Source organism: Agrobacterium sp. rho-8.1 (assembly GCF_033957725.1).
GTDB lineage: Bacteria > Pseudomonadota > Alphaproteobacteria > Rhizobiales > Rhizobiaceae > Agrobacterium.
In genome coordinates this window covers 1-55808 of sequence record NZ_CP192788.1, presented here as the reverse complement: position 1 = coordinate 55808, position 55808 = coordinate 1, and the positions used below count along the sequence as shown (strand labels likewise).

The following is a 55808-nucleotide window of genomic DNA, read 5'->3' as shown; positions in this document are numbered from 1 at the left end:
AGGCGCGCTTGCAGCCTCGCGCAAACAGCTGGATTTCATCGGCTTTCTGTTCTTCGCGTCGGTTACCGGCATCGGCGGCGGCACGCTGCGCGATCTCGTGCTGGGCCGCGCGCCTGTCTTTTGGGTCGTCAATCCCACCTATATCCTCGTCTGCGTCGTCATCGCAGCACTTGTCTATCTGACCGCCCATCTGCTGGAATCCCGTTACCGGCTGTTGATCTGGCTGGATGCCGTCGGTCTCTCGGCCTATTGCGTCATGGGAGCCGCGAAAGGCCTTGCCGTCAGCGGCTCTCCGACTGTCGCCATCGTCACCGGCACCATGACGGCGACCTTCGGCGGCGTGCTGCGCGATATTCTGGCGGGCGAACCCTCCGTTTTGCTGCGGCCCGAGGTCTATATCAGCTGCGCCCTGGCGGGCGCTTGCGTCTTCACCGCTGCCCACGCGATCGGCCTGCCGCTTCTCATCGCGTCCGCAGCCGGGGTCCTCACCGCATTCGCCATCCGAAGCGGCGCGCTGATCTTCGGCTGGACTTTTCCGCGCTATCGTCCGCGTCCCGGCAGACCGCCGGAAGACGTCATGTAGGCCACATGCAAAAGGCGCCCGTGAGGCGCCTTCAAACTGTCCGATGGATGAATTGTTCAGTGCACGCTGATGGTGCGCAGCTCGTCTTCAGCCGCCTTGAAGAAGGTGCTGGACCGATTATCGGTCAGAAGGATCGGCGTGCCATCGGCACCGAACAACGCCCAAAGATCAAGGCTAGCATCGATTTTCGGGGCTTCTGGGAAACAACGGTTCACTTCCTCGGCACGCATCTTTCTGATATATCCGACTTCGCCTGCACCGATGTGAGCGAGCTGTGACTTGGTCAAACGCGCATGCGCTTCTTTCAAGAGCATATTTCGGCCTCCATATTCCTCAGACGTCGCGCCGCGGTGCGTCGCTTGGCGTGCAGAATCCTATTGTGAAACGGAAATGTTAATTTTTTTCACCACGCTGGAGATTTCGGGCCGTGTGAGATCAATGGACAGCAAACCGTTGCGCAGGCGCGCATCATTGACCTGCATGCCGTCTGCCAGCACGAAAACCCGCTGGAACTGCCGTGCAGCGATGCCGCGATAGAGATAGTCGCGCGCATCCTGCTCCTGCTGGCGACCGCGAATGACGAGCTGGTTGTCGGCTGTCGTCACGTCGAGGTCGTCTTCGGAAAATCCGGCAACGGCAATCGTGATGCGCAATCGCTCCGGGCTTTCGCCATCGGCAACCAGCCGCTCTATATTGTAGGGGGGATACCCGTCATTCGCCTTTGCCATCCGCTCCAGCGTTTTTTCCATGGCATCGAAACCCAGCATCAGCGGGTGCGTGAAAGGTGTCATTCGGCTCATATCTTTCAGTCCTTGTACCCAAGCGACGATCGTCTGCCCCGTTTGCGGCGGCAAGTGTTCATATGGGAATATGGTGTTTGCAACGCAAGAACGTTATGCCGGGAAAAGTCTGAACTGCCGCGTGCTTGACAAGGCCTGGAAACAGGCTTGAAAAGGCATGTCGTAGAAATAACAGGACAATCATGACCGAGCGCAGAAAAATCATCATCGACACCGATCCGGGGCAGGACGACGCAGCCGCCATCATGCTGGCTTTGGCAAGCCCGGACGAAATCGAAATCCTCGGTCTGTGTGCCGTCGCCGGCAACGTGCCGCTGAAACTCACCAGCCGCAACATCCGCATCATGCTGGAACTGTGCAACCGCACCGAAATCCCCGTCTATGAAGGCTGCGAGCGCCCGCTGGTGCGCGCGCCGATCACTGCCGAGCACGTTCACGGCAGCACGGGCCTTGATGGCCCGAGCTTGCCGGAGCCGGTTCTCGAAGCGCAATCGCAAGATGCCATCGACTTCATCATCGAGACGATCCGCCGCGAGCCGGAAGGCACTGTAACCCTCTGCACGCTGGGTGCGCTGACCAACATCGCTACCGCCTTGCAGAAGGCGCCCGATATTGCGCCGCGCGTAAAGGAACTGGTGTTGATGGGTGGCGGTTTCTTCGAGGGCGGCAACATCACGCCCGCCGCCGAATTCAACATCTATGTCGATCCGCAGGCAGCCGACATCGTCTTCCGTTCGGGTATCCCGCTGGTCATGATGCCGCTTGACGTGACGCATAAGCTTTTGACCACCAAGGCCCGCGTTGCCGCCATCCGTGATATCGGCACCCGCCCGGCGATTGCCATGGCCGAGATGCTGGAGTTTTTCGAGCGCTTCGATGTGGAGAAATACGGCTCAGACGGCGGCCCGCTGCATGACCCGACCGTCATCGCCTATCTGATCAAGCCGGAACTCTTCGACGGTCGCGATTGCAATGTCGAAATCGAGGTCAATTCCGAGCTGACCATCGGCATGACGGTTGTCGACTGGTGGAAGGTAACCGGCCGCGAACCGAACGCCCGCGTCATGCGCGATGTGGACGCCGACGGGTTCTTCGCGCTGCTGACCGAGCGCTTTGCGCGGATTTGATCCGTTTCTTTCGTCACCCCGCACGTGATGCGGGGTGACGAAGGCAGGTTAGCACCCTGCTCAAAGCTCGTAGAAATCCGCGACGATCTTCCACGCATCATCAGCCGTTTCGGCAAAGTGCAGCAGCTCCATATCATCAGGCGCAATCGTGCCGAAATCGGCCAGCGCTTCGAAATTGATGATGGAGCGCCAGAAAGCTTCGCCGAACAGGATGAGCGGGATGGGTGCCATGCGCTTGGTCTGGATCAACGTCAGCGTTTCAAACAACTCGTCCATGGTGCCGAAGCCGCCGGGAAAGACCACGACGGCCTTCGCACGCATCAGAAAATGCATCTTGCGGATGGCGAAGTAATGGAAGTTGAAGCTGAGCTCCGGCGTCACATGCGGGTTGGGTGCCTGCTCATGCGGCAGAAGAATGTTGAGGCCGATCGAGGGGGCACCGGCTTCCGATGCACCGCGATTGCCCGCCTCCATCACACCCGGCCCACCGCCCGTCATCACCACATATTCGCGATGATCGTGCTTTTCGGATTCGCCCGCACATAGCTTGGCGAACTTGCGGGCTTCGTCGTAATAAACCGATGCGGCTTCCAGGTTCTTTCTCTGCGTTTCATTGCGCGCGGCCCAGGCCTCACCGCCCGGTTCAGGAATGCGCGCACCACCAAATAGCACCACCGTCGACTTGATGCCGCGTTCCGACAGGATCATTTCCGGCTTCATCAGTTCCAGCTGCAACCGAATGGGGCGCAATTCCTCGCGGCACAGAAAATCGGTATCGGCATAGGCCAGCCGGTAGGATGGCGATGCCGATTGCGGGGTCTTGGGCAAGCCTTCTGCTTGTTGCTTGTCATCGGAGCTGGATTTCAACGGATCCCAAACGCCGTCCTTGCGATGCAACTTGCCATTTTTCAGTTTTGCCATTGTCCATGCCTTTCGTCTGCCCGCGCCAAATCACATTGACGCCCTTGAAACACTCGCTTAGAGCAATTGACCATGTCCGGCCAGCGGTGCGGATATTTCCCTGTATGTGACGATAGTCAGCGAAGTTTAAGGAATTCTCATGAGCATCTCCGATCTCGGCTCCCTTGAAACAATCATCGAAGCCGCATTCGATAATCGCGATAGCGTCAACATATCGACCAAAGGCGAGGTTCGCGATGCCGTCGAGACCGCGCTGAACCTGCTCGATGGCGGAAAGGTACGCGTTGCCGAAAAGCAGGCCGATGGCAACTGGACCGTGAACCAGTGGCTGAAGAAGGCTGTGCTTTTGTCCTTCCGTCTCAACGACATGGAAATCGTCACCGGCGGCCCTGGCGAATCCACCTGGTGGGACAAGGTACCGTCCAAGTTCGAGAACTGGGGTGAAAACCAGTTCCGCGCCGCAGGTTTCCGCGCCGTGCCGAATGCCGTTGTGCGCCGCTCGGCTTACGTTGCCAAGAACGTCATCTTGATGCCGTCCTTCGTCAATCTCGGCGCCTATGTCGATGAAGGCACCATGGTCGATACCTGGGCAACCGTCGGCTCCTGCGCGCAGATCGGCAAGAACGTGCATCTGTCCGGCGGCGTCGGCATCGGCGGTGTTCTGGAACCCCTTCAGGCGGGTCCGACCATCATCGAAGACAATTGCTTCATTGGCGCACGCTCGGAAGTCGTTGAAGGCTGCATCATCCGCGAAGGTGCGGTTCTCGGCATGGGCGTCTTCATCGGCAAATCCACCAAGATCGTGAACCGCGCCACCGGCTCGATCACCTATGGCGAAGTCCCGCCTTACTCGGTCGTCGTGGCCGGCACTATGCCGGGCAAACCGTTCCCGAATGGCGAAATGGGCCCAAGCCTCTATTGCGCCGTCATCGTCAAGACCGTCGATGAAAAAACCCGTTCCAAGACCGGCATCAACGAGTTGCTGCGCGACTGATAGACATAGGCTTACCCCATGACCGCCACAGATCCCGTCGCCAATCTTGCCGCTCTCATTCGTTGCCCGTCGGTAACCCCAGCAGAAGGAGGCGCGCTGACGCTTCTCGATACGCTGCTGACGCCGCTGGGTTTTGCGGTCGAGCGTGTGATGGCAACGGAAGACGGAACGCCCGACGTCGAAAACCTCTACGCCCGGCTTGGCACTGACGGTCAGCATCTGATGTTTGCGGGCCATACCGATGTCGTGCCTGTGGGCGACGAAGCGTCATGGAGCCATCCGCCATTTTCCGCCGAGATTTCAGGCGGCGAGATGTTCGGACGTGGTGCCGTCGATATGAAGGGCGGTATCGCCTGTTTCGTCGCGGCCATCGCCCGCCATATCGAAAAGCATGGAAAGCCTGAGGGTTCGGTCTCCTTCCTCATCACCGGCGATGAAGAAGGTCCGTCCATCAACGGCACCTCAAAACTTCTCGAATGGGCCGCCGCCAAGGGCGAGACATGGGATGCCTGCGTGGTGGGCGAACCCACCAACCCCGACACGCTTGGCGATATGATCAAGATCGGTCGTCGCGGTTCGCTGTCGGGTCGTATCACGGTCCATGGCGTTCAGGGCCATGCCGCCTATCCGCATCTGGCCGATAATCCCCTTCGCGGCATGCTGCAACTGACCCATGCGCTCATGGATCAGCCCTTCGACACCGGTACCGACACCTTCCAGCCGTCCAATCTCGAAGTGACGACCATCGATACCGGCAATGCTGCGACCAATGTCATCCCGGCCAAGGCGACGGCTGCCTTCAACATCCGTTTCAACGACACATGGACGGATGTGACGCTGCGCGCAGAAATCATTCGTCGTCTGGACGAGGCCGCAGCCGACAGCGCGCTGCGCCCGGATCGCTCGCTGGTCAGATATGACATCGTCTGGGCCGACCGCCCCGCCCATGTTTTCCTGACCCGCAACAATGCGCTGATTTCATCGCTGTCGGGCGCTGTCGCAGAGGTCACCGGCCAAGAGCCGAAACTATCGACCACCGGCGGCACATCGGATGCCCGTTTCATCAAGGATTACTGCCCGGTGGTGGAATTCGGCCTTGTCGGCCAGACCATGCACATGGTGGACGAGCGCGTTTCCGTCGCAGACCTGGAAACCCTGACACGCATCTACGAGGTCTTCATCGAACGCTGGTTCAGCCATGCCGTCGTATAACGAGATAACCTTATACGTCAGAGGCCTGTGGTTGCTGTTTCTGGGTGATCCTGCCGGTGGGCGGTTGCTGGACCTGACGGATCGCGGCATGGCGCGGTCGTTTTATGCGGCGCTGTGGTGCCTGCCGTCCATGGCGCTGTCCTGGTACTGGTGGCACGAGGCCTATGTTTCCGTCCTGCCGAAGGGTACCGGCACCGGTGCCATCTTCTTCATCCGTCTGGCGATGGTCGAAGCCATCTGCTGGATGGTGCCGCTCGTTCTTATCGGTTTTCTCTTGATGGCATTCGGCGCAAGACAGAAATTTCCAGCGCTCGTCGTCGTCGCCAACTGGTTGTCGCTGCCGTTTTCCTATGCCTATGCGACGCTGATCCTGATCGCGCTGCTGGCGCCGTCTTTACAGGGGCTGATCGCCATCCTGTGGTTTTCGCTGCTGCTGACATTGGTGTTCTGCTTTTCCCGGATCGTGAAATTCTTCGTGCGGGAACAGCCTTTGCTCGTGGCGGCGCTGGTGATGACGCTCCTCATTCCCGGCATGATCCTGTCGGAACTGCTGCAACGCTTTCTGGGCGTCTATCCGAGCTGACGCCTACCGCGGCTTGACGATCTCGCCGTCCTCCTTGGTGAAGGTGCCGATGCTGCCATCAGCCAAAATATCGAGCACCAATTCCGACGGGCGGCAAAGACGTACGCCCTTGTCCGTGACCACGATGGGTCGATTGAGCAGGATGGGATGCGCTTCGATGGCGTCCAGCAGCGCTTCGTCGCTCAAGCTTTCGTCGGAAAGACCAAGCGCAGCATAGGGCGTCCCTTTTTCGCGTAGAAGGCCGCGCAGTGGCAGGCCGATCTTTTCCGCGAGAGAGACGATCTCGGTACGCGAAGGCGGCACCTTCAGATATTCGATGATGACGGGCTCTTCACCCGCTTGGCGGATCATGGCCAGCGTGTTGCGCGAGGTGCCGCACGCAGGATTATGATAGATCGTCACCGTCATCATTTTTCTCCGTTCTGGGCCTGCGTGGCGGTATCACGTCGGGATAATCGACCTGCATGAAATAAAGACCTTCCGGCGGTGCCACCGGGCCGCAGGCTTTTCGGTCGCGCGCCTCAAGGGCATGTTTCACGTCATCCGGCGTGGTTGCCCCCTCCCCCGCCAGCTTCAACGTACCGGCAAAGGAGCGGATCTGGTTGTGCAGGAAGCTCTGTGCCGTGGCCCTTATCTCGATCACGTCACCATCGCGCGTTACATCCAGCCGGTCGAGCGTTCGGACCGGGCTCTTGGCCTGGCAGTGAACCGAGCGGAACGTCGTGAAATCATGTCGCCCCACCAGCATCTGGGCCGCCGCATGCATGGTCTCGTGATCGATGTCCTTCGAGACCCACCATGCGCGCTTGTGCTCCAGCGTCAGCCGCGATTTGCGGCAGATGATGCGGTAGAGATAATGGCGGCGCAGGGCGGAAAAACGCGCGTCGAAATCCTCGGTCACGGCTTCGACATCCAGAACCGAAACCGCCTCGCCTGCCATGGCCAGATGCGCGTTCAACGCGTTGCGCAGCTTGTAGGGCTGCCAGTCCCGCGCCAGATCGACATGCGCGACCTGTCCCCTGGCGTGCACGCCGGAATCGGTGCGGCCCGCACCACGAAAACTCACGGTTTCCTTGGTCAGCGACAGAACAGCCGCTTCCAGTGCCAATTGCACGGACGGTCCGTTGTTTTGCCGTTGCCAGCCATAATAGGGAGACCCATCATATTCGATGGTCATGCGGAAGCGTGGCATCAGCCGAGCCTCGTTCCGACGGAGACCTGTGTGCCGCGCAGAAAATCCTGCGCCAGCATCGGCTTGCCGCCGGCCTTTTGCAGCCGCACCAGCCGCACGGCGCCGCTGCCGCAGGCTATGGTCAGATCATTGCCCAGAACGGACCCCGCTTCGCCCATGCCACTGGCCAGTTCCGTTTGCAGAACCTTGATGCGCTCGGCTTTTCCGCCGATTTCCATTTCGAACCACGCACCCGGAAAGGGCGACAGGCCGCGAATGTGGTTGTGTACATCCTGGCTTGCCCAGGAAAAATTGATGCGGGTCTCGGCCTTGTCGATCTTGGCGGCATAGACGACGCCGTCTTGCGCCTGCGGTGTCAGCGGCAGATCACCATCTTCCAGCTTCACCATCGCCTCGCGCATCAGCCGCGCGCCCGCCAACATCAGGCTGTCATGCAATTCGCCAGCCGTCATGTTCGGTGTAATCGTGACCTTTGCCGTCAGTGCTACGGGGCCGGTATCGAGCCCCTTTTCCATCTGCATCACCATCATGCCGGTTTCAGCGTCTCCAGCCATAATGGCACGCTGAATGGGCGCGGCACCGCGCCAGCGCGGCAACAGAGAGGCATGGCCGTTATAGCAGCCAAGACGGGTGCCGTTGAGAATCGCTTCCGGCAACAGCAAACCATAGGCGACGACGACAGCCACATCCGCGTCGAACGCCTTGAATGCCGCCTTATCCTCTTCCGCCTTGAAGTTGAGCGGCGTCAGAACGGGGATACCGAGCAGTTCGGCGGCCTGATGCACGGGTGACTTCTGAAGATCGAGCCCGCGACGCCCGCCGGGACGGGGCGGTTGCGTATAGACGGCCGATATCTCGTGGCCCGCATCGACCAGCGCGCGAAGCGTGGGAACGGAAAACTCCGGTGTTCCCATGAAGATGATGCGCAGTGTCATGTTCGCCCCCTGCCCTACCGGCCGATCTGCCAATCTCGTAGAAACAGACGGATCAGATTTTCGCGCGGGCCGCCTTGGTGAATTTCTTGATGACCATATCCCGTTTCAGACGGGAAATGTGGTCGATGAACAGAACACCGTTCAAATGGTCAATTTCGTGTTGCAGACAGGTGGCGAGCAGGCCATCGGCCTCCACCGTCTGTTTTTTGCCGTCGCGATCGATATAGCCAACCGTCAGCGATGCCGGACGCTCTACCTCGGCATAATAGTCGGGAATGGACAGACAGCCCTCCTCATAGGCCGACACATCGTCCGACACCTTGAGGATTTCCGGGTTGATGAACACAACCGGATTGCGGTCTTCGTCTTCGCGCGAGATGTCGATGACCAGCATACGGCGCGGCACGCCGATCTGGATCGCGGCAAGGCCGATGCCCGGCGCATCATACATCGTGTCCAGCATGTCGTCTGCCAGACGCGTGATCTCAGCATCCACCTGTTCGATGGGCTTGGATTGCTGGCGCAGCAGAGGATCGGGCAAAATAATAAGAGGTTTGATCGTCATGGCTTCCCCATAACGCATCTCATCTTTGGAGGAAACAAAAAATAAAGGTCAATATTAGCAACCGCATCGGCAGTAAACTGGACTCATTTGCGCCTTGGAAATGTTCTTGTTTTGATCTGACGAATCACACGAAATCTGTTAGATTTGGATATGAACATCGATCTCAATGCGCTTGGTACGACAGCCTTCATGCTCGGCAGCCTTCCGATCTCGGCCGGCGCTGTGCTCGGTTTTGTGATTGCAGGGTGCTTCATCACTGCCACCTTCGTCTGGCGAAAACCGCCGGTTGTCGATCAGTCGCGCGAGGAAATCACCGAGCTTCTGAGAACCCAGTCGGAACTGCACGGCCGCATCGCCGCCATGACGGAAAGCCTCAGCGCCCGCCAGAACGAGATGAGCCAAACGCTGAACGACCGGCTGGACGGCATGTCGCAGCGCATCGGCACCACGTTGACGGAGCAAACCCGCTCGACGCACGAAAACCTTAGCAAATTGCAGGAACGCCTTGCCGTGATCGATGCTGCCCAGGGCAATATTCAGGATCTGGCCAAGGACGTGATCGGCCTTCAGGCCATTCTCAACAACAAACAGACGCGTGGTGCCTTTGGACAGGCAAGAATGGAAGCACTGATCGCAGACGCCCTGCCCTCCGGTGCCTATAGTTTGCAGCCGACACTTTCGAACGGCTTTCGGCCCGATTGCACCATCCGAATGCCGAACAATGCGCCGCCTTTGGTCATCGATGCGAAGTTTCCGCTGGAGGCCTGGAATGCGCTCAAGGCGGATGATGCGCCGGAAGCGAAACGGGCCGCCACCCAGCAATTCCGACGTGACATGGAAGTGCATATTCGCGATGTGGCGGACAAATATCTCATCTCCGGCGAAACGCAGGACACCGCCTTCATCTTCGTTCCCTCGGAATCCATCTTTGCCGATATCCACCAGCATTTCGAAAATCTGGTTCAGCGCGCGCAACGCTCCCGCGTCGTCATCGTCTCGCCATCGCTGCTGATGCTGTCGGTTCAGGTCATACAGTCTGTCCTCAAGGATCAGCGGATGCGCGAACAGGCGCATCTCATTCAAGGCGAGGTCGCCATGCTGATGGACGATGTGCGGCGTCTGGACGAACGGACCCGTAAACTGCAGGCACATTTCGGGCTGGTGCAAAAGGACGTCGACATGATGCTGACCTCGTCCGACAAGGTGCTGGCGCGCGGTATCAAGATCGAAAGCCTCGATTTTGCACCGTCACAAAAGGAAATCGCTCATCTGGAAGCCGAGCAGTTGCGCCGAATCTCGGACGTACGCGCCGGTGCGGCCAAGCTGAGGGTGGTTGACGACGAGTAATCCACTCGGCAAAGTCGCCGCCTGTTTCGCTTTTGTTTTCGCCCCTTATGGAATGACCCGCATGATCACAGTTTTCGGCTCCATCAACATGGACCTCGTTGCCATTTCCGACCGCCTGCCGAAGCCGGGTGAAACCGTGACCGGCAAGACCTTTTCGACCGCCGCCGGTGGTAAGGGCGCCAATCAGGCACTGGCAGCGCGCCGCGCGGGCGCAACTGTGAAGATGGCGGGTGCCGTCGGCGATGATGCCTTCTCAGCCCCGGCCCTCACCCTGCTTCGTGATGCGCGGGCGGATCTGTCGCTGGTCAAGACTGTCGCCGTACCGACCGGAACCGCCGTCATCCTGATCGGTGAGGGCGGTGAAAACATGATTTCGGTCATCCCCGCCGCCAATGGTGAGGTGTCGGAAGTAGACGCCACTCGCGCCGTCTCAGAAATGGCGGAAGGCGATATTCTCATGTTGCAGTTCGAGGTGCCAGCAGAGGCGATCGAAGCAGCGCTCAAAGCGGCAAAGGCACAGCGCGTGACGACGCTCATCAACACCGCACCTCTAACATCAGAGGCGCAGCGCCTGTCACGACTCGCTGACGTCGTCATTGCCAACGAAACCGAATTCGAATTGCTGATCGGCAAAAACAGCCTCTCCGCAGATCAGCGGGAAAAGGAGCTTGCCGCCCTTCATGACGAGACCGGCCAGACAGTGATCGTCACGCTGGGTGCAGACGGCGTTATCGCCATTCGCAACGGTAAGCTGGTGAAGGCCAAGGGCCTGAAGATCGAGCCCGTCGATACGGTCGGTGCAGGCGATACGTTCTGTGGTTATCTGGCCGCAAGTCTGGACGCCGGTCTCGATTTCGAGACGGCGCTGCGTCGTGCAGCCGTTGCCGGTTCGCTGGCCTGTACGCGGCCCGGCGCGCAACCATCCATTCCCGTCGCATCCGAGGTGGATGCGAAAATCTGAATAATCAGGTTCGGATGAAGGTGAGATAGGCGGAGCTGCGACCCTCTCGCTTCGCCTTGTTCTCGTAACGCGTGCCCGGCCAGGTATCGAACGGCGTGTTCCAGTCGGCTGATGTCTGCGCCGTCCATTTGAAACCGCCATGCTGAGCGCAATGCTGAAGCGTCCAGTTGATGTAGGTATCGATATCCGAGGCAAAGCAGAATTTGGCACCCGGTTTCAGCACCCGGTGAAACCGCGCCAGATTGACATCGGAAACGAAGCGACGCTTCCAGTGCTTCTTTTTCGGCCACGGATCGGGATAGAGAAGATCGATATGATCGATCGACGCATCCGGCAGCCAGTCCAGCAATTGCGTGGCGTCATCGTCATAAAGACGGATGTTCATCAGTTCGCGTTCGCGCACACTGCCCAGAAGCTTCGCCATGGAATTCACGAAGGGCTCGACGCCGATGAAACCGGTGGCTGGGTTTTCGGATGCGCGGTGGATGAGATGCTCGCCACCACCAAAGCCGATTTCGAGGCGAATGGACGTCACGTCGGCGGGAAAGAGCGCCGCGAGGTTTTTCGGCGGCTGAGTGTCGAGGTCCACCTTCAGCAAAGGCAAAAGGTTTTCGATCGTATCGACCTGCTGGTTGCGCAGTGGCTTGCCTTTGCGCCGACCAAAAAATGCTTCCGTTGCGCGCGAACGCCGCTCTTCCGTCATTTCAACACTCTCAGACAAATGGATAACCCGCACCGCGCCTGTTTATGGCGCTGTGCGGGTTTCAAACTTTTCAGACCGTATCTCTCAATCAGCGATGATTGACAAGCCTTATGCGGCTTTCAATGCATCCTTCAGCGGCTTGACCAGATCCAGCTTCTCCCAGGAGAACGAGCCGTCACGACCAGCCTTGCGACCGAAATGGCCGTAGGACGACGTCTTGGCATAGATCGGCTTGTTCAGGTCCAGATGACGGCGAATGCCCGATGGCGAGAGGTCGATGACCTTGCGGATCGCGGCTTCTACCTCGTCTTCGCTCATCGTGCCGGTCTGGTGGAAATCGACATAGACCGACAATGGCTGCGCGACGCCGATGGCGTAGGACAGCTGGATCGTGCAGCGCTCTGCCAACCCTGCGGCGACGACGTTCTTGGCGATATAGCGTGCCGCGTAAGCAGCGGAGCGGTCGACCTTTGTCGTGTCCTTACCGGAAAACGCACCGCCACCGTGGGGGGCTGCACCGCCGTAGGTGTCCACGATAATCTTGCGACCCGTCAAACCAGCGTCACCATCGGGACCACCGATCACGAACTTTCCGGTCGGGTTGATGTACCACTGGCAATCGTCAGCGATCTTCAGCTCACCAAGCGCTTCGCGGATATAGGGCTCCACGACAGAACGAACCTTCTTGGAGTCCCAGCTTGCATCCAAATGCTGGGTGGACAAGACGATCGAGACGGCTTCGGACGCTTTGCCATCGACATAACGCACTGTCACCTGGCTCTTGGCATCGGGACCGAGCTTGGCCGCTTCGCCTTCGCCGCTCTTGCGGGCTGTGGCCAGAAGCTGGAGAATGCGGTGGGAATAATAGATCGGTGCCGGCATCAGGTCCGGCGTTTCCTTGCAGGCGTAACCGAACATGATGCCCTGGTCGCCAGCACCTTCGTCGCCCTGCTTGTCGGACGCGTTATCGACGCCCTGTGCAATGTCGGCGGACTGTGGGTGCAGCAGCACGTCGATCTTGGCCGTCTTCCAATGGAAACCGTCCTGCTCGTAACCGATATCACGGATGGCCTTGCGGGCAGCAGCCTTGAACTTGGCGGGGTTGATGACGGGATGGCCGCTCGCATCCTTGAAGACCGAGCCGTCCTTGGCCTTCTTCAAAAGCGTGTCGGGAACACGTACTTCACCGGCGATGATCACGCGATTCGTCGTTGCAAGCGTCTCGCAGGCGATGCGCACCGTCCAGGGATCGACACCGGTCTTGGTGGCTTCACGGTAGATCAAATCAACGATTTCGTCGGAAATGCGGTCACAAACCTTGTCAGGGTGACCTTCAGCCACGGACTCGCTTGTGAATAGGTAATTGGCACGCATGCGGGATTCCCCTCAAAGAAACGGTCATCGTTGTTAGTCACATTGCCTGAAAAAAACAAGGACACAACGACATAAATATATCTTTATATCGGAATTCCTAAATCATCCTTACGCAACAAAAAACGGCCCCGAAGGACCGTTTGTCGTTTACCGAAATTGTTTCGATCGTTTATTCCGCGTCGCCTTCGGCGGCCAGCGCCTTGACCAGATCGACGATGCGACGGCGAACCTTCGGGTCGTTGATCTTCACGAATGCGCGGTTGAGCTGAAGCCCTTCGGAAGAGGACAGGAAGTCAACGACATAGTTGGAACTGTTGGCTTCTGCCATGCCGGTAGCGCTGACACCCTGGTCGCCTGGCGCATCCTCGAAGAAGAAGGAGACGGGCACGTTCAGGATGCTGGAGATGTTCTGCAAGCGGCTGGCGCCGACGCGGTTCGTCCCTTTTTCGTACTTCTGGATCTGCTGGAAGGTGATGCCGAGGCTTTCGCCCAGCTTTTCCTGGCTCATACCCAGCATAGTACGACGGAGGCGAATTCGGCTCCCGACATGAATGTCAATCGGGTTCGGCTTTTTCTTGTTTTCTGTCATGTTGTTGTCCTGACATTCAAAAAAATCTGCGGGGTTAACGATCACACAGCCTTGCGGTCCTGAACCACAGGATTGTCACTATAAGAAACATATCATGTGCGTTGTGCAACCTAACACAAGCACTATGCAATTTTAGGGGTTTTTGGTCAATTCTTACGATCAAACAAACCGAGCCGCGCAATTATCGCGGTAACGAGTAACGTGAAAAAGAACAACCAAAAGTGCATTTGTCTCATATCTGCGGTGATCGCGCCAGTAGCGGCACGACCTAAAGTAGAATCGATTATTCCCTTTTGACCGTAGTCCAGACCTGCGACAATTTGTCCCATGGGGTCGATCAGGGCCGAAATGCCGGTATTGGCCGCGCGAATCACTGGAATTCCAGTCTCGACGGCACGGATTCTGGCCTGCTGAAGATGCTGATAGGGACCGGGCGTATTGCCGAACCAGCCGTCGTTGGTCACGTTGACGATCGCCGCGGATGTCGCGATATCATCAGGGACGTCGCCCGGGAAGATGATTTCGTAGCAGATGAAGGAATGAAGCTTCTTGCCCGAGGGCAGCGTGATCGGGTTTCTGGTCACGGCAGGCGAAAAACCGCCCGGCAGGCTGATGAGATTGTTGATACCGATCTTGCGCAGCACGTCCTCGAACGGCACGTATTCCCCAAACGGTACGAGATGGACCTTGTCGGTCGCACCGATGATCTGGCCTTCGCTGTCGATGGCATAGACGGAGTTGTAATAGCGTGGTGCAAGCCCCGTCCCCGCATCTTCCATCCGCACGGCACCCGTCAACAGGATCTGGCCGTCTTCCAGCGTCTTCGCGATCTCGGCCAAAGCGTCGGGGTTCTGCGTCAGGATAAAGGGAACGGATGTTTCCGGCCAGACGATGATATCAGGCCGCTTATGGCCCGGCGATGGCGGCAAGGAAGACAGGCGCAAATGCGCGTTGAAGATTTCGGTCCGATCGGTGTTGAGCATCTTCACCGACTGGTCGATCCCCGGCTGAACGATCCTGACCGTCAGGTCATCGGTGACAGGCGGCGGTGGCTGGTTCAGGCGGTAAGCACCATAGCCCAGGTGTAACGCAATCATGGTAACTGCAATCGAAAGGCCCGGGATCAACCCTTTCTTCGTCCCCAGCAATGCAGGACTGGAAAAAACAAACACCGCCAGCATCGACATGCCGAAAATGCCGATGAGATTGGACGTCTGCATCATGATCGGGATCGGCATGATGCCATAGCCGACAGCATTCCACGGAAACCCGGTCAGAATGAAACTGCGCAGCCATTCCATGAGCCCGAATGCGGCCGCCAGCGCCGCGATGCGACCCCAGCCATCGGACCACAAGAGATTGGCCAGCATGGTGGCCACGCCGTAGAAAATGGCAAGGCAGGCGGGCAGTCCGAAAATGGCGAGGGGCAACGCCCAGGCGAATTCGTCGGCTTCGAGCAACAGGGCATTGCCCAGCCACCAGAGCCCCGCCACGAAATACCCGAAACCGAACAGCCAGCCGACGAGGAAGGTTTTCCAGCCACGCGACCAGACACCGCCATCGGGATGACCGGTGGTCCCATCGATCAGCCAGACGAGCAGCGTGAAGGATACGAAAAGGGCGGCAAAAAAACCGATGGGCGGCAGGGCGAGCGCACCGAATGCACCAGCAAGAACTGCGATGCATATCCGGCCAAAACCACTGCCCAACATGATCTTGCCCGCCAGTCGTTCCATGCAGTTTCCACCTTATAAAGAGGTACCGTCTAACACTCGTGACCGGGGAAACGACACCGTGTATTCAACGGGACTTACTGCAAAAGACGCAGCGCGTCCACTGCGCTCACCGCAGATGTTCGACGCCTGAAACGACGAAGACCGCAGGGCAAAGCACCTGCGGTCTTCGTCGTTTAAAATGGCCGTCATTCGCTTAGACCGGCGCGTTATCCGCACGGCTTGGAGATGGTAGAGCCAAAACCACCTGGCTCGCCGCATCGGCGGGTGCCTGATCGTCCTCGCCCTCGGAAGACTGGTTTCGCATGATGCGAACACCCTTGATGCGTCGGGAATCGGCGTCGAGAATGTGGAACTCGAAACCCGGAACGGCACGAACCACCTCGCCCTTGACCGGAATGCGGCCCAGCGCAAAGAAGATCAGTCCGCCCAGCGTGTCGATTTCCTCGATATGCTCGCGAACATCGAAATCATTCCCGATGACCTCGGCCAGCTCGGTCAATTCGGCGCGCGCATCGGCTATCAGAACATCATCAGACAGGCGCGAGAACATCGTCTCGTCCTTGTCATGTTCGTCGTCTATGTCGCCCACCACCATTTCAACGATGTCTTCGTGGCTGACGAGGCCATCCGTCCCGCCATATTCGTCGATGACGAGAGCAAGCTGCGTGCGCTGTGCCTGCATGGTCTTCAACAGGGTCGATGCCAGCATGGATGACGGCACGAAAAGGATTTTGCGGACGAGACCGGCGTCTGCAAGCGTTTGCTCCAGATCGACGCGTGCCAGATCGAAATTCGCCCGGGGGGATTTTGCCGCCCGCGTTCCCTCGACTGCGGCAACGCGCGAGCCTGCGCGGCGCTTGTTGCGGGCCTGCTTGCCGATGAAGGCCAGCAGGTCGCGGATGTGGATCATGCCTTTGGGGTTGTCCAGCGTCTCGTCATAAACCGGCATACGCGAACGGCCCGTCTCTTCAAAGAGAATCATCGCTTCGCCGACCGTCATGTCCTGATCAAGCCCGTCGATATCGACGCGCGGTATCATGATGTCTTCGACATGAACTTCGCGGAACCGCAGGATGTTGTTGAGCATTGCCCGCTCTTCGGGCGTGAAGGCTGCACCGATCTCGGTGTCCGTCATAAGCGCGTCGGTGATGTCTTCACGGAGACGCTCGCCTTGGGATGGCTTCAGCAGCCGCGAGATTCGAGACCAGAGGGATGCTCTGGGTTTAAAATGATACTCGGATCGTGAGGGACTACTGCCTTCCTCCGATGAGGATTGTTCCCCGGTATCTTTGCCCTCGAGGGGCGGTCGTGCCGAATGTTCGTTCATGGTCCCAGACTGTTGATTCAAAGCGGTTCCTGTCCCGCATAGGGATCAGATAGACCAAGCTTGGCCAAAATGCGAGTCTCAAGCTCTTCCATTTCTTCAGCATCGTCGGCGTCGATGTGATCGTAACCGAAAAGATGCAGAAATCCATGCACCAGAAGATGGGTCAGATGATCATCGAAACTCTTCTCGAGATCAAGTGCTTCACGCTCCACGGTTTCGCGCGCAATGACGATATCACCCAGCATCGGCCCCGGCATGCCGCCGGGCTCCAGCGGATAGGCCGGGAATGACAGCACATTCGTTGGCTTGTCTTTTTCGCGCCACTCGGCATTGATTTCCCGGATCGACGCGTCGTCGGTGAAGACCAGCGACAGCTCGGTGGTATCCTTGGGAAAAGGCTGCTGTTCTTCCGCTTTCAAAAAATCGACAGCCGGGTCCAAAACCCGGCTGGCAAATGCGAACAGCTCGTCTTCCGATGGCCAAGCTTCAGCCTCGACGCTGATCTGAATATCCAGTGACGTCATGGCGTTCTTCAGTTGCCTCTCGACAGGCTCTCGTCCGGTACCGCCGTCTGCGCTTCGTAGGCGCGGACGATCCGTGCGACCATCGGGTGACGAACGACATCCACATCCTTGAAGCGGACGACAGAGACGCCCTCGACTTCCGTCAGGATTTGCAGAGCTTCCACGAGACCGGACTTCATGCCACGCGGCAAATCCACCTGGCTCGGGTCGCCGGTCACGATCATGCGGCCGTTTTCACCCAGACGCGTCAGAAACATCTTCATCTGCATTGTCGTGGTGTTCTGCGCCTCATCGAGAATAACAACGGCGTTGGCCAGCGTGCGTCCGCGCATGAAGGCCAGCGGCGCGATTTCGATGACGCCTGCCTGGATGGCGCGCTCCACCTTGTCACCCGGCATCATGTCGTAGAGAGCATCGTAGAGTGGACGCAGATAAGGATCGACCTTTTCCTTCATGTCGCCAGGCAAAAAGCCGAGGCGCTCGCCGGCTTCGACCGCCGGACGTGACAGGATGATGCGATCCACGACACCGCGTTCCAGCAATTGCGCGGCGTGCGCCACCGCCAGATAGGTCTTGCCGGTACCGGCAGGTCCAACGCCGAAGACGAGCTCCGACTGTTCCAGCGCCCGCATATAGACATCCTGCGTCGGCGTGCGGGCGGCGATGGTCTTCTTGCGGGTGGAAATCTGCGCCATGGAGACCTTGGCCTTGCGCTCCATGGTCGGCAGGATCAGCTGGTCGTCGGCTGCCATGGCCATGCGAATCGCGCCTTCCACGTCGGATACCTCGACGGTTCCGCCCTTTTGCAGGCGCTCGTACAGGGTGTCGAGTGCGCGACGGGCCTGATTGGTGGCGACGAGTTCACCTGTGATGGCAACGGAGTTGCCGCGCGGGCGCGCGTCAATCTTCAAACGCTGTTCCAGCAATTTGAGGTTCTGATCGAACTGACCGAATAGCTCTCCGGCTATCCTGTTATTCTCGAACGTGAGGACGAAGTGATTGGCGTCGGTCGCGGCTGGGCGTGGCTGGCGCGATGAGGGTGATACCAATTCGTGTGCGTTCAAGCGGTCAGGCTCCCGTCCTAATCAGTGTCGGTTCCTCACTCTAGCTTTATGCCACCTCGGCAAACAAGCTGTTTGGACCCGTTGCGGTGATTCGTACATGAATAATGTCGCCGATTTTCATGTCATTTGCATCAAGATTCACAGATTGCAGCCAAGGAGATCTTCCAATCAACTGGCCCGGCATGCGACCCGGCTTTTCCAGCAGCACATCCATGGTCTTGCCGACCAGCGATCCGGCAAATTCGTGCTGCTGTTTCAGCAGGAGAGCCTGTAGTCGCTCCAGCCTTTCAGCCTTTACGTCTTCCGGCACCTGATCGGTCAGATCCGCTCCCGGCGTGCCGGGACGTGTCGAATATTTGAACGAAAAGGCCTGCGCGTATTTCACTTCTTCCACCAGTGCCAGCGTATCGTCAAAATCACGATCCGTCTCGCCGGGGAAACCGACAATAAAATCCCCGGACATGGCAATATCAGGGCGGGCACTGCGAATTTTTTCGATAAGCCTAATGTACTCCTCGCCGGTGTGGCGACGGTTCATGGCCTTGAGGATCCGGTCGGAGCCGGATTGCACCGGAAGGTGTAGATAGGGCATCAAAACGCGCAGATCGCGATGCGCCTCGATGAGCCGGTCGTCCATGTCGCGCGGGTGGCTGGTCGTATAACGCAGGCGGGCGATACCGGGGATCTCGGCCAACCTGTAGAGCAATTCGGCAAGCCCCCATTGCTCACCCTTCGGTCCCGTCGAGCGCCACGCATTGACGTTCTGGCCCAGCAGCGTAATTTCCCGCACACCGGACTCGGCCAGCCGTGTTGCTTCATCGACAATCTGCTGCACGGGCCGCGAGACTTCCGAGCCACGCGTATAGGGTACCACGCAGAAGGTACAGAACTTGTCGCAGCCTTCCTGAACCGTCAGAAAAGCGGTGACCCCGCGCGCGCGAATCTTCGCCTTATCCGCGACCGGCAGGTGCTCGAACTTGTCTTCGACGGCATATTCGGTCTCAATCACGCGTTCGCCGCCACGAACACGCCGCAGCGCTTCGGGCAGACGGTGGTAGGTCTGCGGGCCGATGACAACATCGACGGCAGGCGCACGGCGCAGAATCTCCTCGCCCTCGGCCTGCGCCACGCAACCGGCAACGCCGATCACGAATTCGCGACCCTGCTCTTCGCGGGATTTTTTCATGTCCCGCAAGCGTCCAAGCGCGGAATAGACCTTCTCGGCTGCCTTCTCACGGATATGACAGGTGTTGAGCAGAACCAGATCCGCCTCGCCCATATCCTCGGTCGGAACATAGCCGTCCTTGGCCAGCGCGTCGCTCATGCGCACGCTGTCATAGACGTTCATCTGACAGCCATAGGTCTTGATAAAGACCTTGCGGCTGTTTGCACCTTCGCGAAGAGCAGTCGGGGCGGCCTCGAGGCCGATCATTTCCTGGGTCATGGCCGTTATCTAATGATTTTAAGCGCTACATTAAACAGAAAAATGCGCGATCGCGACTGTCTGAGCGAAAACTGTATCGCAACATCGAAAAATCCCGTGCTCAACGCGGCTTTCGCCAGCCGCCGCGCAAGCTGAAGCCCAGCATGGCGCGAAGCGACATCGTCGCTTGAACGCTCAGTGCCTTCCGATTATCGCCACGACGAAAGGGGATCGTCTCGCCAAAGGACACATCGACATCGATGGCCCCGGCCTTCAGCAGGCCAAGCAGCGATGGCACCAGCCCGATCGTTCCCGGCCAGGCTGCAACGGGGCGGTGGTAGCGGCCCATCGCCATGCCGTAGATGCCGGTATAGGCGATCGCGACCGGCTGGACATGCACCAGTTCCCCCGGCACCTGCTCGGCCGCACTGGACGCTGCACCGAAGAGCGAGGATTTGACGGGTAAAATCCGGTTGCCGTCCGACGTGGTTCCCTCGGGAAACAGAACGACGATTTCACCGTCCGCCAGACGTTGCGCAATCTCGTTGACCTGCGCCCCCGCGCTTCGTTTCTGCTCCCGCGCTATGAAGATGGTTTTCTGCAATCGCGCCAGAAGACCGAAGACCGGCCAATTGCGCACTTCCGTCTTTGCGATGAACGCCACATCGGCAACGCTTCCCACCACCATGATATCGGTCCACGAGACGTGATTGACCACGAGAAGCAGCGGCTTTGAGGTTTCCAGGCGGTCGTGGACATGCACCTTGATGCCGAGCGCGTGGCACGCAATCCGGTGCCAGTATCGCGGCAAGCGACGTCTGAACGGGAGATCGAAGAAGAGACCAATCAGTTGAACCGGTAAAAAGACCAATGTCGCCACCGTCAGGACGACGGTCAGATAGATCACCCGCAACCACATCATCGCTTCATCCGCTTTGTGGCCTTGTCTGCTTCAATTGTCTTCAGGCTTGAGCGGCACACCATAAAGCTCAAGACGGTGATCCACTAGCCTGAACCCATGTTCACGCGCGATTTTTTCCTGCAAGGCTTCGATCTCGGGCGAATGAAACTCGATCACCACGCCATGCTTGAGGTCGATCAGGTGATCGTGATGTTCCTCCGGCATCGTCTCGTAGCGGGAGCGGCCATCGCGGAAATCATGCCGCTCGATGATACCGGCATCTTCGAACAGCTTGACCGTGCGATAGACCGTGGAAATGGAAATGCGCGGATCGACAGCGGAAGACCGGCGATAGAGCTCTTCGACATCGGGATGATCAACGGATTCCTGGATGACACGGGCAATCACGCGACGCTGGTCGGTCATGCGCATACCACGTTCGGCACAGAGTTCTTCCAGGGTTTTCGAGATATCTATCACGTCTTTTAGGCTTTCAGCTGCTTCCGTTGGGTCGCCCTGAGGCGCTGTGACTGGTCTCTACACGAACTAGCGAAGATCACGTCGCATGACAAGCGCCGTCGACTTCGTGCCGTCCTTGGCTGTGTAATAGGCCTGCCGTTCAGCCACCGTCTCGAAGCCAAGTTTTCTGTAGAGACCGATGGCAGCAGCGTTGCTGCCATCCACCTCCAGAAACATGGTTTCAGCGCCACGCATCATCGCTTCGCGCATGACCGACTGCATCAGCCGCCAGCCCAGACCCGAGCGACCGAACTTGTCGCTGACGGCAAGGGTCAGGATTTCCGCCTCCCCGCCCGCCTCGCGTGACAGCACGAAACCACCCATCGGTTTGCTGAAGAATGCATTGGTCTGGCGCGCGACAGCGCCGAACACACTGGACTGGCCCAGCAGGCTGGCAAACTCCGCGTCGCTCCATGGACGCGGGAACCGTTCATGGTGAAGCGTGGCCATATCGGCGCAATCGGCGTGCGCCACGGCGACGACTTCGAAAAAAGGTTTCCAGCTGAGATAATCGTCAAACATGGCAGGGAATCATCCGCATCAGGGTATGAATTGCCCGTATCAGGCTACCGGGCGTCGTTCCAGTGCAAATCCCGTCTGCGGCTTGGCGTCGGGTCCACGCAGGTAGAGTGGCGCGGGTTTCGGCATGCCCACCGGCTTTTTCGCAGCCACGCGGGCAACGGTCGCAATCGCGAATCGATCCGGTCCTGACCCAGTCTCGCCACCGGCAAAAAGCGGGTGAGCCGAGCCGATGATGGTGCCAGCGAACCCGGAAAGGGCTGCTTTCGCGTCCTCCAGAGACAGCAATGCTGCATCGCTTAAGGGCGCGCCATCTGCCGTAAAGGTCTGGAGATAGGCCTCGTTGCGTTTGGCATCCAGCCCGACAGCCACCGGCAAACCGGGATTTTGAGACAGGTGATGGGCGGCTAGCGTTTCGAGCGTGGTTATGCCCACCGCCTCGATACCCAAAGACAGCGCAAAGCCGCGTGCTGCGGCAACGCCCACGCGGATACCCGTGAAGGAACCCGGTCCTATGGTAACGGCGATCCGCTCCATGGCATCGAGCGTCACGGATGCCTCGTTCAAGGCACCGTCGATGATGCCCATCAGACGTTCCGCATGGCCCTTGCCGATCTGTTCTGTCACCTCACCCAGCACTGCGTCCGCCGCGCTGTCATAGACACTGGCAGAACAATCCACGCCGGATGTATCGATGGAGAGAATCAGCATTAGGAAAGCTGCCCTTGATCAGACAGCCTCGACCTCTTGCACTTCAGGAACGAAGTGGCGCAGCAGGTTCTGCACGCCATGCTTCAACGTCGCCGTGGAAGACGGGCAACCCGAGCAGGCGCCCTTCATGTTGAGGAACACCGTACCGTCGCGAAAACCACGGAAAGTGATGTCGCCGCCATCCTGCGCAACGGCAGGACGGACGCGCGTTTCCAGCAGTTCCTTGATGGTGGCGACGATGGTTTCGTCACCAGCCTCGAAGAACTCTTCTTCCTCGTCCGAAATTTCGGCCGATACAGCGGTGCCCATCAGCGGGCGGCCGGACATGAAGTGCTCCATGATCGAGCCGAGAATAGCAGGCTTGAGGTGCTGCCATTCGGCGCCGTCCTTGCTGACGGTGATGAAATCGAAACCGTAATAGACGCCGGTGACGCCCGGAATTTCAAACAGAACGGAAGCCAGCGGAGAGGCCTGCGCCTGCGCGGCGTTCAGGAATTCCGCCGTCCCGCTTTCCAGAACGACCTTGCCCGGAAGAAACTTCAGGGTGGCCGGGTTCGGGGTGGATTCCGTCTGAATGAACATAATGATCTCCTTCGGGACAAGCACAAGCAGTCCCGGAATTTAGAATACTTCCAAAGTATGCCGGACGAAGCCTGACTTCAAGTCCTGACATGATAAACCCATTCAAGAAATAAGCCTATCCCGTTTCAAGCCGATATCGTCTGCCTCAGCACAGCGCGTCGATTTCCTCGTCGGTCAAACTGTCCGGCAGAACCGTCACCGGGATAGGAAACGCCGTGCCGCGTCCGGCGATGGACGAGACCAGCGGACCCGGTCCTTCCTTGGTGGAACCGGCTGCCAGAACCAGAATGGCGATATCTCGGTCTTCCTCGATCAGCCCGTGGATTTGCTCGGCGGCATTGCCTTCGCGAATGACCGATTCAGGCTCCGACCCGACATTCTCACGCACCTTTTGCGCGACCTTTGCCAGCGACGCCTCGGCTTCCTCACGCGCTTCAGCACGCATGATCTGCTCGACACCCAGCCATTGCTGGAAATCGCCATCCGGGATCACATAGAGAAGCACGAGCGCGCCATTGGAATTCTTTGCGCGACGACCGGCATAATGAACGGCCCTTTCGCATTCAGGCGTCCCATCAATGACCACCAGAAATTTACGGCGGTGTCCTTCGAGACGCGAAAGCCGTTTCGATACCATTGCGTACTCCCGTTTTCGCCGTCACGGCCAAAGCCGCCCGGCGCTCACGCCGGACTTTATATCATATCCGAGGATTAAAACATGCTCTTGCACACGGAGAACATATCGTCGCCTCTAGCGCAGGAAACCGATGATGTCTCGTACCTCGTTCATCGTCTTTTCGGCCAGTGCGCCCGCCCGTTCGCCACCCTGTTTCAGGATCGCGTCGATATGGCTGACATCATCGAGCAGGCGGCGCATCTCGCTATTGATGGGGGCGAGAACATTGACCGCCAAATCGACGAGTGCGGGTTTGAAGGCCGAGAACTGCTGGCCGCCGAATTCCGTAAGGACATCCGCCTTGGTCTTGTCCGACAGAGCGGCATAGATGCCGACCAGATTTTCGGCTTCCGCGCGACCTTTCAGGCCGTCGACTTCGCTTGGCAGCGCATCCGGGTCGGTCTTTGCCTTCTTGATCTTGCGCGAGAGCGTATCGACATCGTCCATCAGGTTGATGCGCGACAGGTCCGATGGGTCCGACTTCGACATTTTCTTCGTGCCGTCCTTCAACGACATGACACGCGGCGCAGGCCCGCCGATCAACGGTTCCACCATCGGGAAATAGGCATGAACCGGTTCGTTGCCGACGGTGATGTCGATGCCGAGACCGGCATTGCGAATATTGTCGCTGAAATCGATGTTGAACTTCTGGGCGATGTCGCGCGCCAGTTCCAGATGCTGCTTCTGGTCGTCACCAACAGGGACGTGGGTCGCACGATAGACCAGAATGTCGGCGGCCATCAGGCTTGGATAGGCCAGCAGTCCCAGCGAGACCTGCTCGGCATTCTTGCCGGACTTGTCCTTGAACTGGGTCATGCGCTCCATCCAGCCGATGCGCGCCACGCAGTTGAACACCCAGGCCAGTTCCGCATGCTGCGGCACGGCGGACTGGTTGAACACGATGTGCTTGACCGGATCGATGCCCGCCGCGATGAAGGCCGCCGCAATCGAGCGCGTCTGCGCCTTCAGATCGGCATGGACCAGCTGGGCGGTAATGGCATGCATGTCCACGACGCAATAGATGCAGTCATTGTCGTCCTGCAAAGCGACGAACTTGCGGATGGCACCGAGATAGTTGCCCAGATGGAGGTTTCCGGTGGGCTGGACGCCCGAAAAAACCAGCGGCTTGAATGTATCCATGATCATCCTCGAAAAGGCTTGTGGAGGGCCTTGCCTCTTGTTTCAAATTGGCCGCGCTTATGCACCGGCAAAACTATCCAATCAAGGGGTTTGCGTGAATTCAACCTGCAGGCTGCAACAGATCCCACGTGTTACCATAGGGGTCTTCAAAGACGGCCACGGAGCCATAGGCCTCGTGACGCGGCTCCTCCAGAAACCGGATTCCGTTTGCGGTCATCGCTGCAAAATCACCGGCAAAATCATCCGTATGGAGAAAGAAGCCGACACGTCCGCCCGTCTGTTTTCCGATGACGTCGTTTTGCTGCGGACCATCTGCCTGCGCCAGCAGAAGACCGGCACCCTGGCTTGCCTTGGGTGCAACCACGACCCACCGTTTTCCATCGGGAAGTGGCGTATCGGAAACGCAATCGAAGCCCAGCAGGTCGCAGTAAAAGGATTTCGCCCTGTCATAATCGTCGATGACGAGCGTTACCAATGCGATGTGTCTGGAAGACGAAAAAGGTGCCATCAGCCCTTCTGCCCTTTTTCCGCAGGCTTCGACTTTCGCTTCAATCCCCGTTTGACCATGCCGAGATTGGCACCGCCGGAGAGGAAGGCCAGCCCGAAATAAAGGACCATGGCCGCAAAGACGAGAGCCAGGAGCGTTCCCGCCCTGACCGCGATGGACGACGCAGACGACAGTTCGAAGGCCAGATAGGCCAGCGCATAGTGGATGGCGATCGCCATGACGGCTGCCGCAAACAGAAGCCGCGGAATGCGGGTCAGAAGCGGAATGTCGAGCTTCCAGTGGCCTCGCCAGAGCAGCATACCGAACAGCAGCGCGGCATTGACCCATCCGGCTGTGATTTCCGCCGTCGCAATGCCAGGACCCCCATAGGTCGGAAACAGGGTCAGCGCCATCGAGACGTTGACGACAACCGAAATCGCCGCAAAGATCATCGGTGTGCGGGTGTCTTCGCGCGCAAAAAAGCCCGGAATGAACGCCTTGATCAGCACGAAGGCGGGTAGGCCCAGGCCGTAGATGCCGAGAATTTCAGCCACGGTGCCGGTGGCCGAGGAGGAGAAGTTGCCGCGCTCGTACAGGAACCGCACGATGGGTTCTGCCATCACCAGCAGGGCAGCGGCAGCGGGCAGCGTCAGGAACATGACGAATTCGACCGATCGGTTCTGCAGATTGGCCGCCTCCACCTGATGCCCACCACGCAACGCGCGGGCAAGCTCCGGCAACAGCACGGTCGCCACGGCAATGCCGACGACGCCGAGGGGCAGCTGATAGATACGGTCCGCATAGGCGAGCGAGGAGATGACACCTTCCTTGCCGGATGCGATATTGGTGTTGATCAGCAGGTTGATCTGGGTAATGCCGCCGGTGATGGCGGCAGGCAGCGCCAGCACCAGCAGGCGTTTGACGTTGCCGGTCATGCGCGGACGCCGAAAGCCGATCTTGATACCGGCATTGCGCACGGCAATCCAGACGATGGCCAATTGCACGAAACCGGCCGCCATCACACCCCATGACAGAGCATAGCCCACCTGAAGCGGACTGTAGTTCTTCCACCAGGCAAAACCCAGCACGCCGATGAGAATGATATTGAGGAAGACGGGCGCGATGGCCGCTGCGAAATATCGATGCAGCGAATTCAGCATGCCGCCCATCATCGCCGCCAGCGACATGCAGGCGAGATAGGGAAACATGATGGTTGCGAGACGCACGGTGTTGTCGAACTTCGTCGGGTCCTCGACGAAACCCGGCGCGATGACGGTTCTAACGATGAACGGCATCGACAGTTCCATGAGGATCGTCAGCGCCATCAGCACCGTGAAGAGAACACCGAAGACCTCTTCCGAAAACCGCTTCGCGCCTTCCATGCCGTTCGCCTCGATTTCCTTGGCAAACAGCGGCACGAAGGCAGAGTTGAAGGCACCTTCGGCAAACAGGCGGCGGAAGGTATTGGGAAAGCGGAAGGCGGCGTTGAAGGCATCGGCGACAGGACCGGTGCCCACGGCAGCCGCCATTAGCATTTCACGGACAAAGCCGAAAAGCCGGCTACCCAGCGTCGCGGTGCCGACGGTTGCGAATTTCGCGATCAGACCCATTGTTTCGTCAAGCCTTCGCGGTGCGTGCAGCGGGCAGCGCCGCGACATCGGGATGGGCGATGATGCCCGACGGCATACGGTCGCGCAATTCATCTTCCTGTTCTGCCATCACCGCTTTCAAACGGGACCCGATGCTGGCCTGGCGGTTGTCCGTCATGACCTTCTGTCCGAAGAGATCGGTCACGTAAAAAGTATCGATGACTTTTTCGCCAAACGTCGTGATGCGCGCCGAGGTGATGTCGAGAGACAGATCGGCCAGCACAGCCGTCATATCCGCGAGCAGGCCGGTACGGTCGAGGCATTCCACCTCGATCACCGAGAACTTGTTGGACAGGCCGTTCGAGATGGTCACGGACGGCGGAATGTTGAAGGTCTTGCTCTTCTTGCGGCTCTTGGTGCGCGTCGCGATGATTTCCGGGATCCGCTTTTTGCCCGCCAGCACCTCTTCGATCATCTTGCCGATATTGTTGGCGCGCCGCGTCTCATCCTCGTCGATGGGAAACTCCCGGTTGATGAGGATGGTATCGAGCGCGCGACCATCGGACGTGGTGAAGATTTGCGCGTCGGCAATGTTGGCACCGGCAGCGGCACAGGCACCGGTGATGATCGACAGCAGACGCGGATGGTCGGGGGCCAGAACGGTGATTTCGGTGATGGCGTGGAAGGAATGGGTCCGCACCATGGTCGATAGCGCTTTTTGCTGCTTGTCGGCTTCGCGTAAGAACCGCGTGTGGCGGGTTTGATCCTCCAGATCGACGGAGAGAAGGTAAGGTTCGTAATGCAGGCCGGTATATTTGCGCCGTGCCTTCTGGCCCCAATCCGTCAGGGAATCATACAGCGCCTGGCGGGCAATCTTGGCGCGCTCCTTGCGTGACGTCTCCGAGAAACCACCCGATAGAAGAAGCTCGGTTTCATAATAGAGCGTGCGCAAAAGCTGGCCTTTCCAGCCGTTCCACACATCCGGGCCGACGGCTCTGATGTCGCAGACGGTGAGGATGAGCAGCATTTTCAGCCGTTCCATGGACTGCACCTTGGCCGCAAAGTCGGTGATTGTCTTGCGGTCGTGCAGATCGCGCGTCTGCGCAACCATCGACATCAGCAAATGCTGTTCGATCAGCCAGAACACCGTTTCGGTCTGCTTGCTGCTCAGCCGGAAACGCTGGCACAGCTTGCGCGCAACGCGGGCACCGGCAATGGAATGATCCTCCTGCCGACCCTTGGCCACATCATGCAGCAGCACAGCCACATAAAGAGCATCGCGATCCTCCACCCCGGGTATCAGTTGATTGACCAGCGGGTGGGTGTCGACCGCCTGTCCCTTTTCGATCTCCGCAAGCACCGCGATGGAGCGGATCAGATGCTCATCCACCGTGTAGTGGTGGTACATGTTGAACTGCATCATCGCGACGATCTTGCCGAATTCCGGAATGAACTTGCCCAGCACTCCCGCCTCGTTCATGCGTCGCAAAGTCAGCGCGGGATCCCGCCTGGATGTGAGAATGGCGAGGAAAAGACGATTGGCCTCTTCGTTTTCGCGAAGTTCGTGATTGATCAACGCCATGGAGCGGGTCACGACGCGCAGCGCATCCGGGTGCAGTTCGAGATTGTTGATATCGGCGACGTGAAACAGCCTGATGATGCTGACGGGATCGTTGCGGAACACGTCGGCATTGGCCAGCGCAATGCGGCCACGATCTTCCACGAATTCGTCGGAGCCGGGTATCTTGCGCAGACGGTGGGCAAAACGGCTGAAGACGCCAGACAGGCCCGGCACGTCCTTGGCTTGCCTGTCTTCCAGCGCCGCACACAGAATGCGGGTCAGGTCCCCCACATCCTTGGCGACGAGGAAGTAATGCTTCATGAAACGCTCGACGGCAGACAGGCCGGGGCGCGGCTGGTAATTCAGCGCCGCCGCGATATCCCGCTGAATGTCGAAGGACAGACGCTCTTCCGCCTTGCCGGTGATGAAGTGCATCTGGCACCGCACGGTCCAGAGGAAATCGTCGGCCTTTTCGAACAGCTTCAGTTCGCGCCTGGATATAACGCCAAGCTTTACCAGTTCGGCGGTATCGCGCACATGGTAGTAATATTTGGCAATCCAGAACAGCGTGTGCAGGTCGCGCAGGCCACCCTTGCCTTCCTTGACGTTGGGCTCCACCAGATAGCGCGTATCCCCCGCCTTGCGGTGGCGCTGGTCGCGCTCGGCCAGTTTGGCGGCGATGAATTCGGGACCGCTGCTGGTCACGACTTCCGTTTCGAAACGACGCTCCAGCTCATCGGCCAGCGTCTGCTTGCCGCAGATGGAGCGCATTTCGAGAATGGCGGTGCGGATCGTCATGTCGGCCTTGGACAGGCGAATGCACTCATCCACCGTGCGCGTGGCGTGGCCGACCTTGAAGCCGATATCCCACAGAATATAGAGGATGAACTCGATGGCCTTGTTCATGTCAGGCGTGTTCTTGGTGGGCAGCAGGAACAGGAGGTCGATGTCGGAGCCCGGCGCCAGCGTTCCACGACCGTACCCGCCAACCGCAGTGATTGCGATCTGCTGGGCGTCGTTGGGGGAGACATGGCGGCAGGCCAGTTCGTAGAGCACCTCGATCAGGCGGTCCTGAAGCCAGGAAATCCGCCGCGCGCAATCGATACCGCCGCCTTCCGTATCCAGCAATTCGCGAGCCTTGTCGCGGCCCTGTGCACTGGCCTTCTTGAAGATTGGCAACAGATCGGCCCGCAGATCGGAAACACGCTGCTCATCGCCCTGAAAGACGAATTCGCATTCCCGTTTCAGTGCGTCGACATCCAGTATAGCTGAGAAATCCAGGTCTTTTGTGGCCATTGATGCCGTTATCCATTTCAAATGGGCTCTGCTTTTGGCATAGCCCTATAGCGATTTTCGGGCGTGAAGGACAGGCATGATGCCCATCTAAAAAGGACAGCGCGCCTTCACAAGGACACTGTAAGGCTCAAGCCTTGCCAAGTTGTTTCTTGAGCGCGTAAAGCGCGTCCAGCGCCTCACGCGGGGTCATTTCATCCGGGTTCAGCGCCTTCAGTGCCTCGTCCACCTTCGAATTTCCATGGTTGCGGCTTTCCTCGCGCCGCGCGGCGATCTGGAACAGCGGCAGATCGTCGATCAACTGGCTCGCCGGGTTCTTGCGGTCGGCATCTTCAAGCTGGGTCAGAACCGCCCGCGCGCGCTCCACCACAGAGGCCGGAAGGCCTGCAAGCTTGGCCACCTGAATACCGTAGGAGCGATCCGCAGCCCCCGGCCCGACCTCGTGCAGAAAGATCACGTCGCCTTCCCACTCGCGCACCTTCATGGTGGCATTGGACAAGCGACCGAGCTTTTCGGACAGCACCGTCAATTCGTGGAAGTGGGTGGCAAACAGGCCCCGACAGCGGTTGACCTCGTGCAGGTGTTCGACCGCCGCCCAGGCAATCGAAAGACCGTCGAAGGTCGCCGTACCGCGTCCGATCTCGTCCAGAATGACGAGCGAGCGGTCCGTCGCCTGATTGAGGATCGCGGCTGTTTCGACCATCTCCACCATGAAGGTCGAGCGGCCCCGCGCCAGATCGTCAGACGCGCCGACGCGGGAAAACAGCCGGTCGACGATGCCGATATGGGCGGCTTCCGCCGGAACGAAGGAGCCGATCTGGCCCAGAATGGCAATCAACGCGTTCTGGCGCAGGAAGGTCGACTTACCGCCCATGTTCGGGCCGGTCAGCAGCCAGATAGCGCCGTTGCGGTTTCCGTTGACCGCCGAGAGATCGCAATGATTGGCGATGAAAGGCCCCGAAGACTGCCGGCGCAGTGCCTGTTCCACCACCGGATGCCGCCCGCCCTTGATGCTGAACATCATCGAGGTGTCGATGACGGGACGGCAATAGGCCTGTTCTGCGGCAAGATGGGCAAGGCTTGTGGCAACGTCGATCTTTGCGAGTGCCAATGCACCGGCCTTGATGGCTTCGGCATGGGAAACGATGGCACGCACCATCTGCTCGAAGGCTTGCAACTCGATCGACAGCGCCTGCGAGGCTGCGTTGGCGATGCGGCTTTCGAGGTCAGCGAGTTCGGTCGTGGTAAAGCGCATGGCACCCGCCATGGTCTGGCGGTGGATGAAGCGGGCTTTGGCTTCGTCGCCCGTCATCATCACATCGGCATTGCCTGCGGAAACCTCGATGAAATAGCCCAACACATTGTTGTGCTTGATTTTCAGCGACTTGATGCCGGTCTCTTCGGCATATTGCAGTTGCAGCCCGGCGATGACCCGGCGCGATTGATCCCGCAGCGCCCTGATCTCGTCCAGTTCAGCGTTGGACCCCTCCCGCACGAAACCACCATCGCGTTTCAGCAAGGGCAACTCGTCGGCAAGCGTCGCGCTCAGCATCGCTTCCAGCGGTGTCGGGAGCGCTTTCAGCGCGGCAAGCGCGTCCGCCAGTTCATCCGGCAACAGGCCCTGGTCCAGCAACGCCGCGACATTCTCCGCAGCGGACAGACCAAGTCTGATGGCGCCGACGTCACGTGGCCCACCGCGATCGAGCGCCAGGCGCGACAGCGCGCGCGGCATGTCGGCCACCTGCTTCAGCGCATCGCGCAAGCCATCGGAAAGCGAAACATCATCCAGCAGATAGGCAACCGCATCCAGCCGCGCATTGATCTTGTCCGCGTCGGTCAGCGGCGACATCAGTCGCTCGGCCAGTAGCCGCGCCCCGCCGCCCGTGACCGTGCGGTTGATGGCGTGGAGCAGCGACCCATCGCGCTCACCCGACAGCGTCTTCGTCAGCTCCAGATTGGCGCGCGTGGCGGGATCGATGAAGAGGGTGGAGGCGGCACTCTCCCGCTCGGGTGCCGCCAAGGGCGGGCGTTCGGCAATCTGGGTTTTCTCGACATAGGCGACGGCGGCCGCAGCAGCGGCCATCTCGACGCGGGAGAACGTGCCGAAACCATCCAGCGTGGTCACACCGAAATAGCGGGCAACGCGGCCTTCCGCCGTTGCGCTGTCGAACAGAACGGCAGGTTGGGGCACGGCCACGCGCCCCAACACATCGAAAACCGACTTCAATTCTTCGTCGTGGAACAGGCTGTCGGCAACGATTAGCTCACGCGGATCGATGCGCCAAATATCGGCCAGAAGCCGCGTCGGCGTCGTCTCGGCCAGACGAAAAACGCCGGTTGAAATATCGATCCAGGCCAGCGCAAATTGCGCCTCTGTGCTGCCCCTGATCCGCGCCAGCGCCATCAGATAGTTGGATTCCGTTGGCGACAGCAGCTTTTCTTCGGTCAGCGTCCCCGGCGTCACGAGCCGCACCACATCGCGCCGCACCACCGATTTCGAGCCGCGCTTCTTGGCTTCCGCAGGATCTTCCATCTGTTCGCACACCGCAACGCGATAACCGCGCAGGATCAGCTTTTGCAGATAATCATCCGCCGCATGCACCGGCACGCCGCACATGGGAATATCCTGACCCAGATGCTGGCCGCGCTTGGTCAGCGTGATGCCCAGCGCACGCGACGCCTCTGCAGCATCGTCGAAAAACAGTTCGTAGAAATCGCCCATGCGATAGAACAGCAGCGAACCGGGGTTGTTCGCCTTGATCTCGATATATTGCTCCATCATCGGCGTGGCCGACGCGCGGCTCTCTTCAGAAATGAGCGAGGCGGTAGAATGAACGTCCGTCAATGGCTTTTCAATATCGCTATGGTTCAAGGGAAACGAGCGCAGAGCCTAACGGTCCCTCGCCTCCACCACAACACGTTCAACCCGCCTGCCCACAGGAAGCTTCAGGCTCAACCGTTGAAACGATAGTCCTCGCCGCCATAATAAGTGATGTACCGTCCGGCGATGGATGACACCGGTAGAATGACCAGTACATCCGTCGTGTTGAAGGCGTGGTCGACCACGGCGCCGGAGCCGAATGTGGCGCCGATCCGCATATAGGCCTTGATGAGCGGCGGCATGGCCGAAAGCGCCCGGCGCGGGTTGATGGCTTCGGTGGGCATCATGTCCATCTCGCGGTAAAGCTCGGGCAGAGCAGATGCCGACCATTCGCCTTTCGCACCGCAATTGTGATGCAGGAAGGACAGCGCCAGCGCATGGGCCTCCGGCTGCACACCGGGAAACGACGCGCAGCCGATCATGGCATCCATACGGTGGCGGACGGCATAGGCCCAGTTGCCCTGCCACAGAAGCTCGACCGTTCTTTTCGTTCGATATTGCGGCAGAACACAGGAGCGGCCGAGTTCCATGAAGCGCTTGCCCGGATGGCGGGCGATAAGCCCGTCGATATCGAACTCGCTGGCCGAATAAAAACCATTATAGGCAAAGGCGGTTTCCTGACGAAGCAGCCGGTAGGTGCCGACGATCTGGTCTTCCGGATCACCCTCGATCGAATTGTCCAGAACCAGCAGATGGTCGCAGACGGCATCGAATGCGTCGATATCACGATTGCGGCGCATGGCGTCGGCGGGAAGCCGCGCGCCCATCTCCTCCACGAAGACCCGGAAGCGGACGTGCTGTGCTGCATCGATTTCACGGTCGTTTCTGGCCAGCCGGGTTTCCAGCGGGCCGATGCGACCGAACACATCGTCGTTGCGCGGCGGCGAAACGGGCGCGATATGTGCGATGACATTGCGCTCGCGAATGTCGTGTTCAAGAATTTCCGTGACCATGGAGAATCGCCCCACCACCGTTTCGTTCTGGCTGTCATAAATCACTTCTTGACGACACAACAGTGACAGTTAGCCGCGTAACGGGAAGCGGATCAATTCAAAAAACGCCGGTGCGTTTTTGGGGAAACAGACGCAGCACATCCTCGATCAGACGCTTCGGTTCCACCGGTTTGACGAGCACCGTGCTGATGCCCGCTTTGAGTAGAACAGATTTCGTATCCGGCGTCGTATCGCCGCTCAGCACCATGATCGGTAAGTTTTTACGACCCTTCAGCGACGCGTTGAGCCGTGGTAGTACCTCCAACCCGTCTCCAAGAGGCATATGGAGATCGGAAATGACGAGATCCGGCAAAGGTCCACCAGACACCGAAAGGGCCTTCGTCAAAGCTTCGAAGTCGCTGACCATCCGCACACGGCAACCGGATTTCTCCAGCACGGCGCGCAAGATCCGCGCATTGACGGGATCGTCCTCGGCCACGAGCACATCAAGGTCGTAGGGCGTCTCATTCAGCGCAGTCGAAAAACCAAAACCGGGATGCTGATTGTCGTTGATGGCATCGCGTCGTTCCAGCCCGCGCAGACGGCCGCACAGAACGTCGGTCAACGATTTTTCACGCAAGGGACGGATCAGCCAGGCGTCGAACTCGTCCTGTGACTGCGCGCCGCGCTCTTCCGGGTTGACCAGCAAAATCTGGCGAACGGTACGGTCCGATGTCGATGGCCAGCCTTTCAACGCCTCGCGAAATTGCGGGGCAACCCGGTGATCGACGATGATATCGGTGATGTCAGCCAGACCATTGGGGGTGTTAAGCCTTGCAGCCTTCAGTTGCCTCGGTGTCGAAACCAGAGTGCACGTGCCGCCCAGAACCCGGATGGCATCGCCGGTTGCGTTTGCTGCAACGCCTGCCGGTGCCAGCAACAAGACGGTAGATTTGCCAAGCGCGACTGCGCGACTGGACAGACCGTTGGAGGTGGGTGCTGCGCCCGGCTTGAAGGTAGCCGTAAAGACGCTGCCCTCCCCCTTTTTGCTCGCCACCGTCAGCGCGCCGCCGAATTCGCGGATGATGCGGGCGGAGATGGCAAGGCCAAGGCCCGTGCCTGCATTCTTCTGCGATATAGAGCCTGCCTGTTCGAACTCACCGAAAATACGGGCCTGTTCGGCTTTCCCAATCCCAGGACCGGTGTCGCTCACGGCAATCGAAAGCGTGTCGCCTTGCATGGATGCCCGCACCAGCACGCCGCCCTTGGTCGTGAACTTCACCGCATTGCCGATGAGGTTGAACAGCACCTGTCGCAGACGCGCGGGATCGAAATCGAGACAGTCAGGAACATCGGCTGAAACGATGGAGGCGATTTCGATGCCTTTTTCGTGGGCGCGATGGGCCAGCATTTCCACCACGCTTTCGATGAGCTGGCGCAGGTTCTCGGCTCTCGGATTGAGCCTGAACCGCCCGGCTTCCATCGTGGAAAAATCAAGCAGATCCTCAACGAGCTGCACCAGTGATTGCCCCGACTGGCGCATGCCATCGAGATAGTTGTGCTGCTCCTGTGTGAGCTTTGTCTGCGACAGAAGATGGTTCATACCCAGAATGCCGGATAGCGGCAGGCGAATTTCGTGACTGACGGTGGCCAGAAGCCTGCCCTTGGCGGCATTTGCATTTTCCGCCCGCAGCCGGGCATCCTCGCGGGTTCTGAGTGCGGCGCGCTCGTCTGTCACATCGCGGGCCAGGCTGCTGATCACCAGACGGCTGCTGGCCGCATCGTTTGCCACAACGTCGTGCCAGGTGAAGATGCGCTGGCCGTAGGGTGTGGCGATCTCGACATCGTAACAATGCGCCTTGCCACCGGGGCGGAACGCGATGCCGATCTCCTCGCATGTCTTGCCCTGCGGCTCGGTGCATCCGGTCATTTCGCAAAAAGCAGAATTCGTCTGGATGATACGCCGGTCCATGTCCCGCGTGACGACAATATCGCCCATGGCCTCATGAATTTCCGCCATCAGGGCGGCGTTCTGGCGGTGACGGGCATCGACGATCCTGGCATCGCGCATCGACGCCTGACGCAGCATGGAGGATCGAACCATCATGTAAAAACCGCAGGACACACAGATCGTGACCGAGAGCGCGGCCATGTAAAGCGCGACATTGCCACCCAGATAGACGGCGCTTGCAAAGGCAAAGCCGCAGCCCGCAGTAAACAGCGTCAAGGTGCGAAGCAGGCGAAGAAAAAAGGGCGGCGATGGCTGCCCCGCGGGCGCATCGAAGGCCGACCCGACAGCCGATAGCGCGTCGACCTCGACAGGTTCGAAGGTTTCGGAAAGCCGCTCTTTCAGTTTCGCCACTTCGCTCATACCGCCAGCCTTAACATGGCAGCCGTTTTGATTGGCTTGGCACAGACGCTAAAGTTTTAGCTTTTCTTCGCCCTGGCGTGAAGGATTTCATCCAGAATGACGCAGCCCGCGCCGATGGTGATGAAGGAATCCGCCAGGTTGAACACGGCAAACGACCATGTCTGCGTGTGAAACAGAATATAATCGATGACATGGCCGTATAAAAACCGGTCGAAGATATTGCCGGCGGCACCGGCGATGATCAGAGCAAAACCCAGATGTGCAAAGGTGCGATCAGAATCGGTCTTTCGCCACAGCCAGATAACGAAGCCGACGATGAGAAGTCGCATGGTCACGATGAACCAGCCTTCCATGCCCGACAGCATCGAAAAGGCCACGCCGAGATTATAGGTGCGGTAGAGCGCCAGATACGGCACGACGGGCACCATCTCCTGAAGAGGCAGATAGGCTTCGACCATGAGCTTGACGATCTGGTCGGTGATCAGCGCGATGACGATCAGGGCAACAGCGGGGACGAGTTTGGAAAACAGGGCAGGCTTTGCCATCAGGTCACCGGGGAAAGTTCGAGAAGATGGCGGCGGGCTTCAAACAGCATGACACCGGTTGCAATCGCCAGATTGAGCGAGTCGGCACGGCCCTGCTGGGGAATTCGCGCCAGTTGGTCGGCCTTGGAGGCCAGTTCCGGCGGCAGACCGCCTTGCTCGTTGCCCATCAGCAGCACGGTCGGCTTCTTTTTGTAATCAATGGTCCTGTAGTCCACCGAACCGGCAAGATGGGTAGCGACGACACTGACGCCCGCCGATTTTTTCCAGCTCAGGAACTCGTCCACGGTTGCGTGCGCAACAGCGATGGCAAAGACCGAACCCATGGTGGCGCGCACTGTCTCCAGCGAAAACGGGTCCGTGCAATCACCCAAAAGGATCACCCCGGATGCGCCAGCGGCATCGGCGGTGCGGATGATGGTGCCGAGATTGCCGGGATCCCGCACCCGGTCGAGCGCGATATAGGTCTGGCCACTGTCCGGCCGGATATCTTTCAGCGCTGTCCATTTCTGATCGAAAATCCCCACCACCATCTGTGGATTGTCGCGACGGGTGATGGAAGACAGGATTTTTTCGGTGACTTCCAGAACAAGCCCGCCAGAGGCGACCGTCTTTGCGGCCACCTGCTCGACTAGAGATTTGCCCTTGGCATTCTTGGCGTAAACCAGCGTGCGGATTGTCCAGCCCAGTTCCAGCGCATCGATCACCAGCTTCAGACCTTCGGCCATGAAGGTGCCGGTCTCTTCCCGACCCTTCTTCTGCGTCAGGTTCTTGATGTCCTTGATGATGGGGTTGGCGAGGCTCGTGACCTCCTTGACCTGCCCTACCCGGCCCGGTCGGTTTTCACGGCGGTCATCGGTCATTTCGGTACCCAGCGGCTGAAGAGTGAGGTGGAAAGGGCGCGCCCTTGGGTCTTGCCATCAAGGCCCGCTTCGCGAATGACGAGTTCACCGGAGGCAACCTCGCCGCCTGCGCCGCGCATGGTTTCGCGCATCAATTCATGCATCGAATAAAAGCTCGCGCGGATCGAATAGGCCGTCAGCACCAGACCGAGCGCATTCGGCGACAGAATATCGCGGCAGACATCCAGCATCAGCGGCAGATGATCGAACAGCTCCCAGATTTCGCCATGGGTGCCACGCCCGAATTTCGGCGGATCGGTCAGGATGATGTCGTAGGTGTTGCCGCGCCGTTCTTCCCGCAGAATGAACTTCATCGCGTCTTCGCAGATCCAGCGGATAGGCGCGTTGTCCAGACCTGCCAGCGCCTGATTTTCGCGTGCCCAGCCAATCGCCTTCTTGGAGGCGTCCACATGGGTCACTTCCGCACCGGCAGCCGCCGCCACCAATGATGCGACACCAGTATAACCGAACAGGTTCAGCACCTTCAAAGGACGGTCGGATGCCTCAATGGTTTCTTTAAGCCACTCCCAATGGACGATCTGTTCGGGAAAGACGCCGACGTGGCGAAAGGCGGTGAAACGACCGAGAAAGTTGACACCGAGAAGCGAAAGCGGCCAGGTTTCACCGAGCGGCTCCTTGGGAAAGCGCCAGCGGCCCATGCCATCCTCGTCCGTATCGCCGGAAAAGACGGAATCGGCATTGTCCCAGACACGCTGCGGCAGGGTCGGCCGCCACAGCGCCTGCGCTTCGGGACGGACGATGCGGTACTCACCGTATTGCTCCAGCTTCAAGGCATTGCCGCTATCGATCAGGTGAAAGTCGCCCGCCCCGAGCGATTCCAGGATGACGGGCACCCGTTCACTCGGCAGAGCGCCTGTGCGGTCCTTCAAGGGACGTGTCGGAACCTGTTCTGCCTCGGGTGCCGGCGACTTTGCCTTCACCGTTGCAGTCTCTTTGGGTGCGGTCGGCGGCGTGCGTACATAATCTTGCATGCGGCCGCGCGCTTCGGCATTTTTCGGCCTCGGCGGTTTGCCAGCGCTCTTGTTTCGGGGCTCCTGCCCTGCGCGCGGCTTGGCATCCGGGCGATTGTCTTTTTTCTTCAACGGGGTTCTTTCCAAGTCTGACCGCATCTGTTGCGACAGCGAATATCATCAAGGCGCGCCATTATCAAAGGGCTGCGCCTCAAACACCTGTCGCTTCACGCGGAATTTTACTTGGATGCGATCTGCGTGCTGGCTGGCGTGGTGACGACAACGGCATTTGCAGCGGCCTTATGACGATTGGCTTCATCGTGCCAGCGCACCGCTTCCTTGGCCTCGACGCGCGCCCGCTTGCGGTGCTTGCCTTGAGAAAACCACGTGACGAGGGAGCCTAGAAATACGCCGAGAATAAGCGACAGGAAAATGAAGACGAAAAATGGCGCGGAAAACGACAGCAGGCTGTCATCGGGTCTGAACGGATTGAGCGCGAGCGTGACGGCCTGCCGGTTGGCCACGCACAAGACCACCAGAATAATGGCCAGCGGCACGAGAACCAGGAGGTTGATGATCTTTTTTGGCATCCAACGATACTCCGTCTTTAGGGGCCTTCAGACAAACCTGCATGGACGTCAGATAGGAGGCCGATTGCTCAGTCTCAACCACTGTTAAAAGCGCATAACGTCAAAACCACGTCGCGCGGTGCGCTCAGTCTTCGTCTTCCACGTCGCTCATGCCCGGATTGAGCCGTTCACGCAGTTCCTTGCCTGTCTTGAAAAAGGGAACCCATTTTTCTTCAACGAACACCGATTCTCCCGTGCGCGGGTTGCGACCGGAGCGCGAAGGGCGGTTCTTGACCGAAAAGGCGCCAAAGCCGCGCAACTCCACACGGTTGCCCGCAGCCAGCGCATCGGTGATCTCATCGAGCACGGCGTTGACGATATTTTCGACGTCGCGATGGTAGAGGTGCGGGTTGTGCGCAGCCACGATCTGCACCAGTTCAGACTTAATCACGGTTGCCCCCTGAAAGGATTGGATTTTTATCGTTCGCCAACCTGCCAAACCGAAACAAGACCGTCAAGAAACAACTTGTCGGCGCCCAGTTGGTGCGGCACGTTAAATGGCAGGAATTGATCATATCCGAGCACCTTGGCGATGCCTGCAATGCTCAGGAACGATAATGGCGATCTTTGTGACGGCGCGGTCCACTCCACGATCGGCAGATCCTTTGCAATCTTGCGGCTGTCGAAATAGGCGCGAATTTCCTTTTCGCCGCCCAGGGTATCGATCAATTTCACGGCAAGCGCCTGGCGGCCAGTGAAGATCGAGCCATCGGCAAGCTTCAAAACGTCCTCGCGCGGCAGCTTGCGACGGTCGGCCACGAGATCAACGAACCAGCCGTAGCTATCCATGATCATATTGCGGATCATGGTTTTGGATTCTTCCGGCGGCTCATGGAAGGGCGACGGTTCGGCCTTCATCGGCGATGATTTGATTTCCTGCAGCGACACGCCGAGCTTGTCCAGCAGCGGGCCGACCTGCGGATACTGGAAGATGACGCCGATGGAACCGGTGATCGACGTGTCGCCTGCAACGATCGTATCGGCTGCGGTTGCAATCATGTAGCCCGCGGACGCGGCCAGGGTGCGCACATCTGAAACAACCGGCTTCTTTTCAGCAACGGCACGGATGGCCTTAAAGATGCGCTCGCCGCCATAGGTGGTGCCACCGGGCGAGGAAATCGAGACGATCAGGCCCTTGGCGCTATCGCTATCAGCAATCTTTTGCAGCCGCTCGAGAAGCTCCGTGTCGTCCTGGATCAGACCGGTGATATTGACGCGGGCAATGTGCGGGCGGGCGCTTTGAAGCGGTGGAGTGAATGCCAAGCGGTAAAGGGCAAACAGGCCCACGACGAGGAGAAGGACGACCGTGACACGCCAGAAGGTCAGCTTGCGCCGCAACTGCCTGCGGTCTGCGATTGCCATCTGATCCATTTATTCGCCTTCGCTATAGAGTGGTCACAGCGTCTGAAGTTCGCCATATGAGCCTTGTAGCCACCTCTTGCAAGGAAACAAACGGGAAAGCATCGTTTTGATAAAAATATCGTGGCCCTTGCGATATTTCCGAGAAAAACCATATTGGCAGAGCATGCCCCGCATGCCACACCCGATGTTATTGCGAATGATGGTGCCCGATTTTATTGACTGGTACCGTATCGACACCCGGATCCTTAGCACATGCTTGAGCGACTAAGCCAACCCAGTTCCAGTTTCGCGTCGTCCAATGGACACGCGGACACCTATGCCATGGCGTTGCGCCATTCCGGCCGGGTTCGAAAACTCAAGGTCATTCTTCCGCTGGGCGCTGCCATCATCTCGCTGTCCTTTATCGCGGTTTCGCTCTTGCGGACATGGGTGCCGGATGAGGTCACACTCGAAAGTTCGAAGGTCGAAAACGGCAAGCTCGTCATGGAAAAACCTGCCCTTGCCGGACGCAACAACAATGGCTTCGACTATTCGATGAATGCGGAGCGGGCACTCCAGGATATTGCCAGCCCCAACCTGATGACGCTGGAGAAAGTTCTAGCTGCACTGCCCATGAACGACATCGTAGCGCAGGTTGTGGCGCAGGAAGGCCTGTTTGACCGTGCAACAAATAAGTTGCAAATGATGGCACCCTTTGACATCAATCTCAGCAATGGATTACAAGCAAAGTTCCAGTCTGCAAATGTCGATATGAAAGCGGGAACGATGGAAACGGACAAGCCTGTTTTCGTGAAGACCCAAGAAGGCTCGATCAATGCGGAAAGTTTACGCATTGCAGATAATGGTAAAACGATTACATTTTCGGGGCAGGTACGAGCTCGTATCGCTGCATCGACCATTCAGAACGCCGGCCAGAACGCCGGCAAGTGAGAGCCCGACCCAGATGATGCAGATTTTGCGCACAGCCCGTCATACCAACGCAGCCTGTCTTGCCGCCGTTGCCATTGCATGTCTTGCGGGCACTGCAGCCGCGCAATCCACCACGAGCAACATGGAAGGCCTCAAACTTTCCAATGACCAGCCTATCGCCATCGAAAGCGATCAGCTTGAAGTACGCGATCAGGAGCAAAAGGCTTATTTCACCGGCAATGTTAAGGTCGTACAGGGAACGACGACCTTGCAAGCTGGCAAGATGACCGTGCTCTACAAGAGCAAGAGCGGCGACAGTAAGGCCCCGAACGCTTCGATCACCGGTGGTAATGCCGACATCGACAAGATTTTCGTCGACAACTCCGTTTACCTCACGTCCGGCACGCAAAAGGCGACCGCCGACAAGGGCGAGTTCGACATGGCGGCGCAGACCTTCATTCTTTCGGGAAAACAGGTGGTCCTGTCGCAGGACACGAATGTTTTCACCGGTTGCAAACTGACGGTCTTCATGACGACGGGTCAGGCCAAGCTGGAAAGCTGTGGTGGACCTGTTCGCATCATGCTCGACCCGAAATCACAGAAAAAGCAGTAGTCTTTAGCCCGTGAAAATCCAATCCATTTCAAAACTGTTTGGCGCAGGCTCGTCGCGCGCATCGGAAACGGATAATCTATCCGAAGACAAGGCGCGCTATGAGGGCACCCTGATCGCTCAGGGCCTGACCAAGACCTACAACACGCGTCGCGTCGTCAATGGCGTGTCGCTTGTCGTGCGTCGTGGTGAAGCGGTCGGGCTTCTGGGACCGAACGGCGCCGGAAAGACCACCTGTTTTTACATGATCACCGGTCTTGTTCCCGTCGATGCTGGCAAGATCGCCATCAATGGCAATGACGTGACCAACATGCCCATGTATCGCCGTTCGCGGCTGGGCGTGGGCTACCTTCCCCAGGAAGCATCGATCTTTCGCGGACTGACAGTGGAAGACAATATTCGTGCGGTTCTGGAAGTTCACGAACGCGACGAAAAGAAGCGCAATCGCAAGCTCGACGAGTTGCTGGAAGAATTCCACATTTCGGCCCTGCGCAAGTCGCCTGCCGTTGCCCTGTCGGGCGGTGAGCGTCGTCGCCTCGAAATCGCGAGAGCGCTGGCAACAGACCCAACCTTCATGCTGCTGGACGAGCCTTTTGCCGGTGTCGACCCGATCTCGGTCAGCGACATCCAGAATCTCGTTCGACACCTGACAGCCCGCGGTATCGGCGTGTTGATCACCGACCACAATGTGCGTGAAACGTTGGGCCTGATCGACCGTGCCTATATCATCCATGCGGGCGAAGTTCTGACCCATGGCAGGGCGTCGGAGATCGTCAACAACGCAGAAGTTCGTCGTCTCTATCTGGGCAATAATTTCAGCCTGTGACGAATCCACGATAAAAGTGAGGTGCGCGCCTCGCTCACCGAAAAGATTCTGCCTCCCCGCCCCCAAGTGAGCTTGACCAAACAAGAATAAAAAGCAATTTTTGGGCCAAGTCAGACTTCAGCGCCGAAACATCGTGAAAAAAGTGGCGCCGAAGGGGTTTATGGGAGTTTAGCGTCCGCCATGGCCTTGTCCGCCAGTCTTTTGTTGCGTCAAAGCCAGTCTCTGGTCATGACCCCACAACTGATGCAGTCTATTCAGCTGCTTCAGATGACGCATATTGAGCTGACGCAATTCATCGCCCAGGAAGTCGAGAAGAACCCGCTGCTTGAAATAGTGGCAAACGATGTCGATTTGGGCACCGCCCCGCTGGACGATGGCTTTGATCGGCACAGCGAACCGCCAGAGCAAAATTCGGACGTGTCTCAAGAGACGGACGAGTGGTACGGCGACCGCGCAAGCACGCTGAACGAACAGCTCGACACCAATTTCGAAAACGTCTTCCAGGATGATACCGCCCCGGCAAAGGCCGATGCGCCGGAGCTTGTCGGGCAATGGAAGTCCATGCCGGGAGCGGAGGCGGGCGAATCCTACGATCTCGATGATTTCGTTGCGAGCAAACCCAGCCTGCGGGACCATATCGGCCAGCAACTTCCCTTCACCGTGCCCGTGCCGCAGGACAGGATGATTGCGGATGCCTTGCTCGATCACCTCGATGAGACGGGCTATCTCCCTGTCGATGCGATGGACGATATTTCGGACCGTCTGAGCACGTCAAAAGCCGACATCGAACACGTGCTTCGCGCGCTACAGACCCTTGATCCCCCCGGCATTTTTGCGCGCAGCTTGAGTGAGTGCCTTTCCATTCAGCTTGCACAGAAAGATCGTCTCGATCCGGCGATGAAAGCGTTCGTCGGTCATCTGGAGCTTCTGGCAAAGCGTGATTTCGCCTCTCTCAAGCGGCTCTGCGGTGTCGGCGAGGATGATCTTCTGGATATGCTGGCCGAGATCCGCGCCCTCAATCCACGCCCGGGCGCTGGCTTCGAGACGGGTATTTCGGAAACCATCGTTCCTGACATCGTCGTGCGCCCCTCCATCGATGGTGGCTGGTTGATCGAGCTCAACCCGGAGACGTTGCCACGTGTTCTGGTCAATCAGACCTATTTTTCGGAGGTCTCCAAAGTCAAGACGCGCGCTGGCGAGGATGGGGAGTTCCTGTCCGAATGCATGCAGACTGCCAGCTGGCTGACCCGCAGCCTGGACCAGCGCGCGCGAACCATCATGAAGGTCGCAAACGAGATCGTACGCCAGCAGGACGCGTTTCTCCTGCACGGCGTCGATCATCTGCGCCCGCTCAATCTCAAGCAGGTGGCGGATGCGATCAAGATGCACGAATCCACCGTCAGCCGTGTCACGTCACGAAAATACATGCTGACGCCGCGCGGGCTTTTCGAGCTGAAATATTTCTTCAGCGTTTCGATTGGTGCTGTGGAAGGCGGCGACAGGCACTCGGCCGAGGCCGTGCGTCATCGCATCAAGATCATGATTGCGCAGGAAGCGCCCGACGACGTTCTATCGGACGACGATATCGTCAATAATCTGAAGAAAAACGGTGTCGAACTGGCGCGTCGAACGGTCGCAAAATATCGTGAGGCGATGAATATTCCATCTTCCGTACAACGACGCCGGGAAAAGAAAGCCATCGCAAAAGTCGCTATGGCGTAACGAATTCTTTATATATTTCAATTTGTTAATAATCCCGTTTGACTCTTGACCCCTCCGGCGTTAGAAGCTCGCCGCACAGACGGCAGGGGGCCGATCAACGCAAAAGTGTACACCACGCTGACGCGCCAACCAGGAATGAGACTGAAAGTCTCTCGAAACGCTTGGATGAGCGTCTGGCTTAACGTAAGCTGTTACACGCAAATCACTGAAAAAGGAAAAATTCCATGAGTGTGCGTGTATCTGGTAAACATATGGATATCGGCGAATCGTTCCGTCAGCGGATCGAGGACAACATTAGCCTGGCGATTACCAAGTACTTTGACGGGGGGTATTCTGGTCAAGTAACCGTGGAGAAATCCGGTGCGGGTTTCGCAGCCGATTGCAAGATACATCTCGATACGGGTGTCGTCTTGCACGCAGCGGGACAAGCCAATGATCCACAGGCAAGTTTCGATGCGGCAGCCCAGCGGATAGAAAAGCGGCTTCGCAGATACAAGAGAAAATTGAAGGACCACCATCACAACGGTGCGTCGGCCAACGGCATTCTGGAAGAGTTTCCTTACACGGTCATGGATGCCGTGCCGGACGAGGATGACGAACTGCCGGAAGATTTCGCACCGACCATCGTTGCCGAAACCTCCAAGCAGGTCAAAACCATGACCGTTGCCAGTGCCGTCATGGCGCTCGACATGACAGATGAGCCTGTGCTGCTGTTTCGCAGCCCAGCCAAGGAACTGAATATCGTCTACCGTCGGACCGATGGAAACATCGGCTGGATCGATGCGGCGACGATAAAGAACTGAACAGTCTGATAAGGCACCGGGGGTGTCGTCGCATGGCGGCGCCTCCGGACCGTCTCGATCGCATGAAGGATACAGAGAATGGCGTTGGCAGATTTGCTGCAACAGGATGCGATTATTCCCGCCCTCAGAGTGAATTCCAAAAAGCAGCTTCTTCAGGAATTGGCGGCCAGAGCGTCGCGAATTACAGGCGTGCCGGAGCGGGAAGTGTTCGACGTCATCTTGCAACGTGAGCGGCTGGGTTCGACCGGCGTCGGTCACGGTATCGCCATTCCACACGGAAAGCTCGCCAGCATCGACCACATCGTCGGCGTTTTCGCACGTCTTGAAAATGCCGTGGATTTTGAAGCCCTGGACGATCAGCCCGTCGATCTGGTTTTTCTTTTGCTGGCGCCCGAAGGTGCCGGTGCCGATCACCTGAAGGCACTGTCGCGCATTGCGCGCGTGCTGCGCGATCCCGAACTGGTCGCCAAACTGCGCGCCACCGAATCCGACACGGCGATCTTTACCTTCCTCAATCAGGAACAGGCCAACGCGGCCTGACGTCGTAAGCCACTGACGGCAACGACCTTGGCTCCCTCCTGGCCATAAAAAATCCCCGCCTTTGCGGCGAGGATGATAGCTTTTTAAAGTTTCCCGGACATTTTCAAAGCCGATATGGCCACCCGCTCAAGGATGGCCCTATGTTTTGATCAGGCGTCTTTTTCGTTGACGCTGCTGGTGCCAGGCTCGGCTGTCGTCGGTGCATCACCCTTCGGTCCACCCTTGGCAACGCCAACCATTGCGGGGCGCAGCACACGGTCACCGATCGTGAAACCGGCCTGAACCACCTGTACGACGGTATTGTTGGGAACGGCCGTGTTGGGAATTTCGAACATCGCCTGATGGAAGTTCGGATCGAACTTCTCGCCTTCCGCATCCATCTTGCGCACGCCGTGACGCTCCAGTGCAGACAGCATCGAGCGCTCCGTCATATCGACGCCTTCGATCAATCCGGCAATCCCGGCTTCGGAATTCGTCTTCAATTCCTCGGGGATCGTATCGAGCGCGCGGCGGAGGTTGTCGGATACGGCCAGCATGTCGCGGGCAAAGCCTGCGACGGAATAGGCCTTGGCATCCTTCACCTCACGCTCGGTGCGGCGACGCAGGTTGTCCATCTCGGCAGCGAGACGCAGGAATTTGTCGCGTAGATCGGCATTTTCAGCCTTCAGCACATCGATCGGATCGGGCTCGGACGTTTCAGGCGCGTCGTCTTCGACAGCCGTTGCCTCGAGTGCCTCGTCCACGACGTCTGCGTCAGGTCCGTTTTTCTTGGTATCGTCGGTCATGACGTTCTCCAGCTTTACATCTGTTATGGGTTGAGCCCGATATCGAGGTTTACCATGCAAAAATCAAGGCTTGCGGGCAAACCATCTCCTATTCGGTGGCAGGTTTTCGAGATCAGCGCCGTTTGCTGGCCAGCCGGGCCATGATCTGGGCCGTATAATCGACCATCGGCACGATGCGCGAGTAATTGAGCCGGGTCGGACCGATCACGCCGACAGCACCGACAACCCGGTTTTCATCGTCCCGGTAGGGCGCTACGATCAGCGAGGATCCCGACAGCGAAAACAGCTTGTTTTCCGAACCGATGAAAATTCTGACGCCCGAACCGGTTTCAGCCAGGTTGAGGACCTCGATCAGATTGTCCTTGCGCTCGAGATCATCGAACAGCAGCCTCACGCGATCGATGTCTTCTTCGCCGGCGAGCCCCTCCAGAAGATTGGAGCGTCCCCGAACGATCAGCCGCCCGAGCTTACCCTCCTCATTGTCGCCGGACCATACCGCGAGACCGCGTGTCACGAGATCCTGCGCCAGCGTGCTCAGCGCCGTCTGCAGCTCGGATTTCTGTTCCAGCAGCTGGGTGCGCAGTTCCGGCAACGTTTGTCCGGCCAGATGGGCGTTGATGAAATTGGCGGCCTCCGTCAATTGCGACGACGTAATTCCGGCGGGCAGTTCGATGATGCGGTTTTCGACCTGATTGTTGTCGCCGACCAGAATAGCAAGCCCCTTGGTCGGTTCGAGGCGAATGAACTCGACATGCTTCAGCACCGCGTCGCTCTTGGTCGTCAACACCAGACCCGCACCACGCGACATGCCAGACAGCATGCGGCTCGCTTCCGTCAGCAGCCCCTCGATCGGCTGCTCGCGACCTGAGACCGGGCCGATCTGCCGGTCGATGCTGGCACGCTGTTCGGCAGGCAGATCGCCCACCTGCATGAAAGCATCCACGAAAAAGCGCAGGCCGATCTGCGTCGGCAGGCGGCCCGCGCTGATATGCGGCGAATAGATCAGGCCGAGTTCTTCCAGATCGCTCATCACATTGCGAACGGATGCTGGCGACAGCGACATGGGCAGGACGCGCGACAGGCTGCGCGAACCCAGCGGCTCACCATTTTCGAGATAGCCTTCCACGATGCGCCGGAAGATTTCGCGCGAGCGATCATCCAGCAGCGCACCCGGTTCTTTTCCGATCGGAGGAGAGATGCTCATTACGTCCGTTCTTCATCCCGTCAGTTCATCACAGGAATATAGTCGCTTGCGCGCTTAAGTAAAAACGGAAATTCCGCATATACCCTGCACTGACCCGCTTTTCCTTTGCAAAAGGGCTGTCGCGGCCTTAGAAGGCGGAGATCAAAACGGAGACGAACCAGATGCGGCCTTCAGGCAGAAAAACCGATCAGATGCGCAAAGTGTCTTTCGAGCGCAATTTCTCGAAGCATGCAGAGGGCTCCTGTCTGGTCAAATTCGGCGACACGCATGTCCTGGTGACCGCCAGCCTTGAAGAAAAGACGCCACCATGGTTGCGCAACAGCGGCAAGGGCTGGGTGACTGCCGAATACGGCATGCTGCCCCGCTCCACCAACGAGCGCATGCGCCGCGAAGCCGCTTCCGGCAAGCAGGGTGGCCGCACGCAGGAAATCCAGCGTCTCATCGGCCGTTCGCTGCGCGCCGTGGTCGATCTTCAGGCGCTGGGCGAACGTCAGATCAGCATCGACTGCGACGTCATTCAGGCCGATGGCGGCACGCGTACGGCCTCCATCACCGGCGCGTGGATTGCTCTTCACGACTGCCTGAAGTGGATGGAAACCCGCAACATGATCAAGGTCGAGAAGGTTCTCAAAGACCATATCGCCGCGATATCCTGCGGTATCTTTGCCAGCCAGCCGGTGATCGATCTCGACTATCTGGAAGATTCCTCGGCGGAAACCGACGCCAATTTCGTCATCACCGGTTCCGGTGGCATCGTCGAAATTCAGGGCACGGCTGAAGGCGCACCTTTTAGCGAGGACGAATTCCTGACACTGCTGGGCCTTGCCAAGACAGGCTGCGCGGACCTCGTCGAGCTGCAAAAACAGACGATTGCCTGAGCCAGGGACGCGAGAACCATGCGCAAACTCGACACCAGAACCATCGTCGTTGCCAGCCACAACAAGGGCAAGATTGCCGAAATCGCCGATCTGATCGGCCCTCTCGGCTTTTCCGCCAAGTCGGCGGCAGAGCTGAATTTCGCCGAGCCAGACGAAACCGGTACGACATTCGAGGAAAACGCCGCCATCAAGGCGCTGGCCTCTGCGCAAGCGTCGGGATTGCCGTCGCTTTCCGACGATAGCGGTCTGGTGATCGATGCGCTTGATGGCAATCCCGGTGTCTACACCGCCAACTGGGCGGAAACGGCTGATGGTACCCGCGATTTCGCCATGGCGATGCAGAAGGTGGAGGACGCCTTGCAGGAACGCGGCGCGACCGAGCCTTCCGCCCGCACTTGCCGCTTCGTCAGCGTGCTGTGCCTGGCTTGGCCCGATGGCCACACCGAATTCTTCCGGGGCGAGATCGAGGGCAGCGTCGCATGGCCTCCACGCGGCGATAGCGGCTTCGGCTACGATCCGATCTTCCAGCCGCAAGGCTATGAGACAACATTTGGCGAGATGACATCCGAGCAGAAGCACGGTTGGAAACCGGGCGACCGCCAAGCGCTGTCGCACCGCGCCCGCGCCTTCAAGACATTCGTCGAAACCTGTCTGGACGCATGATGATCGATCCTGGGAGCAGGTTCTCCCCTGCCCCCGACGCGACGCTGCTGCCGGATACCGGTGAGCCCGGTTTCGGTATCTATGTGCATTGGCCGTTCTGCGCCGCCAAGTGCCCCTATTGCGATTTCAACAGCCATGTCCGCCACCAGCCCGTGGATCAGGAGCGTTTCGTCGCTGCTTTCCTACGGGAAATGGAAACGATGCGGCAGTTGAGCGGCGCAAAGGTCGTCACCAGTGTTTTCCTCGGTGGCGGCACGCCCTCGCTTATGGACCCGCAGACAGTCGGCGCCATCATGGATGGCATCGCCCGTTTCTGGCATGTCCCTGATGGCATCGAAATCACCATGGAAGCCAACCCCTCGAGCGTGGAGGCGGAACGGTTCCGCGGCTACCGCGCCGCGGGCGTCAACCGTGTCTCCATGGGTGTGCAGGCTCTCAACGACCGCGACCTCAAGTTTCTAGGACGCCTCCATGATGTCGCGGATGCGCTGAAAGCCATCCGGCTTGCCCGCGAGATCTTCCCACGCATGTCCTTCGACCTGATCTATGCCCGGCCCAACCAGACGGTGGAAGAATGGGAAAAAGAGCTTGCCGAGGCCATTTCCTATGCTGTCGATCATCTGTCGCTCTACCAGCTGACCATCGAGGAAGGCACGGCCTTCTACGGTCTGCACAAGGCAGGCAAGCTGATCGTACCGGATGGTGACCAGTCCGCTCTGCTTTATGAGGCGACGCAGGACATCACCGCTCACCACGGCATGCCGGCCTATGAGGTTTCAAACCACGCCATTCCCGGCGCGGAAAGCCGCCACAACCTGACCTATTGGCGTTACGGCGATTACGCCGGCATTGGCCCCGGCGCACACGGACGTCTGACCACGGGCGGCGCAAAACTCGCGACGGCCACGCAGCGCCACCCGGAAACATGGCTCGAAAGCGTCGAGCGCGATGGCCACGGTATTCTGGACCAGGAGATGCTGGGCGTCGAAGAGCAATCGGATGAATTGCTCTTGATGGGGCTTCGTCTACGCGAAGGTGTGGACCTTGCCCGCTGGAGCGATCTTTCCGGTCGCGATCTCGACCCCGACAAGGAAGAGTTCCTATTGCAGCACGGCTTTATCGAGCGCCTCGGCAACTCACGCCTGCGCTGCACACCGTCGGGCATGCTCATCCTCGATTCCGTCGTTGCAGATCTGGCCTGCTGACCGGCAATCGCCTCAAAAAGCCCTTGTTTACACAGAATTTATCTGCACTTTGACGGTAACGTGGCAGCTTGGCGTATTAAAATACTATTTTGGGAGGCATTCTTGCTGAAAACGGCATCTCTACTTCTGACGGTTTTTCTATCCACAACCGCTTTCGCGGCCGAACAAAACTTCACCATATCTGGTGGTCAGGTTAGCGTTCCCATCGGTCTTACCGTTCAAGTCAAATCCGTGACCGTTGGTGAAGATGCCACGAAACTGCGGCTTCGGGCGAGTTTCGACAGCAGCAAAACCCTCTCCGTCAATATGAACGACCAGGAAAATGCCTATCTGTCCTGGGCGGACGGCGATCAAGGCAGGCTGCATATGCGCCAGATCAGCAGCAACAAATGGATGCGTATTTCCAACGGCAAAACGATGGAGGGCGATCTCGTTTTTCCCGGCACGATCCCGGCGGATGTCACGAAGGTGGTGCTCTTCTTCAACCCCGGCAATTCGGGTGACGATACCAATGCGCCTGGCGTGACCATTCCGCTGGAATTGAAGAAATGAAGGCCGCGTTACTTCTGCCGCTTCTTCTGGCAAACGCTGCAACAGCCGCCACCTATACCGTCTCGACCGGTGGATCTTTTGCAGATCAGCCATCGAGTTTCACCGAGATTGCATTTCCAGCCTCTTCCTTTGACGAGAAGATCGAGCAGAGCAGCGGTGCCTTCTCGTCGGAGACATCCACCTTCGAATTGCAGGACATGGATGAGGAAACACGGGTGAAAACGGAGACCACGCTGACGGAGTTGGGTGCGCGCCAGGACAATGGCCGGATCATCGTCAACCTTCCCAGCGACGTGCTGTTTGATTTCGACAAGGCCGATATTCGCGCTGACGCCCGCTCATCCTTGACCAAGCTGGCGCAAGTGCTGAATGCGATGGACAAAAGCGATGTCCAGATCATCGGCCACACCGACGCCAAGGGAAGCGATGCCTATAATGATCGCCTGTCGGAGCAGCGTGCTGTTTCAGTCGAGACGTGGCTGTCGGAGTTTGGCGTCATGTCGAAGATGACAACGCAGGGCAAGGGCGAGCGCTTTCCCGTTGCACCGAACCAGACTGTGAGTGGCGGGGATGACCCGCAGGGACGCCAGAAAAACCGGCGTGTCGAATTCATTATCGGAGAACGCTGATATGGCCTTGATCACCTGCCCGGAATGCGACGCAAAAATCTCCGACAAGGCTCATGCCTGCCCCTCCTGCGGTTACCCGATGGCGCAGACGCAGCCATCAAAAGGCACCAGCGCCTGGCCGACCGTGGTCGGCGGTGTGGCAGGGACCTATATTTCGGCGCAGATGCTCGCATCGATCATTGTCGGGAGTGTCGCGATGATCAGTTTTGCCGCCATCATGATTGCGCTTGTGGTGCAATAAGACGCTACGTCACTCCACCGGATCGCCCGCCTCGACTGACTTTGCCTTGCGCGCGTTCTCCGCACTTTCGCGGCGAAGCGGTGCGCCGATGGGGCAGATATCCTGGACGAACCCGGTTAGGCTGTTGGCGAGCGTGTCCGATACCTGGCGGTAATAGACATACTTGCCCCGTTTTTCCGACGCGACCAGCCCCGCATGTTCAAGCAACTGTAAATGCTGAGAAATAGACGGTTTCGACATATCGAAACGCGCGGCGATATCGCCTGCGTTCATCTCGTGATGCGCGACATAGGCGAGGATTTTACGCCGGACGGGAGAGGCCAACGCCTCGAAAATCAGCTGTATGGACATGCCTCTTTCTATCATTAATCAATTAGACAATCAACTAACTGTTGACAGAATTACATTTCGTCGATTACCTAATTGTAGAAATGAAGGAGACACGATCATGCAGATACACTCGCAATGGACTTTCAACTGCGCCCCGCATCACATCTGGCCGCATTTCCTACATGCGAAGATGGACAGTTCGAAGCCGTTTCTATTTCGTCTCGGCATTCCCAAGCCCGTCAGCTGCAAGGTTCTGGAAGGCCACGGCGCACTGGGCAACACCCGCCAATGCACCACGGATCGCGGCAGCATCGATCAACGCATTCTCGATTACGTCCCCAACCGGAAACTGCGTTACCGCATGATCGACAGCACCGTGTGGTGCAAGGACTGGATCGGCGCTCTGGAGGATGAATTCACCCTCATTCCGATTGGACCCGACACGACACGCGTCGAACGCCGCAGCGATTTTAGAGCGCATGGATTGCTGGCCCCGGTCAGGCAACTGGCGCTCTGGATCGCCTTGAAACAGGCACATCGCTACGCCTCTAAAAACTGGCGCAGATTAAGCAGCGAGGCCCAAGCCGCAGAATCGCAGCTGGAGGTCGCGCCATGAAGGCTCACCAGACACCGCAGACCATAGCCCGCATCGTGTATTTCGTGGAGATTCTCGTCTTCGCAGCGCCATTCTACCTGACCTACGGACTTTTGGCCCTTATTAGCGCACCCTATGCCGGCATGATGATCCTGTTCAGCCCAGTCTGGTTCATAGCCTATCTCGTTGATGCAAACGGAGAGTTCGCTCCGGTCATTCTCGTGGGAACAATTGTCATCGCAATCGCTGCACTGTCCGTAACGGGCGTGGTTGCCCTATGGAAACTGGCAAAGCTCTCTTACATTTATATGTTCAAAGGCGCCGAAGAGCTGTCGGCACATCGACACGACTTTCGGACTGGCTTTTATTGCGGCGTCGCACCGCTCATTTTCACCACGACGGTCATGGCGGCCATTGCCGTCAGCGACGGTGGCTGGACGAGTTTGCCCATTGCGATCATCGGCGGCGGTACCCTGTTGATCCCCGTCATCCATCTGTGGGTAGCGATGCGGAGATATCCCATCGCATCGTCGACAATCAAAGCTTGCGCGGACCCGGTAAATCAGGTCTCGTCGCGGCCGGGCGTGCAGTACCAGACGATAGCGACGATCAATCCGATTGGCGCAAAGCAGGACAGAAGCTGATGCCAGCCGCTGCGGTTGATGTCATGAAGACGACGGGCGGAAACCGTTATCGACGGCAACAAGATTGCAAGCGACCAGATCGCCCCAGCAAAGCCACTCGTATCTATGAATTCGATAACGAAAGAACTGACACATACAAAAAGAATGCAGAACCAATATTCCGAGCGGGCTGCTCTACCTTGGAAATTGACATAGTTCCTAAAAAAGCTGGAAATTGCTTCTCCAAAAGTCATGGGTATCGCCAAAGCTCCAAACCTATTCGGTCCAGGCGGAGGTGATCTGAAGACGAAGATCAGCGGGAAGACGATGAGAATGAGTAGAATGAACAAATGCCAGCCCGACATGCATTGCCTTTCTGTCGCCTAAGACAATAATAAAATTTTCAAGATGCATTTGCACCCGCAAGGGATGCGGAATTGAGACGGAGTGGTGTTGAAGCCAGTCCGTTTGCAAAACAATCACGCGCAGGTCACAATTACAAGTAGAAAGACCGGTCATCGTTTCTGAAACGAAGACCGGTCTCTTGATATGCGTCCAATATTTGGGGAGTGGCCGGGCTTGCCCGGCCTCTGCATTTACGCGTTGTTTTCGTTGATCAAGCGCTTCAGCAATTCGACCTCGTGGCCGAGTTTTGTATCGCCGCCGATCAGTTCTTCGATCTTGCGCACCGCATGCAGAACGGTTGTATGATCGCGCCCGCCGAAGCGACGGCCGATTTCGGGGAAGGAACGCGGCGTCAGCATTTTTGCCAGATACATGGCGATCTGGCGCGGCTTGACGATGACGCGGGTGCGACGGTTGGAGACCAGTTCCTGACGCGAGACGTTGTAGTGCCGTGCGACGATGCGCTGGATGTCCTCGATGCGCACACGCTTGGCTTCGCCCGTGCCGACCAGATGGGCCAGCAATTCATCGACACGCTCGATCGACAGGTTCGGCTCGAAGGAGCGACGGAAGATCAGTTGGTTGAAGGCGCCTTCCAGTTCACGGCCGCTCGCGGTCACGCTGCGGGCGACATGAGAGACGATCTCTTCTGGAATATCGAAGCTTGGGTCGTCCTGACGGGCGGTCGCGATACGCTGTGTGAGCATTTCGTGGCGCATGTCATAATCCGGACCTTCGATCTCGATGGCCATGCCACCCTGAAGGCGCGAGCGAACGCGTGGATCAAGCGATTCCAGCTCCCAGGGCGCACGATCTGCGGCCACGACGACCTGCTTGGCGCTGTCGAGCAACATGTTGAGCAGGTGGCAGAATTCGTGCTGGATCATCTTGCCCTGCAGGAACTGCATGTCGTCGATCACAAGAAGATCTATATTGCGTAGCGTGTCCTTCAGCGTCAGCGCGTCATTGTCACGGATCGCCGTTGCGAAACGCCACATGAAATATTCGGCCGTCAGATAGACGACACGCGGAGTGCGCGGGCTGTCGATGGCGGCATTGGCGATGGCCTGGAGAAGATGCGTCTTTCCAAGGCCCACACCCGCATGAATGAAGAGCGGATTGAAGCGCACGGCACCCGCACCGGCCTCGGCAATGGTCTTTGCGGCGGCCAGAGCCACGCGGTTCGACGATCCCTCGACAAAGGTATCGAAGGTGAAACGGCTATCAAGCGGCGATCCGAACAGGGGACCCGCACCCGAGTGACGGGTCGCGTGGGCGGATTGCGAAGCGCCCGATATCTGCCCGTTTGACGAGGGCTGCGGCGGAATGAATGGCTTTGCACGCTGAGCAGTCGTTGCCGCCTCGGAGATGGGCTGTGCCCGTTCTTCGACCGGCACGGCCCGCGCTGGGCGGCTCGCCGAACGTACCAGGATTTCCACCTTCAACACATCCGCATCCTCGCTCTGAACGAGCGTCGTGATGAGATCGATATAACGGTTGTTGATCCAGGATTTCAGAAACGTTGTCGGTACGGTAAACCGCACGACGCTCTTGGAGACAGAATGAAGCTTGAGACGCGCAAACCAGCTTGCATAAACTTCCGGTCCGACCTGTGCCTTCAACCGCGCGCTAAAACGTTCAAACAGCGCGTCATGCTTCATATCCTGCTTTTCCCCTGCGATATCAGTACCAGCTGCGTCACATGCCTTTGGCGTGCGGTCCCCGTTTGTCACCGCACCCATTACCAAATTCAACTGCAT

General features: G+C 58.4%; 60 protein-coding genes (1 of these 60 running past the window's edge). 21 read left to right on the top strand and 39 right to left on the bottom strand.

All coding sequences use genetic code 11. The annotated features are described in order from the left end of the window. Positions 1–583: the 3' portion of a trimeric intracellular cation channel family protein gene (locus RMR21_RS00300; protein WP_498668765.1), read on the top strand. It extends 53 nt beyond the left edge of the window; the window shows 583 of its 636 coding nt (coding positions 54–636); the start codon falls outside the window, past its left edge; it ends in the stop codon at positions 581–583. 56 nt (positions 584–639) lie between these two features. Here RMR21_RS00300 and RMR21_RS00295 read toward each other — a convergent pair whose 3' ends face one another. Together RMR21_RS00295 and RMR21_RS00290 are read right to left on the bottom strand one after the other, a co-directional pair. Beyond that, entirely contained in the window at positions 640–897 is a 258-nt protein-coding gene (locus tag RMR21_RS00295) for a BQ00720 family protein (RefSeq protein ID WP_498668763.1), read from the bottom strand. Between the two features lie 60 nt (positions 898–957). Further along, positions 958–1383 carry an Hsp20 family protein gene (locus RMR21_RS00290; protein WP_498668761.1) on the bottom strand — a complete coding sequence of 142 codons (426 nt, stop codon included), beginning with the start codon at positions 1381–1383 and terminating at the stop codon, positions 958–960. 182 nt (positions 1384–1565) lie between these two features. Between RMR21_RS00290 and RMR21_RS00285 the strand changes: the two genes are divergently transcribed. Then, positions 1566–2510 (top strand): nucleoside hydrolase, encoded by a 945-nt coding sequence (locus tag RMR21_RS00285; protein WP_498668760.1) that lies wholly within the window; start codon positions 1566–1568, stop codon positions 2508–2510. Positions 2511–2570: 60 nt separating this feature from the next. Here RMR21_RS00285 and RMR21_RS00280 read toward each other — a convergent pair whose 3' ends face one another. Then, positions 2571–3431, bottom strand: a complete 861-nt coding sequence (locus RMR21_RS00280; RefSeq protein WP_498668759.1) for an LOG family protein — start codon at positions 3429–3431, stop codon at positions 2571–2573. A 139-nt stretch (positions 3432–3570) separates the two neighbouring features. Here RMR21_RS00280 and dapD point away from each other — a divergent pair, with 139 nt between their 5' ends. The 3 genes from dapD to RMR21_RS00265 are packed head-to-tail and all read left to right on the top strand — an operon-like array spanning position 3571 to position 6220. Next, entirely contained in the window at positions 3571–4425 is an 855-nt protein-coding gene (gene dapD, locus RMR21_RS00275) for a 2,3,4,5-tetrahydropyridine-2,6-dicarboxylate N-succinyltransferase (RefSeq protein ID WP_498668758.1), read from the top strand. Between the two features lie 18 nt (positions 4426–4443). After that, positions 4444–5637, top strand: a complete 1194-nt coding sequence (gene dapE, locus RMR21_RS00270) for a succinyl-diaminopimelate desuccinylase (protein WP_498668757.1) — start codon at positions 4444–4446, stop codon at positions 5635–5637. Continuing rightward, complete coding sequence (locus tag RMR21_RS00265) at positions 5624–6220, top strand: hypothetical protein (RefSeq protein ID WP_498668756.1); 597 nt, start codon at positions 5624–5626, stop codon at positions 6218–6220. Before dapE ends, RMR21_RS00265 begins: the two co-directional genes overlap by 14 nt. A gap of 3 nt (positions 6221–6223) precedes the next feature. On the opposite strand, the gene arsC is transcribed toward RMR21_RS00265, so the two are convergent. The 4 genes from arsC to def are packed head-to-tail and all read right to left on the bottom strand — an operon-like array spanning position 6224 to position 8912. Then, positions 6224–6628, bottom strand: coding sequence for an arsenate reductase (glutaredoxin) (gene arsC, locus RMR21_RS00260; RefSeq protein WP_498670191.1), 405 nt, complete (start codon positions 6626–6628; stop codon positions 6224–6226). Then, a complete protein-coding gene (gene truA / locus RMR21_RS00255; RefSeq protein WP_498668755.1) occupies positions 6606–7412 on the bottom strand; it encodes a tRNA pseudouridine(38-40) synthase TruA in 807 nt (268 codons plus the stop codon). The genes arsC and truA overlap by 23 nt, the downstream gene beginning before the upstream one ends. Then, a complete protein-coding gene (fmt, locus tag RMR21_RS00250; protein ID WP_498668754.1) occupies positions 7412–8347 on the bottom strand; it encodes a methionyl-tRNA formyltransferase in 936 nt (311 codons plus the stop codon). The genes truA and fmt overlap by 1 nt, the downstream gene beginning before the upstream one ends. Before the next feature lie 52 nt (positions 8348–8399). Next, entirely contained in the window at positions 8400–8912 is a 513-nt protein-coding gene (gene def / locus RMR21_RS00245; protein ID WP_498668753.1) for a peptide deformylase, read from the bottom strand. Positions 8913–9062: 150 nt separating this feature from the next. Here def and RMR21_RS00240 point away from each other — a divergent pair, with 150 nt between their 5' ends. Then, complete coding sequence (locus RMR21_RS00240; RefSeq protein ID WP_498668752.1) at positions 9063–10259, top strand: DNA recombination protein RmuC; 1197 nt, start codon at positions 9063–9065, stop codon at positions 10257–10259. Positions 10260–10320: 61 nt separating this feature from the next. Further along, the gene (locus RMR21_RS00235; RefSeq protein WP_498668751.1) at positions 10321–11220 is read left to right on the top strand and encodes a ribokinase; all 900 of its coding nucleotides are present in this window, start codon (positions 10321–10323) and stop codon (positions 11218–11220) included. A 4-nt stretch (positions 11221–11224) separates the two neighbouring features. On the opposite strand, the gene trmB is transcribed toward RMR21_RS00235, so the two are convergent. The 27 genes from trmB to sppA form a co-directional block, all read right to left on the bottom strand. Then, on the bottom strand, positions 11225–11923 hold the full coding sequence (trmB, locus tag RMR21_RS00230; RefSeq protein ID WP_498670190.1) for a tRNA (guanosine(46)-N7)-methyltransferase TrmB: 699 nt from the start codon (positions 11921–11923) through the stop codon (positions 11225–11227). A gap of 108 nt (positions 11924–12031) precedes the next feature. Next, a complete protein-coding gene (metK, locus tag RMR21_RS00225) occupies positions 12032–13297 on the bottom strand; it encodes a methionine adenosyltransferase (RefSeq protein ID WP_498668750.1) in 1266 nt (421 codons plus the stop codon). 169 nt (positions 13298–13466) lie between these two features. After that, positions 13467–13886: a helix-turn-helix domain-containing protein gene (locus RMR21_RS00220; protein ID WP_498668749.1), complete on the bottom strand. Its 420-nt coding sequence runs from the start codon at positions 13884–13886 to the stop codon at positions 13467–13469. Positions 13887–14032: 146 nt separating this feature from the next. Beyond that, positions 14033–15622, bottom strand: coding sequence for an apolipoprotein N-acyltransferase (gene lnt, locus RMR21_RS00215; RefSeq protein WP_498668748.1), 1590 nt, complete (start codon positions 15620–15622; stop codon positions 14033–14035). Between the two features lie 193 nt (positions 15623–15815). After that, positions 15816–16949 (bottom strand): hemolysin family protein, encoded by a 1134-nt coding sequence (locus RMR21_RS00210; protein ID WP_498668747.1) that lies wholly within the window; start codon positions 16947–16949, stop codon positions 15816–15818. Between the two features lie 17 nt (positions 16950–16966). Continuing rightward, positions 16967–17473, bottom strand: coding sequence for an rRNA maturation RNase YbeY (ybeY, locus tag RMR21_RS00205; RefSeq protein WP_498668746.1), 507 nt, complete (start codon positions 17471–17473; stop codon positions 16967–16969). Positions 17474–17481: 8 nt separating this feature from the next. Beyond that, a complete protein-coding gene (locus tag RMR21_RS00200; RefSeq protein ID WP_498668745.1) occupies positions 17482–18537 on the bottom strand; it encodes a PhoH family protein in 1056 nt (351 codons plus the stop codon). Between the two features lie 46 nt (positions 18538–18583). Beyond that, positions 18584–19981, bottom strand: coding sequence for a tRNA (N6-isopentenyl adenosine(37)-C2)-methylthiotransferase MiaB (miaB, locus tag RMR21_RS00195; protein WP_498668744.1), 1398 nt, complete (start codon positions 19979–19981; stop codon positions 18584–18586). 100 nt (positions 19982–20081) lie between these two features. Further along, entirely contained in the window at positions 20082–20882 is an 801-nt protein-coding gene (gene olsA / locus RMR21_RS00190) for a lyso-ornithine lipid O-acyltransferase (protein WP_498668743.1), read from the bottom strand. A 30-nt stretch (positions 20883–20912) separates the two neighbouring features. Beyond that, positions 20913–21341, bottom strand: coding sequence for a Fur family transcriptional regulator (locus tag RMR21_RS00185; RefSeq protein ID WP_174151787.1), 429 nt, complete (start codon positions 21339–21341; stop codon positions 20913–20915). Between the two features lie 66 nt (positions 21342–21407). Further along, the gene (locus tag RMR21_RS00180) at positions 21408–21902 is read right to left on the bottom strand and encodes a GNAT family N-acetyltransferase (RefSeq protein ID WP_498668742.1); all 495 of its coding nucleotides are present in this window, start codon (positions 21900–21902) and stop codon (positions 21408–21410) included. Positions 21903–21941: 39 nt separating this feature from the next. After that, the gene (gene tsaB / locus RMR21_RS00175) at positions 21942–22610 is read right to left on the bottom strand and encodes a tRNA (adenosine(37)-N6)-threonylcarbamoyltransferase complex dimerization subunit type 1 TsaB (RefSeq protein WP_498668741.1); all 669 of its coding nucleotides are present in this window, start codon (positions 22608–22610) and stop codon (positions 21942–21944) included. A gap of 18 nt (positions 22611–22628) precedes the next feature. Continuing rightward, complete coding sequence (locus RMR21_RS00170) at positions 22629–23192, bottom strand: NifU family protein (RefSeq protein WP_174151784.1); 564 nt, start codon at positions 23190–23192, stop codon at positions 22629–22631. Between the two features lie 145 nt (positions 23193–23337). Then, on the bottom strand, positions 23338–23829 hold the full coding sequence (locus RMR21_RS00165; RefSeq protein ID WP_498668740.1) for a universal stress protein: 492 nt from the start codon (positions 23827–23829) through the stop codon (positions 23338–23340). A 114-nt stretch (positions 23830–23943) separates the two neighbouring features. Then, the gene (trpS, locus tag RMR21_RS00160; protein ID WP_498668739.1) at positions 23944–25008 is read right to left on the bottom strand and encodes a tryptophan--tRNA ligase; all 1065 of its coding nucleotides are present in this window, start codon (positions 25006–25008) and stop codon (positions 23944–23946) included. Between the two features lie 100 nt (positions 25009–25108). Next, positions 25109–25516 (bottom strand): VOC family protein, encoded by a 408-nt coding sequence (locus RMR21_RS00155; RefSeq protein ID WP_498668738.1) that lies wholly within the window; start codon positions 25514–25516, stop codon positions 25109–25111. Beyond that, on the bottom strand, positions 25516–27105 hold the full coding sequence (gene murJ, locus RMR21_RS00150; protein ID WP_498668737.1) for a murein biosynthesis integral membrane protein MurJ: 1590 nt from the start codon (positions 27103–27105) through the stop codon (positions 25516–25518). Before murJ ends, RMR21_RS00155 begins: the two co-directional genes overlap by 1 nt. 7 nt (positions 27106–27112) lie before the next feature. Further along, the gene (locus tag RMR21_RS00145; protein ID WP_498668736.1) at positions 27113–29941 is read right to left on the bottom strand and encodes a [protein-PII] uridylyltransferase; all 2829 of its coding nucleotides are present in this window, start codon (positions 29939–29941) and stop codon (positions 27113–27115) included. Between the two features lie 127 nt (positions 29942–30068). Beyond that, on the bottom strand, positions 30069–32720 hold the full coding sequence (gene mutS / locus RMR21_RS00140; protein WP_498670189.1) for a DNA mismatch repair protein MutS: 2652 nt from the start codon (positions 32718–32720) through the stop codon (positions 30069–30071). Positions 32721–32890: 170 nt separating this feature from the next. Next, the gene (gene olsB / locus RMR21_RS00135) at positions 32891–33772 is read right to left on the bottom strand and encodes a l-ornithine N(alpha)-acyltransferase (RefSeq protein WP_498668735.1); all 882 of its coding nucleotides are present in this window, start codon (positions 33770–33772) and stop codon (positions 32891–32893) included. Between the two features lie 97 nt (positions 33773–33869). Then, a complete protein-coding gene (locus RMR21_RS00130; RefSeq protein ID WP_498668734.1) occupies positions 33870–36122 on the bottom strand; it encodes a hybrid sensor histidine kinase/response regulator in 2253 nt (750 codons plus the stop codon). Between the two features lie 56 nt (positions 36123–36178). Continuing rightward, positions 36179–36667: a signal peptidase II gene (gene lspA / locus RMR21_RS00125; RefSeq protein ID WP_498668733.1), complete on the bottom strand. Its 489-nt coding sequence runs from the start codon at positions 36665–36667 to the stop codon at positions 36179–36181. Further along, on the bottom strand, positions 36667–37527 hold the full coding sequence (locus tag RMR21_RS00120) for a TrmH family RNA methyltransferase (RefSeq protein WP_498668732.1): 861 nt from the start codon (positions 37525–37527) through the stop codon (positions 36667–36669). Before RMR21_RS00120 ends, lspA begins: the two co-directional genes overlap by 1 nt. After that, positions 37524–38669 carry a class I SAM-dependent methyltransferase gene (locus tag RMR21_RS00115; RefSeq protein WP_498668731.1) on the bottom strand — a complete coding sequence of 382 codons (1146 nt, stop codon included), beginning with the start codon at positions 38667–38669 and terminating at the stop codon, positions 37524–37526. Before RMR21_RS00115 ends, RMR21_RS00120 begins: the two co-directional genes overlap by 4 nt. A gap of 107 nt (positions 38670–38776) precedes the next feature. Next, positions 38777–39127, bottom strand: coding sequence for a LapA family protein (locus RMR21_RS00110; protein WP_498668730.1), 351 nt, complete (start codon positions 39125–39127; stop codon positions 38777–38779). A gap of 124 nt (positions 39128–39251) precedes the next feature. Then, positions 39252–39557, bottom strand: a complete 306-nt coding sequence (locus RMR21_RS00105) for an integration host factor subunit beta (protein WP_042616207.1) — start codon at positions 39555–39557, stop codon at positions 39252–39254. A gap of 26 nt (positions 39558–39583) precedes the next feature. Then, positions 39584–40537, bottom strand: coding sequence for a signal peptide peptidase SppA (sppA, locus tag RMR21_RS00100; protein ID WP_498668729.1), 954 nt, complete (start codon positions 40535–40537; stop codon positions 39584–39586). A gap of 243 nt (positions 40538–40780) precedes the next feature. Here sppA and lptC point away from each other — a divergent pair, with 243 nt between their 5' ends. The 6 genes from lptC (at position 40781) to ptsN (ending at position 45938) form a co-directional block, all read left to right on the top strand. Further along, positions 40781–41458, top strand: a complete 678-nt coding sequence (lptC, locus tag RMR21_RS00095) for an LPS export ABC transporter periplasmic protein LptC (RefSeq protein WP_498668728.1) — start codon at positions 40781–40783, stop codon at positions 41456–41458. A 13-nt stretch (positions 41459–41471) separates the two neighbouring features. Further along, entirely contained in the window at positions 41472–42050 is a 579-nt protein-coding gene (locus RMR21_RS00090) for an LptA/OstA family protein (protein WP_498668727.1), read from the top strand. Between the two features lie 34 nt (positions 42051–42084). Then, a complete protein-coding gene (lptB, locus tag RMR21_RS00085; protein ID WP_174151935.1) occupies positions 42085–42873 on the top strand; it encodes an LPS export ABC transporter ATP-binding protein in 789 nt (262 codons plus the stop codon). A gap of 180 nt (positions 42874–43053) precedes the next feature. Further along, complete coding sequence (gene rpoN / locus RMR21_RS00080) at positions 43054–44595, top strand: RNA polymerase factor sigma-54 (protein ID WP_498668726.1); 1542 nt, start codon at positions 43054–43056, stop codon at positions 44593–44595. 224 nt (positions 44596–44819) lie between these two features. Next, complete coding sequence (gene hpf, locus RMR21_RS00075; RefSeq protein ID WP_045230146.1) at positions 44820–45398, top strand: ribosome hibernation-promoting factor, HPF/YfiA family; 579 nt, start codon at positions 44820–44822, stop codon at positions 45396–45398. Between the two features lie 78 nt (positions 45399–45476). Then, positions 45477–45938, top strand: a complete 462-nt coding sequence (ptsN, locus tag RMR21_RS00070; RefSeq protein ID WP_498668725.1) for a PTS IIA-like nitrogen regulatory protein PtsN — start codon at positions 45477–45479, stop codon at positions 45936–45938. Positions 45939–46087: 149 nt separating this feature from the next. Here the strand turns inward: ptsN and grpE are convergent, their stop codons facing one another. Then, positions 46088–46723: a nucleotide exchange factor GrpE gene (gene grpE / locus RMR21_RS00065; protein ID WP_498668724.1), complete on the bottom strand. Its 636-nt coding sequence runs from the start codon at positions 46721–46723 to the stop codon at positions 46088–46090. Positions 46724–46835: 112 nt separating this feature from the next. Next, positions 46836–47927 carry a heat-inducible transcriptional repressor HrcA gene (gene hrcA / locus RMR21_RS00060; RefSeq protein WP_498668723.1) on the bottom strand — a complete coding sequence of 364 codons (1092 nt, stop codon included), beginning with the start codon at positions 47925–47927 and terminating at the stop codon, positions 46836–46838. A 161-nt stretch (positions 47928–48088) separates the two neighbouring features. On the opposite strand from hrcA, the gene rph reads away from it, so the two are divergent. The 6 genes from rph (at position 48089) to RMR21_RS00030 (ending at position 52095) form a co-directional block, all read left to right on the top strand. Continuing rightward, positions 48089–48805: a ribonuclease PH gene (gene rph / locus RMR21_RS00055; protein ID WP_498668722.1), complete on the top strand. Its 717-nt coding sequence runs from the start codon at positions 48089–48091 to the stop codon at positions 48803–48805. A gap of 18 nt (positions 48806–48823) precedes the next feature. After that, positions 48824–49468 (top strand): RdgB/HAM1 family non-canonical purine NTP pyrophosphatase, encoded by a 645-nt coding sequence (gene rdgB, locus RMR21_RS00050; protein WP_498668721.1) that lies wholly within the window; start codon positions 48824–48826, stop codon positions 49466–49468. Then, entirely contained in the window at positions 49468–50673 is a 1206-nt protein-coding gene (hemW, locus tag RMR21_RS00045) for a radical SAM family heme chaperone HemW (RefSeq protein ID WP_498670188.1), read from the top strand. Before rdgB ends, hemW begins: the two co-directional genes overlap by 1 nt. 102 nt (positions 50674–50775) lie before the next feature. Beyond that, positions 50776–51225, top strand: a complete 450-nt coding sequence (locus RMR21_RS00040; protein ID WP_498668720.1) for a hypothetical protein — start codon at positions 50776–50778, stop codon at positions 51223–51225. Next, a complete protein-coding gene (locus tag RMR21_RS00035; protein ID WP_498668719.1) occupies positions 51222–51854 on the top strand; it encodes an OmpA family protein in 633 nt (210 codons plus the stop codon). The genes RMR21_RS00040 and RMR21_RS00035 overlap by 4 nt, the downstream gene beginning before the upstream one ends. A 1-nt stretch (position 51855) precedes the next feature. Further along, entirely contained in the window at positions 51856–52095 is a 240-nt protein-coding gene (locus RMR21_RS00030) for a zinc ribbon domain-containing protein (RefSeq protein ID WP_498668718.1), read from the top strand. A 9-nt stretch (positions 52096–52104) separates the two neighbouring features. Here RMR21_RS00030 and RMR21_RS00025 read toward each other — a convergent pair whose 3' ends face one another. Continuing rightward, positions 52105–52446: a metalloregulator ArsR/SmtB family transcription factor gene (locus tag RMR21_RS00025; protein WP_498668717.1), complete on the bottom strand. Its 342-nt coding sequence runs from the start codon at positions 52444–52446 to the stop codon at positions 52105–52107. Between the two features lie 97 nt (positions 52447–52543). On the opposite strand from RMR21_RS00025, the gene RMR21_RS00020 reads away from it, so the two are divergent. Together RMR21_RS00020 and RMR21_RS00015 are read left to right on the top strand one after the other, a co-directional pair. Next, on the top strand, positions 52544–53041 hold the full coding sequence (locus RMR21_RS00020; RefSeq protein WP_498668716.1) for an SRPBCC family protein: 498 nt from the start codon (positions 52544–52546) through the stop codon (positions 53039–53041). Further along, the gene (locus tag RMR21_RS00015) at positions 53038–53664 is read left to right on the top strand and encodes a hypothetical protein (protein ID WP_498668715.1); all 627 of its coding nucleotides are present in this window, start codon (positions 53038–53040) and stop codon (positions 53662–53664) included. Before RMR21_RS00020 ends, RMR21_RS00015 begins: the two co-directional genes overlap by 4 nt. On the opposite strand, the gene RMR21_RS00010 is transcribed toward RMR21_RS00015, so the two are convergent. Beyond that, positions 53583–53897, bottom strand: a complete 315-nt coding sequence (locus RMR21_RS00010) for a DUF805 domain-containing protein (RefSeq protein WP_498668714.1) — start codon at positions 53895–53897, stop codon at positions 53583–53585. The genes RMR21_RS00015 and RMR21_RS00010 overlap by 82 nt on opposite strands. A gap of 342 nt (positions 53898–54239) precedes the next feature. Continuing rightward, on the bottom strand, positions 54240–55709 hold the full coding sequence (gene dnaA, locus RMR21_RS00005; protein WP_498670187.1) for a chromosomal replication initiator protein DnaA: 1470 nt from the start codon (positions 55707–55709) through the stop codon (positions 54240–54242). Positions 55710–55808: the final 99 nt, after the last annotated feature.

What these genes read in the sequence shown, in the direction of transcription:
- RMR21_RS00295 (WP_498668763.1), bottom strand. Translation starts at nt 897, where the DNA reads ATGCTCTTGAAAGAAGCGCATGCGCGTTTGACCAAGTCACAGCTCGCT.
- RMR21_RS00290 (WP_498668761.1), bottom strand. Translation starts at nt 1,383, where the DNA reads ATGAGCCGAATGACACCTTTCACGCACCCGCTGATGCTGGGTTTCGAT.
- RMR21_RS00285 (WP_498668760.1), top strand. Translation starts at nt 1,566, where the DNA reads ATGACCGAGCGCAGAAAAATCATCATCGACACCGATCCGGGGCAGGAC.
- RMR21_RS00280 (WP_498668759.1), bottom strand. Translation starts at nt 3,431, where the DNA reads ATGGCAAAACTGAAAAATGGCAAGTTGCATCGCAAGGACGGCGTTTGG.
- dapD (WP_498668758.1), top strand. Translation starts at nt 3,571, where the DNA reads ATGAGCATCTCCGATCTCGGCTCCCTTGAAACAATCATCGAAGCCGCA.
- dapE (WP_498668757.1), top strand. Translation starts at nt 4,444, where the DNA reads ATGACCGCCACAGATCCCGTCGCCAATCTTGCCGCTCTCATTCGTTGC.
- RMR21_RS00265 (WP_498668756.1), top strand. Translation starts at nt 5,624, where the DNA reads ATGCCGTCGTATAACGAGATAACCTTATACGTCAGAGGCCTGTGGTTG.
- arsC (WP_498670191.1), bottom strand. Translation starts at nt 6,628, where the DNA reads ATGACGGTGACGATCTATCATAATCCTGCGTGCGGCACCTCGCGCAAC.
- truA (WP_498668755.1), bottom strand. Translation starts at nt 7,412, where the DNA reads ATGCCACGCTTCCGCATGACCATCGAATATGATGGGTCTCCCTATTAT.
- fmt (WP_498668754.1), bottom strand. Translation starts at nt 8,347, where the DNA reads ATGACACTGCGCATCATCTTCATGGGAACACCGGAGTTTTCCGTTCCC.
- def (WP_498668753.1), bottom strand. Translation starts at nt 8,912, where the DNA reads ATGACGATCAAACCTCTTATTATTTTGCCCGATCCTCTGCTGCGCCAG.
- RMR21_RS00240 (WP_498668752.1), top strand. Translation starts at nt 9,063, where the DNA reads ATGAACATCGATCTCAATGCGCTTGGTACGACAGCCTTCATGCTCGGC.
- RMR21_RS00235 (WP_498668751.1), top strand. Translation starts at nt 10,321, where the DNA reads ATGATCACAGTTTTCGGCTCCATCAACATGGACCTCGTTGCCATTTCC.
- trmB (WP_498670190.1), bottom strand. Translation starts at nt 11,923, where the DNA reads ATGACGGAAGAGCGGCGTTCGCGCGCAACGGAAGCATTTTTTGGTCGG.
- metK (WP_498668750.1), bottom strand. Translation starts at nt 13,297, where the DNA reads ATGCGTGCCAATTACCTATTCACAAGCGAGTCCGTGGCTGAAGGTCAC.
- RMR21_RS00220 (WP_498668749.1), bottom strand. Translation starts at nt 13,886, where the DNA reads ATGACAGAAAACAAGAAAAAGCCGAACCCGATTGACATTCATGTCGGG.
- lnt (WP_498668748.1), bottom strand. Translation starts at nt 15,622, where the DNA reads ATGGAACGACTGGCGGGCAAGATCATGTTGGGCAGTGGTTTTGGCCGG.
- RMR21_RS00210 (WP_498668747.1), bottom strand. Translation starts at nt 16,949, where the DNA reads ATGAACGAACATTCGGCACGACCGCCCCTCGAGGGCAAAGATACCGGG.
- ybeY (WP_498668746.1), bottom strand. Translation starts at nt 17,473, where the DNA reads ATGACGTCACTGGATATTCAGATCAGCGTCGAGGCTGAAGCTTGGCCA.
- miaB (WP_498668744.1), bottom strand. Translation starts at nt 19,981, where the DNA reads ATGACCCAGGAAATGATCGGCCTCGAGGCCGCCCCGACTGCTCTTCGC.
- olsA (WP_498668743.1), bottom strand. Translation starts at nt 20,882, where the DNA reads ATGATGTGGTTGCGGGTGATCTATCTGACCGTCGTCCTGACGGTGGCG.
- RMR21_RS00180 (WP_498668742.1), bottom strand. Translation starts at nt 21,902, where the DNA reads ATGTTTGACGATTATCTCAGCTGGAAACCTTTTTTCGAAGTCGTCGCC.
- tsaB (WP_498668741.1), bottom strand. Translation starts at nt 22,610, where the DNA reads ATGCTGATTCTCTCCATCGATACATCCGGCGTGGATTGTTCTGCCAGT.
- RMR21_RS00170 (WP_174151784.1), bottom strand. Translation starts at nt 23,192, where the DNA reads ATGTTCATTCAGACGGAATCCACCCCGAACCCGGCCACCCTGAAGTTT.
- RMR21_RS00165 (WP_498668740.1), bottom strand. Translation starts at nt 23,829, where the DNA reads ATGGTATCGAAACGGCTTTCGCGTCTCGAAGGACACCGCCGTAAATTT.
- trpS (WP_498668739.1), bottom strand. Translation starts at nt 25,008, where the DNA reads ATGGATACATTCAAGCCGCTGGTTTTTTCGGGCGTCCAGCCCACCGGA.
- RMR21_RS00155 (WP_498668738.1), bottom strand. Translation starts at nt 25,516, where the DNA reads ATGGCACCTTTTTCGTCTTCCAGACACATCGCATTGGTAACGCTCGTC.
- murJ (WP_498668737.1), bottom strand. Translation starts at nt 27,105, where the DNA reads ATGGGTCTGATCGCGAAATTCGCAACCGTCGGCACCGCGACGCTGGGT.
- RMR21_RS00145 (WP_498668736.1), bottom strand. Translation starts at nt 29,941, where the DNA reads ATGGCCACAAAAGACCTGGATTTCTCAGCTATACTGGATGTCGACGCA.
- mutS (WP_498670189.1), bottom strand. Translation starts at nt 32,720, where the DNA reads ATGATGGAGCAATATATCGAGATCAAGGCGAACAACCCCGGTTCGCTG.
- olsB (WP_498668735.1), bottom strand. Translation starts at nt 33,772, where the DNA reads ATGGTCACGGAAATTCTTGAACACGACATTCGCGAGCGCAATGTCATC.
- RMR21_RS00130 (WP_498668734.1), bottom strand. Translation starts at nt 36,122, where the DNA reads ATGAGCGAAGTGGCGAAACTGAAAGAGCGGCTTTCCGAAACCTTCGAA.
- lspA (WP_498668733.1), bottom strand. Translation starts at nt 36,667, where the DNA reads ATGGCAAAGCCTGCCCTGTTTTCCAAACTCGTCCCCGCTGTTGCCCTG.
- RMR21_RS00120 (WP_498668732.1), bottom strand. Translation starts at nt 37,527, where the DNA reads ATGACCGATGACCGCCGTGAAAACCGACCGGGCCGGGTAGGGCAGGTC.
- RMR21_RS00110 (WP_498668730.1), bottom strand. Translation starts at nt 39,127, where the DNA reads ATGCCAAAAAAGATCATCAACCTCCTGGTTCTCGTGCCGCTGGCCATT.
- sppA (WP_498668729.1), bottom strand. Translation starts at nt 40,537, where the DNA reads ATGGATCAGATGGCAATCGCAGACCGCAGGCAGTTGCGGCGCAAGCTG.
- lptC (WP_498668728.1), top strand. Translation starts at nt 40,781, where the DNA reads ATGCTTGAGCGACTAAGCCAACCCAGTTCCAGTTTCGCGTCGTCCAAT.
- RMR21_RS00090 (WP_498668727.1), top strand. Translation starts at nt 41,472, where the DNA reads ATGATGCAGATTTTGCGCACAGCCCGTCATACCAACGCAGCCTGTCTT.
- rpoN (WP_498668726.1), top strand. Translation starts at nt 43,054, where the DNA reads ATGGCCTTGTCCGCCAGTCTTTTGTTGCGTCAAAGCCAGTCTCTGGTC.
- hpf (WP_045230146.1), top strand. Translation starts at nt 44,820, where the DNA reads ATGAGTGTGCGTGTATCTGGTAAACATATGGATATCGGCGAATCGTTC.
- ptsN (WP_498668725.1), top strand. Translation starts at nt 45,477, where the DNA reads ATGGCGTTGGCAGATTTGCTGCAACAGGATGCGATTATTCCCGCCCTC.
- grpE (WP_498668724.1), bottom strand. Translation starts at nt 46,723, where the DNA reads ATGACCGACGATACCAAGAAAAACGGACCTGACGCAGACGTCGTGGAC.
- hrcA (WP_498668723.1), bottom strand. Translation starts at nt 47,927, where the DNA reads ATGAGCATCTCTCCTCCGATCGGAAAAGAACCGGGTGCGCTGCTGGAT.
- rph (WP_498668722.1), top strand. Translation starts at nt 48,089, where the DNA reads ATGCGGCCTTCAGGCAGAAAAACCGATCAGATGCGCAAAGTGTCTTTC.
- rdgB (WP_498668721.1), top strand. Translation starts at nt 48,824, where the DNA reads ATGCGCAAACTCGACACCAGAACCATCGTCGTTGCCAGCCACAACAAG.
- hemW (WP_498670188.1), top strand. Translation starts at nt 49,468, where the DNA reads ATGATCGATCCTGGGAGCAGGTTCTCCCCTGCCCCCGACGCGACGCTG.
- RMR21_RS00035 (WP_498668719.1), top strand. Translation starts at nt 51,222, where the DNA reads ATGAAGGCCGCGTTACTTCTGCCGCTTCTTCTGGCAAACGCTGCAACA.
- RMR21_RS00030 (WP_498668718.1), top strand. Translation starts at nt 51,856, where the DNA reads ATGGCCTTGATCACCTGCCCGGAATGCGACGCAAAAATCTCCGACAAG.
- RMR21_RS00025 (WP_498668717.1), bottom strand. Translation starts at nt 52,446, where the DNA reads ATGTCCATACAGCTGATTTTCGAGGCGTTGGCCTCTCCCGTCCGGCGT.
- RMR21_RS00020 (WP_498668716.1), top strand. Translation starts at nt 52,544, where the DNA reads ATGCAGATACACTCGCAATGGACTTTCAACTGCGCCCCGCATCACATC.
- RMR21_RS00015 (WP_498668715.1), top strand. Translation starts at nt 53,038, where the DNA reads ATGAAGGCTCACCAGACACCGCAGACCATAGCCCGCATCGTGTATTTC.
- RMR21_RS00010 (WP_498668714.1), bottom strand. Translation starts at nt 53,897, where the DNA reads ATGACTTTTGGAGAAGCAATTTCCAGCTTTTTTAGGAACTATGTCAAT.
- dnaA (WP_498670187.1), bottom strand. Translation starts at nt 55,709, where the DNA reads ATGAAGCATGACGCGCTGTTTGAACGTTTTAGCGCGCGGTTGAAGGCA.